Annotated in this window: 45 protein-coding genes; 20 read left to right on the top strand and 25 right to left on the bottom strand. The window is 40.7% G+C overall.

Annotated features, from left to right (window positions below; genetic code table 11):
- Positions 1 to 196 precede the first annotated feature (196 nt).
- From K1X56_08775 to K1X56_08730, 10 genes are all read right to left on the bottom strand, one after another.
- A complete protein-coding gene (locus K1X56_08775; GenBank protein MBX7094801.1) occupies positions 197 to 1,477 on the bottom strand; it encodes a hypothetical protein in 1,281 nt (426 codons plus the stop codon).
- Positions 1,478 to 1,963: an RNA polymerase sigma factor gene (locus K1X56_08770; GenBank protein ID MBX7094800.1), complete on the bottom strand. Its 486-nt coding sequence runs from the start codon at positions 1,961 to 1,963 to the stop codon at positions 1,478 to 1,480.
- An 86-nt stretch (positions 1,964 to 2,049) separates the two neighbouring features.
- On the bottom strand, positions 2,050 to 4,401 hold the full coding sequence (locus K1X56_08765) for a tetratricopeptide repeat protein (protein ID MBX7094799.1): 2,352 nt from the start codon (positions 4,399 to 4,401) through the stop codon (positions 2,050 to 2,052).
- A 5-nt stretch (positions 4,402 to 4,406) separates the two neighbouring features.
- Positions 4,407 to 5,483 carry a mechanosensitive ion channel gene (locus K1X56_08760; GenBank protein MBX7094798.1) on the bottom strand — a complete coding sequence of 359 codons (1,077 nt, stop codon included), beginning with the start codon at positions 5,481 to 5,483 and terminating at the stop codon, positions 4,407 to 4,409.
- Positions 5,483 to 7,459 (bottom strand): DNA primase, encoded by a 1,977-nt coding sequence (gene dnaG, locus K1X56_08755; GenBank protein MBX7094797.1) that lies wholly within the window; start codon positions 7,457 to 7,459, stop codon positions 5,483 to 5,485. The genes K1X56_08760 and dnaG overlap by 1 nt, the downstream gene beginning before the upstream one ends.
- A complete protein-coding gene (locus tag K1X56_08750) occupies positions 7,460 to 7,885 on the bottom strand; it encodes a hypothetical protein (protein ID MBX7094796.1) in 426 nt (141 codons plus the stop codon).
- Positions 7,878 to 8,111, bottom strand: a complete 234-nt coding sequence (locus K1X56_08745; GenBank protein MBX7094795.1) for a hypothetical protein — start codon at positions 8,109 to 8,111, stop codon at positions 7,878 to 7,880. The genes K1X56_08750 and K1X56_08745 overlap by 8 nt, the downstream gene beginning before the upstream one ends.
- 115 nt (positions 8,112 to 8,226) lie before the next feature.
- A complete protein-coding gene (hppD, locus tag K1X56_08740; GenBank protein ID MBX7094794.1) occupies positions 8,227 to 9,387 on the bottom strand; it encodes a 4-hydroxyphenylpyruvate dioxygenase in 1,161 nt (386 codons plus the stop codon).
- Positions 9,388 to 9,421: 34 nt separating this feature from the next.
- Positions 9,422 to 10,579 (bottom strand): homogentisate 1,2-dioxygenase, encoded by a 1,158-nt coding sequence (locus K1X56_08735; GenBank protein MBX7094793.1) that lies wholly within the window; start codon positions 10,577 to 10,579, stop codon positions 9,422 to 9,424.
- Positions 10,580 to 10,777: 198 nt separating this feature from the next.
- Positions 10,778 to 11,848, bottom strand: coding sequence for a rhodanese-related sulfurtransferase (locus tag K1X56_08730; GenBank protein ID MBX7094792.1), 1,071 nt, complete (start codon positions 11,846 to 11,848; stop codon positions 10,778 to 10,780).
- 140 nt (positions 11,849 to 11,988) lie between these two features.
- On the opposite strand from K1X56_08730, the gene K1X56_08725 reads away from it, so the two are divergent.
- The 3 genes from K1X56_08725 to cysS all read left to right on the top strand — a co-directional run bounded on the left by K1X56_08725 (position 11,989) and on the right by cysS (position 15,535).
- Positions 11,989 to 12,936 carry an NAD-dependent epimerase/dehydratase family protein gene (locus tag K1X56_08725; protein ID MBX7094791.1) on the top strand — a complete coding sequence of 316 codons (948 nt, stop codon included), beginning with the start codon at positions 11,989 to 11,991 and terminating at the stop codon, positions 12,934 to 12,936.
- Between the two features lie 158 nt (positions 12,937 to 13,094).
- On the top strand, positions 13,095 to 13,964 hold the full coding sequence (locus K1X56_08720; protein ID MBX7094790.1) for a hypothetical protein: 870 nt from the start codon (positions 13,095 to 13,097) through the stop codon (positions 13,962 to 13,964).
- Between the two features lie 101 nt (positions 13,965 to 14,065).
- Positions 14,066 to 15,535 carry a cysteine--tRNA ligase gene (gene cysS, locus K1X56_08715; protein MBX7094789.1) on the top strand — a complete coding sequence of 490 codons (1,470 nt, stop codon included), beginning with the start codon at positions 14,066 to 14,068 and terminating at the stop codon, positions 15,533 to 15,535.
- A gap of 1 nt (position 15,536) precedes the next feature.
- On the opposite strand, the gene K1X56_08710 is transcribed toward cysS, so the two are convergent.
- The 3 genes from K1X56_08710 to K1X56_08700 form a co-directional block, all read right to left on the bottom strand.
- The gene (locus tag K1X56_08710; GenBank protein ID MBX7094788.1) at positions 15,537 to 16,898 is read right to left on the bottom strand and encodes a hypothetical protein; all 1,362 of its coding nucleotides are present in this window, start codon (positions 16,896 to 16,898) and stop codon (positions 15,537 to 15,539) included.
- Positions 16,895 to 18,196 carry a peptidoglycan DD-metalloendopeptidase family protein gene (locus K1X56_08705; protein ID MBX7094787.1) on the bottom strand — a complete coding sequence of 434 codons (1,302 nt, stop codon included), beginning with the start codon at positions 18,194 to 18,196 and terminating at the stop codon, positions 16,895 to 16,897. The genes K1X56_08710 and K1X56_08705 overlap by 4 nt, the downstream gene beginning before the upstream one ends.
- A 144-nt stretch (positions 18,197 to 18,340) precedes the next feature.
- Positions 18,341 to 19,144, bottom strand: a complete 804-nt coding sequence (locus tag K1X56_08700; protein MBX7094786.1) for a DUF3108 domain-containing protein — start codon at positions 19,142 to 19,144, stop codon at positions 18,341 to 18,343.
- Positions 19,145 to 19,349: 205 nt separating this feature from the next.
- Between K1X56_08700 and K1X56_08695 the strand changes: the two genes are divergently transcribed.
- From K1X56_08695 to purD, 5 genes are all read left to right on the top strand, one after another.
- Positions 19,350 to 20,894 carry an acyl-CoA carboxylase subunit beta gene (locus K1X56_08695; protein ID MBX7094785.1) on the top strand — a complete coding sequence of 515 codons (1,545 nt, stop codon included), beginning with the start codon at positions 19,350 to 19,352 and terminating at the stop codon, positions 20,892 to 20,894.
- Positions 20,894 to 22,879 carry a sensor histidine kinase gene (locus K1X56_08690; GenBank protein MBX7094784.1) on the top strand — a complete coding sequence of 662 codons (1,986 nt, stop codon included), beginning with the start codon at positions 20,894 to 20,896 and terminating at the stop codon, positions 22,877 to 22,879. The genes K1X56_08695 and K1X56_08690 overlap by 1 nt, the downstream gene beginning before the upstream one ends.
- Positions 22,880 to 22,942: 63 nt before the next feature.
- Positions 22,943 to 23,596, top strand: coding sequence for a response regulator transcription factor (locus K1X56_08685; GenBank protein MBX7094783.1), 654 nt, complete (start codon positions 22,943 to 22,945; stop codon positions 23,594 to 23,596).
- Between the two features lie 147 nt (positions 23,597 to 23,743).
- Positions 23,744 to 24,676, top strand: a complete 933-nt coding sequence (locus K1X56_08680; protein ID MBX7094782.1) for a hypothetical protein — start codon at positions 23,744 to 23,746, stop codon at positions 24,674 to 24,676.
- Between the two features lie 130 nt (positions 24,677 to 24,806).
- Positions 24,807 to 26,099 (top strand): phosphoribosylamine--glycine ligase, encoded by a 1,293-nt coding sequence (purD, locus tag K1X56_08675; protein MBX7094781.1) that lies wholly within the window; start codon positions 24,807 to 24,809, stop codon positions 26,097 to 26,099.
- A gap of 33 nt (positions 26,100 to 26,132) precedes the next feature.
- Here purD and K1X56_08670 read toward each other — a convergent pair whose 3' ends face one another.
- A complete protein-coding gene (locus K1X56_08670; protein ID MBX7094780.1) occupies positions 26,133 to 26,315 on the bottom strand; it encodes a hypothetical protein in 183 nt (60 codons plus the stop codon).
- 67 nt (positions 26,316 to 26,382) lie between these two features.
- On the opposite strand from K1X56_08670, the gene K1X56_08665 reads away from it, so the two are divergent.
- The 3 genes from K1X56_08665 (at position 26,383) to K1X56_08655 (ending at position 28,766) form a co-directional block, all read left to right on the top strand.
- A complete protein-coding gene (locus K1X56_08665; GenBank protein MBX7094779.1) occupies positions 26,383 to 27,357 on the top strand; it encodes a hypothetical protein in 975 nt (324 codons plus the stop codon).
- A gap of 71 nt (positions 27,358 to 27,428) precedes the next feature.
- The gene (purQ, locus tag K1X56_08660; protein MBX7094778.1) at positions 27,429 to 28,121 is read left to right on the top strand and encodes a phosphoribosylformylglycinamidine synthase subunit PurQ; all 693 of its coding nucleotides are present in this window, start codon (positions 27,429 to 27,431) and stop codon (positions 28,119 to 28,121) included.
- Positions 28,122 to 28,133: 12 nt separating this feature from the next.
- Positions 28,134 to 28,766 (top strand): YqaE/Pmp3 family membrane protein, encoded by a 633-nt coding sequence (locus tag K1X56_08655; GenBank protein ID MBX7094777.1) that lies wholly within the window; start codon positions 28,134 to 28,136, stop codon positions 28,764 to 28,766.
- Between the two features lie 47 nt (positions 28,767 to 28,813).
- Here the strand turns inward: K1X56_08655 and K1X56_08650 are convergent, their stop codons facing one another.
- The 5 genes from K1X56_08650 to K1X56_08630 are packed head-to-tail and all read right to left on the bottom strand — an operon-like array spanning position 28,814 to position 32,132.
- Positions 28,814 to 29,422, bottom strand: a complete 609-nt coding sequence (locus K1X56_08650; GenBank protein MBX7094776.1) for a nicotinate-nucleotide adenylyltransferase — start codon at positions 29,420 to 29,422, stop codon at positions 28,814 to 28,816.
- The gene (gmk, locus tag K1X56_08645; protein ID MBX7094775.1) at positions 29,419 to 29,985 is read right to left on the bottom strand and encodes a guanylate kinase; all 567 of its coding nucleotides are present in this window, start codon (positions 29,983 to 29,985) and stop codon (positions 29,419 to 29,421) included. The genes K1X56_08650 and gmk overlap by 4 nt, the downstream gene beginning before the upstream one ends.
- A gap of 4 nt (positions 29,986 to 29,989) precedes the next feature.
- A complete protein-coding gene (locus K1X56_08640) occupies positions 29,990 to 30,850 on the bottom strand; it encodes a YicC family protein (protein MBX7094774.1) in 861 nt (286 codons plus the stop codon).
- 55 nt (positions 30,851 to 30,905) lie between these two features.
- Positions 30,906 to 31,778 (bottom strand): DMT family transporter, encoded by an 873-nt coding sequence (locus K1X56_08635; protein ID MBX7094773.1) that lies wholly within the window; start codon positions 31,776 to 31,778, stop codon positions 30,906 to 30,908.
- Positions 31,779 to 32,132 carry a hypothetical protein gene (locus K1X56_08630; GenBank protein MBX7094772.1) on the bottom strand — a complete coding sequence of 118 codons (354 nt, stop codon included), beginning with the start codon at positions 32,130 to 32,132 and terminating at the stop codon, positions 31,779 to 31,781. It lies immediately after the preceding gene.
- 41 nt (positions 32,133 to 32,173) lie between these two features.
- Here K1X56_08630 and K1X56_08625 point away from each other — a divergent pair, with 41 nt between their 5' ends.
- The 6 genes from K1X56_08625 (at position 32,174) to K1X56_08600 (ending at position 38,741) form a co-directional block, all read left to right on the top strand.
- Positions 32,174 to 33,361 (top strand): flippase-like domain-containing protein, encoded by a 1,188-nt coding sequence (locus tag K1X56_08625; GenBank protein MBX7094771.1) that lies wholly within the window; start codon positions 32,174 to 32,176, stop codon positions 33,359 to 33,361.
- A gap of 41 nt (positions 33,362 to 33,402) precedes the next feature.
- The gene (locus K1X56_08620) at positions 33,403 to 34,560 is read left to right on the top strand and encodes a cystathionine gamma-synthase (protein MBX7094770.1); all 1,158 of its coding nucleotides are present in this window, start codon (positions 33,403 to 33,405) and stop codon (positions 34,558 to 34,560) included.
- Between the two features lie 9 nt (positions 34,561 to 34,569).
- Positions 34,570 to 35,271, top strand: a complete 702-nt coding sequence (locus K1X56_08615) for a TrkA family potassium uptake protein (GenBank protein ID MBX7094769.1) — start codon at positions 34,570 to 34,572, stop codon at positions 35,269 to 35,271.
- Positions 35,271 to 35,987, top strand: a complete 717-nt coding sequence (locus K1X56_08610; GenBank protein MBX7094768.1) for an SDR family NAD(P)-dependent oxidoreductase — start codon at positions 35,271 to 35,273, stop codon at positions 35,985 to 35,987. Before K1X56_08615 ends, K1X56_08610 begins: the two co-directional genes overlap by 1 nt.
- Positions 35,988 to 35,992: 5 nt before the next feature.
- Positions 35,993 to 38,101, top strand: a complete 2,109-nt coding sequence (locus tag K1X56_08605) for a T9SS type A sorting domain-containing protein (GenBank protein ID MBX7094767.1) — start codon at positions 35,993 to 35,995, stop codon at positions 38,099 to 38,101.
- A 127-nt stretch (positions 38,102 to 38,228) separates the two neighbouring features.
- A complete protein-coding gene (locus tag K1X56_08600; GenBank protein ID MBX7094766.1) occupies positions 38,229 to 38,741 on the top strand; it encodes a hypothetical protein in 513 nt (170 codons plus the stop codon).
- A 48-nt stretch (positions 38,742 to 38,789) separates the two neighbouring features.
- Here the strand turns inward: K1X56_08600 and K1X56_08595 are convergent, their stop codons facing one another.
- The 3 genes from K1X56_08595 to polA are packed head-to-tail and all read right to left on the bottom strand — an operon-like array spanning position 38,790 to position 43,005.
- Positions 38,790 to 39,227 carry a hypothetical protein gene (locus tag K1X56_08595; GenBank protein MBX7094765.1) on the bottom strand — a complete coding sequence of 146 codons (438 nt, stop codon included), beginning with the start codon at positions 39,225 to 39,227 and terminating at the stop codon, positions 38,790 to 38,792.
- A 5-nt stretch (positions 39,228 to 39,232) separates the two neighbouring features.
- Positions 39,233 to 40,141 (bottom strand): hypothetical protein, encoded by a 909-nt coding sequence (locus K1X56_08590; GenBank protein MBX7094764.1) that lies wholly within the window; start codon positions 40,139 to 40,141, stop codon positions 39,233 to 39,235.
- 56 nt (positions 40,142 to 40,197) lie between these two features.
- Positions 40,198 to 43,005 carry a DNA polymerase I gene (polA, locus tag K1X56_08585; GenBank protein ID MBX7094763.1) on the bottom strand — a complete coding sequence of 936 codons (2,808 nt, stop codon included), beginning with the start codon at positions 43,003 to 43,005 and terminating at the stop codon, positions 40,198 to 40,200.
- Between the two features lie 93 nt (positions 43,006 to 43,098).
- Between polA and K1X56_08580 the strand changes: the two genes are divergently transcribed.
- From K1X56_08580 to K1X56_08570, 3 genes are read left to right on the top strand one after another with little or no spacing between them, the layout of a single operon-like run.
- Entirely contained in the window at positions 43,099 to 43,674 is a 576-nt protein-coding gene (locus K1X56_08580) for a hypothetical protein (protein ID MBX7094762.1), read from the top strand.
- A gap of 23 nt (positions 43,675 to 43,697) precedes the next feature.
- On the top strand, positions 43,698 to 44,183 hold the full coding sequence (locus K1X56_08575) for a GAF domain-containing protein (GenBank protein ID MBX7094761.1): 486 nt from the start codon (positions 43,698 to 43,700) through the stop codon (positions 44,181 to 44,183).
- Entirely contained in the window at positions 44,180 to 45,781 is a 1,602-nt protein-coding gene (locus tag K1X56_08570; protein MBX7094760.1) for an Ig-like domain-containing protein, read from the top strand. The genes K1X56_08575 and K1X56_08570 overlap by 4 nt, the downstream gene beginning before the upstream one ends.
- Positions 45,782 to 45,784: 3 nt before the next feature.
- Here the strand turns inward: K1X56_08570 and K1X56_08565 are convergent, their stop codons facing one another.
- From K1X56_08565 to K1X56_08555, 3 genes are all read right to left on the bottom strand, one after another.
- Positions 45,785 to 46,246 carry an SRPBCC family protein gene (locus K1X56_08565; GenBank protein MBX7094759.1) on the bottom strand — a complete coding sequence of 154 codons (462 nt, stop codon included), beginning with the start codon at positions 46,244 to 46,246 and terminating at the stop codon, positions 45,785 to 45,787.
- A gap of 31 nt (positions 46,247 to 46,277) precedes the next feature.
- The gene (gene kdsA, locus K1X56_08560; GenBank protein ID MBX7094758.1) at positions 46,278 to 47,075 is read right to left on the bottom strand and encodes a 3-deoxy-8-phosphooctulonate synthase; all 798 of its coding nucleotides are present in this window, start codon (positions 47,073 to 47,075) and stop codon (positions 46,278 to 46,280) included.
- A partial coding sequence (locus tag K1X56_08555; protein ID MBX7094757.1) for a KpsF/GutQ family sugar-phosphate isomerase occupies positions 47,068 to 47,703 on the bottom strand: 636 nt, incomplete at its 5' end. The genes kdsA and K1X56_08555, both read right to left, overlap by 8 nt.

Here is a 47,703-nt window from a genome sequence, read left to right as displayed (position 1 = left end):
GGCGGTTCGGGTGGAGTTGGTACTTCCTGTGCCATTGCCATCACACTCAGACAGCTCATAACTAAAGTGGCAAATGTGTTTTTCGTTTTCATGGTGTTCGTTTTTTAGTGACGATTTCTCGTCGTATCGTTTCAAAAGAGATTTCGTTTGTTTTAATGTAGGACGAACAAGTCCCTGAGATGTTACAGCCAAAAAATTATTTTTTTGTTTTTCGCTGAAAAGAGAATTTTCCGATCTCGAAATAGGTCTCTTTGTATTCGTCGCCCGCATTTGAAGCAAAGGCAACATTGGTTCCTGTAATTTTAGAGGCGGTATTGCTGATGCTTTGTTGAACATCGTTTTTATTCACCTCTTCTTTACCGAATAATTTTTCATTCGTTTTTTTCTTCAGGTATTCTCCAACACTCATGAACTCATCGTTTGAATTCGCATTGTTTTGGAGGGCCAGATCTTCGGTTGTTTGTTGCACGTTTACCGCAGCACTGTCTTTCGGATTATTTTGTTGGGCAACATTTTCCTGTGGTGAATGTGTAGTAATAATTGTATCCTTCAATTCTTTCCGGTCTTCGTTGGCAATTTCCTGAATCGGATTTTCATTAACGGCAACATGCTGTTGTTTATTGATCGGATTCTGTTTAGAACGAATACTATTGCTTTCGGCAAACTGATTGTTTTCGGTCGACCATTCAGTGGTATTCATTGGGAGGGAGTCTCTGTTGTCTTCCGCTGGAATGGTGTTGTTTTTCTTTTGAGCAGAAAGTTCATTTTTATATTCATCCTGCTTCGGCCACAGTGTGAAGATTAAGGTAACCACCGCAGCAGCGGCAAAAATTCTGTAAAGGGTGGACCGCTGGAATACAACAATTTTTCCTTCTTTTTTATACAGCGAATTTTTATCTGAAAAAACTACTTCTTCTTTCGATAGTTTGGTTTTGGAATAAGCACTAAGTAATGCACCGAGCTCAGTGTTTTCTTTACAGTGTTTTTCAATTTTTTTGTTTTCCGATTCTGTAAACCACCCCTCGAGAAAACCAATAATTAATAAATCGCGATTGGAAGCGGCGGATTGAAATAAGGATGTATTTTTTAAATACAATTCTTTTTCATCAAGAGAAACTGATTCAGCCTGGATTTTTGTTTTATAAAATTGAAGAAGTTCCTTTTCCAGTGCCGGCATTTCTTTGAGCATGCGGTTTAACTCATCGCTTTCTTCAGCCGAATTTATATTTTCAAGGGAGCCGATGCTTAAAGATTCAAAACGTTCCAGTGTTTTTTCATCGGTTTTTTTCAGGGTATCTTTTAATTCAAATGAAGGTTGATCATCGCTCAGTGAAATCATTTCAAAGCCTTCGAGTTCCTGTTTTAAATCCGGATTATGCTCCAGAAACAACAAAAGCATTGCTTCTCTTTCCGTAGAAAGATTTCCCTCTATATAATCGAGGAACCAAGCTTCGTAATTGTTTCTGTTGATTTCCATTTATATCACACTTTCCATGGATCCGATGTAATCCTTTAAAAATTTTCTTGCTCTGAAGATGTAAACTTTTACCTGCGATTCATTTAATCCGGTAATCTCACCAATCTCCTCATAACTGTATCCTTCATAATCGCGAAGCATAATTACCGAACGCTGAATTTCCGGTAATCGGGTTAAGGCTTCATTTAATATTTCTTTTAGATCGGAATACTGTTCATTGTGACCCATTCTCCTAACGGTGGTCTCATTGTATTCACCTTGCTTTTTTTCGCGGCGACTTAAATCCACGATCGCATGGTAACAGCTTGTGAAGAGATAGGACTTTACCTTTTCAAAAGAAACATCTTCTACTTTCGTCCACAAGCGCATAAACGTTTCCTGAACAATATCTTTCGCCTTATCATCATCTCTCAGATTCTTGAGGGCGAAGCGATAGAGATTGTCCGAAAACTGATCTACACTTTTATTGTATTCCGAAGTAGTCATTTTGCAACGTTAAAGGTAGGACGAACAAGTGAGTCACTTGTTACAGCGAAGAGCAAAATAATTTTTACATATTGAAAATCAGATGATTATATTCTCATTCCGAGTACACAAACATCATCAATTTGTTCCAGGTCACCTTTCCAGGACTTAAATTCATGCTCCAGTTTTTGGCTTTGTTCGGTGCAGGAGAGTTCTGCATTGGAAGCGAGTAACTGATAGAAATTGGAGTATTTGAACTTTTTCCCTTTTGGTCCACCAAACTGATCGGCAAATCCATCGGTAAAGAAATAAATCATGTCGCCCTTTTTCAATTCGGGTGAATGAGTGCTAAACGGATCTTCGCGTTCGCCCATTCCAACCGGCATTTTATCTGCGGCTAGTTCAATAATTTCTCCCTGTCGCACGATTATTGGATTATTGTGTGCGGCGGAATAGATCAGGTTCTTTTTATCCCAACAAAAAACAACGCCATCCATTCCATCTTTTTGTCCCTGTTGTGAAATATGTTCAATCAGATTAGCTCTTGCATGATCCAGTATTTTACCGGGATCGTGGATGTGTTTTTCATTGATGGCCTCATTGAGAAATGAGATATTAAGCAGCGACATAAAAGCTCCGGGAACGCCATGTCCGGTACTGTCGCAAACGGCCATAAAGAATTTTCCATTTTCAGTATGTGTTGCCCAGTAAAAATCACCCGATACAATGTCCTTAGGCAGAAATAAAACAAAATGTTCAGGCAAGTGCTCCTTCATCAATGCATCATGTGCTAAAAGCGTAAACTGAATTCGTTTTGCATAATTGATGGAATCGGTAATTTCTTTTTGTTTTTCTTCAATAATATCTTTTTGAAGCAGGATGTTGGTGTTTTGACGTATAATTTCTTCGTTGCGAATGGCCAGAATTTCATTCGCTCGTTTTCGCTGCCGGTTGGCGCGGATAATAATGCTGAGTAACACAACAAATAACAAAACAATGGTTAATGCACCATAAAGAAGAATGTTCTTTTTATGTTCCTCTTCATCTTTCAGTTTTATTTCTGCATCCTTAGCGAGATTTTGTTGACGCAATAATTCGTTTTTATTTTTTTCTTCTTTGGTGTTGTATTGCGCTTCCAGTTTTGCTAATGCATTTCGGTCTTCTTCACTTTCCAGTGAATCTCTAAGACTTAAATGTTTCCGGATATAACCGTAAGCATTCGCAAAATTTCCTTGTTCCTGACTCAAATCCGCCGCCCGGAGATACATTTGAGATAGTCCGCCTTTTGCTCCCGTTTTTTCCAGGTATCCTATTCCTTCCAAACAATGATACAAGGCTAAATCAAATTGTTTTTTGCGTTGGTAGGCTTCGGATAATCCATTATGTATTGCTCCCATTCCTTCGGGGTCCTGCGCCTGAATTTTATTTTTTAATGCGTCCTTAAAAAACACAATTGCTTCATCCGTTTTCCCCTGGTGCAAGAGCATAATACCCATGGAGGATAATGCCGATCCCAATCCGTTTTTATCTTCTGCTTTCCGGAAAGCTTCCTGTGCTTTCTGATAATGGAAGCTGGCACTATCGTATTGTTGTTCTTCTTCGAACGTGTTGGCAAGAATGAAATGGACATTCCCCAGATCATGGTTGTTTTCGGAGCGTTTAAAAACAGGAAGAATGACATAAAGTTCTCTTCGTGCATCTTCATACTTTTTGGAATTGAACATGATTTGTGCAATGTTCATCCTTGCTTGCGAAGCTTTATTTTCTACATGTAAGCTGTCGTAAATATCGCGAGCCTCAATAAACAGGTCGAGTGATTTATTGAATTTGTTCTGGTAAAAATAGATGTTGGCAATATTAAAAGTTGCATCTGCCATTCCTTCTTTTTTCCCGATCAACTGGTACAACTGATAGGATCGCTGAAGGTAGGTGTAGGAAGAATCGAATTGTCCAATATTGGAATAGGATAATCCAATGCTATTATAGGTGTCTGCAATGTAAACCGTATCCTTTCGGGCGATCGACATTTTTAATGATCGGTCGAAATAATAAAATGCGCTATCGTATTCTCCTATAAATTCGAAAAGACTACCCATGTTGGCATAAATCTTTTCTTCGGTTAATTTGTTTTTTGCAATGCGGGAAGTCGAAATCCCTTTTCTAAAAAGAACAAACGCAGAATCGGTATTTCCCGAATACATTTCTACTATGGCCAGGACATTTAAAAACTGACCTTCTAAATCTTTGTTTTTAATTTTTATGGCAGTCTGATAACCGGTCTCGGCCATTTTTTTTCCTTTGTCGAAATCAACCATCAGCCAGGTTTTAGAAAGCGTAACGCTGATTTCTAATTTCTCTTTTTCTGTTTTGGCCGCTTTTAATTTCTTTTCCAGCTTTTCAATTTCTCCTGTTTGTGCCAACGCAAAGAGGGAGCATAATGCTAATAGTAAAGTATTCATCCACCTCATTGCTCATCTCCTTTCTTATTCGAAGCCACCGGATGAATTCCTTCTGCGCGTAGTGATTTGTCGATTAAAAAACGAAGATCACTTTGTATGCGCTGTACTTCCCAGGCGTGAGAGGTCCAGTAACTCAATTGAAATTTAATGCTGCTATCGCCAAAATCTTCGAGAAATACCTGGATCGGTTTTTTCTTATCGATTAAATGATGTTGCAATGCACATTGGTATAATAGCGATCGGATTAGTTCCGGATCAGTTTCATTTTTTGTGGAGATTTGAATAAAGTAACGGGTGGATTTTTGGTTGTAGGACCAGTTGTTCAGGTTTTCGGAGGTTAGTTTCGAATTGGGAATTATCAGGTAATTTCCATCGCGGGTTCTTACAGTGGAAGTGCGGATGTTGATTTCAATCACTTTGGCCATCATTTTGTCAACTTCTACTACGTCACCAATTTTAATACTTCCTTCAAACAATAAAATAAAGCCGGAAATGATATCGGCGAATATTTTTTGCAGACCTAATCCCAATCCAACAAATAAAGCAGCAGACGATGCAATCAGAATGGTAATGTCGATTCCAAAACTCTGAATGGCCAGAACAATAAACAGCGTATAAATGAAATATTGCAGCAAACGAATCATCGTATGTGCTTTGTTCTGCGATTCACGTTCTTCTTTTACGCTTCGCAATACCCAAATACGAATGGTGGAGGTTAAAATTCGCGCACTAATCACAAAAATGGCTACCAATAAAATATTGTAAATCGAAATGTGGAATTTGTCAATACGAATCAAATCGAATTCCAATAACTCGGTAAAGCCGACATTTTTATTATTGACCGATAAACTTTCAATGGCTAAAACAATGGCGAGAATATTAATGAATTGTTTCACCAGCGTGATGGTGGCCAGTTCACGGTCGCCCACTTTTATTTTTTCCTTTTTAAAAAAGGGACGCACTAAATCTTTCGCATGTTTTCTTCCCAGTCGGGATAATATCCATAACAATAGAAATAAAATGACATTTAGTATAGTAATACTAAAATCAGAACTGAATGTTATGATGGGATAACTTAGCATTAGCGGATAATGACTCTTCCCAATTCCTCAGATAGTTTTTTCTTTACCTCAAATAAAGCCATCTGATCTTCGAGTAATTGATTGACTTCCTCTTCTGTAATGTCGTTTTTCAGTTTTTTCTGAATGTTCTGAATAAACTGCATTACTTTTTTTAATTTATAGGAGTACACGGCATTTTTTACCATGTAGGATAATTTTTCCTCTTCCAGCTTTGTAAAAATCATGTGCTTGTCGCGCCATTTTGCACTGAGCGAATAAGGGGTTACAACCAGATCAACTGCCGTTTTACCGATTTCTTCTGCCTGTTGTAAAAAGTGATTTTGTTTTAAAATTAATCCGCCTTCCAGCGCAAGCGCATAGTCGCCTAGTATCGCTGCAAATTCGCTTTGCTCAAATTCGAGTCCGTCGCTCAGTAATTGGTGAACAATAAATTCCGCCACCGTTGTCTGCAAAATCTCCTTATGTATTTTTTGTTTTCCGTCGGGACCAATCTCTTCTTCGGTAACGGTTATCTCATATTCCAGATCGCGTTCGCCATAATTGAGCAGGATGCGGACTAAATCTTTTTCCTGGGGCAATAATTCATTAACGCTTTCTTCCTCACGGGTGACTTCCTGTTTCTTCTCCGGTATTTCCGTATAGGGCAAATCTGCGCCGCTTTCTTTGGCAGATTTTGTGCGACGAAATTTGTTCAGCTCATTGATGAGCGTTTGTTCAGCAATTTCAAACAGCTTGCTGCATTCTTTAATGTAAACCGAACGGGTAATGGCATCGGGAACCAATGCAATACTTGCAATTAAATCGCGGATTAATGCTGCTTTTTTTACAGGATCCTGGTCGGCTTCCTGTTGTAGAATTTTTGTTTTAAAAAGGATAAAATCTTCAGAATGCTCACGGATGAATTGGTGAACTTCTTCGGTGGAGTGATTTCTGGCATATGAATCCGGATCCTCTCCATCGGGGAATAAAAGTACACGTACATTCATTCCTTCTTCCAGAATCATATCAATTCCACGGAACGATGCCTTAATACCGGCACTGTCTCCATCGTAAAGAATGGTGATGTTTTGCGTATAGCGTTTTATCAGTCGGATTTGTCCCGTGGTTAAAGATGTACCACTTGAAGCCACCACATTTTCAATCCCGGTTTGCGAAAGTGAAATCACGTCCGTATAACCTTCCACCAAAAAGCAATTATCATTCGATATGATGGCTCGCTTTGCAAAGGATATTCCATAGAGAATATTGCTCTTTACATAGATTTCAGTTTCGGGAGAATTTAAATATTTCGGTTCCTTCTTATCGCTTTTTAATGTACGGGCGCCAAATGCAATTACTTTACCGGTTACATTATGAATGGGGAAAATGACTCTTCCTCTGAAGAAATCAAATTGTTTTCCATCGTCGCGCGTTTTTATTAAACCGCATTTTTCCAATAAATCGATGCTATAACCATTTTCTTTTGCATGCACCAATAAATCTTCATACGAATCAATGGCAAATCCCAGTTGGAATTTTTCAATGGTGGGTAAGGAAAAACCTCTTTCTTTAAAATAAGATAAACCGATGGACCGACCCTCTTCGGTTTCCATCAAATTATGTGTGAAGTGTTTTTGCGCGTATTGTGAAACTACATATAAAGCTTCTTTTTCACTTTCCTGTTGTATTTCCTCTACACTTCGTTGTTCTTCCTCAATGGTGATGTTGTACTTTCTGGCTAAGTGACGCAAAGCATCCGGATAGGAAACATGTTCCTGCTCCATAATAAAGTTGACCGAATTGCCGGCTTTACCGCAACCAAAGCATTTGTAAATTCCTTTTGCAGGAGAAACAGTAAACGAAGGCGTTTTTTCATTGTGAAAGGGACAAAGCCCCATCAGGTTAGCACCTCTTTTTTTTAAGGATACATAGTCGCCAACCACTTCATCAATGCGAGCGGTTTCCGTTATTAATTCAACTGTCTCCTTTGGAATCATTTATTTAAACTCCTCTTCCTTGGTCATGGTTCCTTGTTCGTCGAAGAAGGTCCATTTTCCATTCTTTTTATCGCCACGGTAATATCCGATGTAATGCACCTGACCGTTTTTGTAGTAACTCACGGTTTTACCATCCAAGGCTCCAAGGTTGTATTCGTTTTCACTCCACTTCATTCCGTTTTCATACCAGGTGGTCCAGATACCGTGACGTTTTCCCTGCAGCACTTCCCCTTTCATTTTTAATTGTCCATTGGGATAATAAGTAATATTCATCCCCTCACTCATTCCTTTTGCGGGATTGTACTTTTCAGTATGGTTGGCAACTGTATCTTTTTTGATTTCTTCATTTTTACTTTCTCCTCCGCAGGAAATAAGTAATGCACCAAAAAAGAAATAAAATAGTCCTGAGAAAATGATTTTATTCATGATCTGTCGATTTGTTTTTTTTGTTTTCTCTAATCATAACCAATGCCCCAACCACTACTACGGCAATGGCAAAATAGAGCATTTTATGTCCCCCTCCCTCAGCCGGTGCGGGATTGGAAGCAACATCTTCGGCCTTAACAACGGTGCTGTCCGAAACACTGGTTTGTGCCAGTAATTCAAGGCTCATACAAGCGAGCATCAGTGAGGTGAGGATTCGTTTTTTCATTGCAAATACCAAATTACAATTTATCTGCCTTATTTCGGGAATAAAGCAATTACATGTTGATAAAGCCATAAAAAAAGCCCCGATGCTTCGGGGCTTTTCTTGCGGTTAAACCGAATTAGAGCGTCCCTCTAAGTGCTTGTTCGCGTTCGATACTCTCAAACAGGGCTTTAAAATTCCCTGCACCAAATCCTTTTGCACCCATGCGTTGAATGATTTCAAAAAACAGGGTTGGACGATCCTCTACCGGTTTGGTGAAGATTTGAAGGAGGTAACCTTCTTCGTCTGCATCAACCAGAATGGAGAGTTTTTGTAATTCTTTGATGTCTTCCTTCATCATATCGCGGTGAACTCCTAAACGGGCTGGAATTTCATCGTAATAGGCCTGGGGTGGAGGAGGTAAAAATTCTACGCCACGGGCTTTTAATTCGCTTACGGTTTTTATGATATCATCAGTAGCGACAGCAATGTGCTGTACGCCGGAATCTTCATAAAAATCGAGGTACTCTTCAATTTGCGATTTCTTTTTGCCTTCTGCAGGTTCGTTAATGGGGAATTTTATTCTTCCATTTCCGTTACTCATTACTTTACTCATTAAAGCAGAGTATTCAGTATGAATTTGCTTGTCGTCGAACGATAAGAAATTTACAAAACCCATTACATCTTCATACCATTTTACCCAGGTGTTCATCTGATTCCATCCTACATTACCAACCATGTGGTCGATGAATTTTAATCCTACGGGACTTGGATTGTAATCGCTTTTCCATTCCATGAATCCGGGTAAAAACAAACCTTTATAATTTTTGCGCTCAACAAAAATGTGAACGGTTTCACCATAGGTGTAAATACCACTGCGCACTACTTCACCATGGGCATCTTTTTCTACGGTTGGCTCCATAAATGATTTAGCACCACGTTTCGTAGTTTCTTCCCACGATTTGCGCGCATCCTCTACCCAAAGCGCAATTACTTTAACACCATCCCCATGTTTTTTTACATGCTCACCAATGGGTGAATTGGAATGTAATGCCGTAGTGAGCACTAAGCGGATTTTATCTTGCTTTAAAACATAAGAAACACTTTCTCTGTTTCCGGTTTCTAAGCCGGAGTAGGCGTAGGACTGAAACCCAAATGCCGTTTTATAATAATGCGCTGCCTGTTTGGCATTTCCCACATAAAATTCTACATAGTCGGTTCCTAATAAAGGAAGGAAATCCTGAGCTCCTTCAAATATTTTTTCCAAACCGTATTCTACACTTTTTACTTCTTTAGCCATTGTATTTTGTATTGTTCAGTTTAACATTAAAAAATTATTCTACCCAGCTTTTGTAATATTGACCATCATCTAAGCGCATGGCTTCTTCGGTTACCATTAGCGGACGGAAGGTGTCCACCATCACGGCAAGTTCCTGGGTTTCTTTTTGTCCGATGGAACGCTCCATCGCTCCCGGTGCAGGTCCATGCGGAATGCCCTTTGGATGCAGTGTAATATGTCCCTGCTTAATATTATTTCTGCTCATAAAATCACCATCTACATAATACAGCACTTCATCACTATCGATGTTGCTGTGGTTGTAAGGAGCAGGAATTGCTTGTGGGTGGTAATCGTAAAGTCGCGGACAAAACGAACACACTACGAAGGCATTTGTTTCAAAGGTTTGATGTACCGGTGGTGGCTGATGCACTCTTCCGGTGATGGGTTCAAAATTGTGAATGGAAAATCCCCAGGGGAAATTGTATCCATCCCAACCAATTACGTCAAAAGGATGAGTTGCATAAACAACTTCATGCATCATGCCTTCCTTTTTTATTTTAATCAGAAAATCACCCTTTTCATCGTTTGTTTCCAACTCGGTAGGAAGTTTAAAATCGCGTTCGCAGAAGGGAGAATGTTCCAATAACTGACCGTGCGAATTTTTATATCGTTTCGGTGTATAAAAAGGATGGAACGATTCTACAATAAACAAACGATTGTCTTCGGTATCAAATTCCATCTGGTAAATCATTCCCCGTGGCACAATCAGGTAGTCGCCATATTCAAATTGAATATTCCCCATCATAGTGCGCAATTTTCCACTCCCTTTGTGAATGAAAATCATTTCATCGGCATCGGCATTTTTGTAGAAATATTCACGTTGCGATTGCTTCGGAGCTGCAAGAATAATGGAACAGTCGCTATTCATTAAAACTGTTTTCCGGCTTTGCAGATAGTCGTTTTCAGGAGCAAGTTCAAATCCTTTCAGCAATAATGATTTGATGTTTTTATCGATGGCAATTTTCGGACTTACATCGTATGATTTCAGCACTTCTTTTACCTGTGTGGGACGATGCACATGGTAGAGAAGAGACGACATTCCACTGAAGCCTTCCGTTCCGAAAAGTTGTTCGTAATAATGTCGCTTGTTTTCTTGCTGGAAAACGGTATGACGTTTTTGGGGGAACTTCCCCAGTTTGTGGTATATGGGCATATTGTTCCTGTTTTTGGATGATCAAAAAATAATGAAAAAAATTGGATAAGAGCTATCCGCCTGATAATTCAGGATAGCAAAATCATTCCGGATTGCGTTTGGTAACCTGCTTTAAATCCGTAATGTTAAATCGAGAAGAGGTATATCTTCCGGTCATGGTTTTACAAAACTACGAAAAAGATGGACCTTGCGCAAGTGTCAGAGCTTCTCTCTCCAGCTGGTTTTTCCTGCTGCAAGCAAGGCTTTTAGATCGGGACGGATTCTGCTTTTATACATGCTCAGCGAATCGTGTTTCCCCATTTCCTTTCTGATCTTTTCCTGTTCTGCTTCGGGTAAATGCAATACTTCCATACAACCCGGAGTACAACATCCTTCATATTTTTCTTTGCAGGAGGGACATTGAATAAATAAAAGGTGACAAGCATCGTTGGCGCAATTGGTGTGGTCGTCGCAGGGGGCACCACATTGGTGACATTGCGCAATGATATCGGAGGTAATTCTTTCCCCCAAGCGGTTATCGAAAACGAAGTTTTTGCCAATGAATTTAGAAGGCAAATTTTCAGTTTTTATCTGCCGTACATAGTCAATAATTCCTCCGTGTAATTGGTTAACATCGTTAAAACCGTGGTGCTTTAAAAACGCACTGGCTTTTTCGCAGCGAACGCCACCGGTGCAATAGAGCAGTACTTTTTTGTTTTCCTGTCCTTTTAATTGCTCCAATACCATGGGGAGCTCTTCTTTAAACGTATCTGCATCAGGGGTTATTGCTCCTACAAATTTTCCAACTTCACTTTCATATTGATTCCGCATATCTACCACAATGGTATCGGGGAGTTCCAGTGCTTCATTGAATTCTTTTGCACTGAGGTGTTTTCCTACATTGGTAACATCGAAACTGTTATCGTCTAATCCGTCGGCCACAATTTTGTTTCTTACTTTAATAGTAAGCTTCAAAAAACCTTCTCCGTCGCCATCCACCGCATGCTTAAAGGGAATGTTTTCAAATCCTTTTCGGGCATATAATTTTTCGGTGAATTGTTCCATGTTCGGATAGGGAACACTCATTTGGGCATTAATTCCTTCTTTGGCCACATATATTCTTCCTAATACGCCCAGTTTGCTCCATTCCGCATAGAGCTCATCGCGCAGCAGATGGGGGTCGCTAATAATCACATACCGGTAAAACGAAATGGTATGGCGATGAAAAGGCTCAGCCTCAAGGCGTTTTTTCAGGGTCGCCTTGTCATATTTATTGTGCAGTAATGCCATATTTTGCATGAATATGGTGAAGTGCAAAATTAAGGAATTCATCACAGGGTGCAAAACCTGCTTTTAATCTTTAGGGCATTTCATTTTTCCTGTTTTCCCATATCGAAATAATCCTATTTTTACCGCTCAATGCACTAGCAATGAAAAAGGAAAAAATTTTGGTTATCGGTTCTCGTGGACAAATCGGAACCGAATTGGTGGAGGAGTTGAGAAGAATTTATGGTCAGGATCAGGTGATTTCTTCTGATCTGAAAGAGGACGATAAAAGCGATTCTCCCTATGAACAGCTTGATGTTTTGAATAAGGATCGCCTGCTCGAAATCGTGAAAAAGCACCAGGTTACCCAGGTCTATCTTTTAGCTGCTCTACTTTCGGCCACCGCCGAAAAAAATCCTGCTTTTGCCTGGAAACTCAATATGGAAAGTCTGTTTTCGGTGTTGGAAATGGCGAAGGAAGGCTTGATTCAAAAAATTTACTGGCCGAGTTCTATCGCCGTTTTTGGTCCCACCACCCCTCGGGTGATGACTCCTCAGTACACCGTAATGGAACCCTCTACGGTATACGGAATCAGTAAGCAAGCCGGTGAACGCTGGTGCGAATACTATCACAATAAGTTTGGTGTAGATGTGCGTGGCATTCGTTACCCCGGTTTAATTGGCTATAAAGCACTTCCTGGCGGTGGAACAACCGATTACGCGGTAGATATTTTTCATCAGGCCTTAAAATCGGGTTCTTATGAATGCTTTTTGGGCCCCGAAACGGCGTTGCCGATGATGTACATGGAAGATGCCATCCGGGCCACCATTGAATTAATGCAGGCTCCGACGGAGAAATTGACAGTTTGGTCGAGTTATAATTTGGGGGGAATCAGCTTTACACCGGAAGATATTTCAGCCGCTATTCGTCAGCATATCCCTTCTTTTTCAATCTCTTACAAACCAGATTTTCGTCAGGCCATTGCCGATTCCTGGCCGAAAAGTATTAATGATGAGGTGGCGCAAAAGGATTGGGGCTGGAAAGCGGCATATGATTTGAATAGAATGGTTGAAACGATGTTAACAAACATCCCGAAACTTTGGAAACTTTGAAAATGTTAAATTCGTAACTATCTTTAAACAACCGAAACCAAATGATAACGTCTTATTGAAGCCAGCGTTGGTCGACAATTCATCTCCGATGGGCGAAAATCAGGTCGACGAGGCATTAAAAGATGTAAATTGAAGCGAGGATAAAAATGGGATTTGATATGAGGAAACTTATACTACCTTTTTTGGGTATGCTGTTTTTACTGGTAAGCACGGTAAATGTACAAGCTGCCGGTCAAGGACAAATAAACCAAACCGATGCCAATGGCTGGCGTCAGGGTCACTGGGTGATTACTGCATCCATGAAAGCTACTCCGGGGTTCAAACCTGAACAACCTGTTGAGGAAGGTGACTACAAAGACAACAAGAAAGTTGGAATGTGGAAAACCTATTACTCCAATGGAAACACCAAAAGTGAAGTGGAGTACAAAAACAATCGTCCAAACGGAAAATACGTTACCTATTACGATAACGGAAAAGTTGAAGAAGAAGGAAATTGGAAAAACAATGCCAATACCGGGGGCTTTAAACGTTATTATCCCAATGGACAAGTAGCTCAGGAAAAAACCTTTAATGAAGCTGGAAAAACTGCAGGTAAAGTTGTTTACTACTATTCCAACGGAAAAAAAGAATTAGAGTTTACTTCTAATAATGGAGTTGAAGAAGGAGAAATGACACGCTACTATCCCAATGGTGATGTAAAAGAAAAGAAAACATTTGCCGGCGGAAAAGTAAATGCAGGAACTGAAAAAGAATTTAAAATGGTAAATCCTCCGGTAACACTGGATGATGGAATACCTGATAAAGTTGCTTCAACAGATCCAAATCTGAAAGCCAATGAAGCAGATGTGAAAGTGAAGGATGGTTATAACAAACTTTACGACGACCAGAAGCGCTTGGTGCAGGACGGAGAATTTAAAGGCGGTAAATTGTACAATGGTAAATGGTACAAATACGACAAAAATGGTCTCCTTCTTAAAATCGAGATGTACAAAAACGGAAAATATGTTGGTGACGGTCAGATTGACTAATCCTTCTAAAAAAATAGAAAGCCCCGAGACTTCGGGGCTTTTTTTTTGCTTAACAGATCATTCTTTCGCAGAGCGGAAAATTTTTGAATTAACTTTACATCATGGAACATCCGCTATTTGTATACAATAACCTTACCCGCAAAAAGGAACAATTTGTTCCGATTAAAAGTCCATTTGTAGGCATGTACGTCTGCGGTCCCACCGTTTACAATTACATGCATCTTGGTAATCTCAGAACCTTTATCACCTTCGATATGGTGTTTCGTTATTTGCATCACCTGGGGTATAAAGTCCGTTATGTACGCAACATCACGGATGTGGGACATATCACTACCGAGTTTGATGAAGGGGTAGATCGTATAGGAACGCAAGCGAAATTGGAGCAGTTAGAACCAATGGAAATCGTGCAGAAATACACAAATAATTTTCATGATGTATTGCTACAATTTAACTGTCTGCCACCAAGCATAGAGCCTACCGCTACCGGGCATATCATTGAGCAAATAGAAATGGTAAAACAAATTCTTGATAATGGTTTTGCCTATGAAGTGGATGGTTCGGTTTATTTTGATGTGCGTGCTTATATGCAAAAACATAAGTATGGTGAATTGAGTGGCCGAAATGTAGAGGAGCTTTTTGAAAATACGCGGGATTTGGATGGTCAGGACGAAAAACGCTTTTTTGCAGATTTTGCATTATGGAAAAAAGCATCACCAGAACATATTATGCGCTGGCCTTCACCCTGGGGTGATGGTTTTCCGGGATGGCATTTAGAATGTTCTGCCATGAGCACTAAATACCTGGGCGAAGAATTCGATATTCACGGTGGTGGAATGGATTTAAAGTTTCCGCATCACGAATCGGAAATTGCGCAGAATACCGCATGCGTGGGACATGGTCCTGTTCGCTATTGGCTGCATGGAAATATGCTTACTGTTAACGGAGAAAAAATGAGTAAGTCGAAAGGCAATTCGTTTTTACCGCATGAATTGATTCATGGAACACATCCCGTTCTTGAACAAGGATATTCGGAAATGACCGTTCGCTTTTTTATGATGCAATCGCATTATGCTTCTACGCTCGATTTTTCGAATGAAGCATTAAAGGCTGCAGAAAAAGGGTTTAAGCGCTTTATGATTGCCGTGGATGCATTGCAAAAAATAAATCCTGCTACATCTTCTACATTCAGTGTTGCCGATTTTAAGAAAGAATGTTATGCGGCAATGAACGACGATTTTAATACGCCGATTTTAATTGCGATTTTATTTGAAGGAGTGAAACAAATTAACCTCATGCTCGAAAATAAAGCGGGATTAACAGCGAAGGATCTTGAAGAATTCATCGCATTTTTCAAATCGATGGTAACGGATATTTTAGGATTTCGTTCTGAGGTAAAATCTGGCGGAAATAACGCTGCTTTAGATGCCGTTATGCAAATGATTATTGAAATGCGGAAAAAAGCACGTGAAAATAAAGATTGGGCAGCAAGTGATGCTATTCGCGATAAACTGAAAGAAGCAGGAATTGTAATTAAAGACACCAAAGAGGGTGTGGAATGGATGCTTGAATAATTCAGGGATTATTTTTTACACGCTCTAGTCGTCCCCCGTTTTGTAATTTGACTTCTCCCTTTGTCTTTTTGGGAGGAGTCATTTTTGTTTTGTCTCCGGTATACTTCGAGCAAAATAAAATTCCATCCCAGGTGGATCCGCAATTATTGGTAATTACATTTCCATTTACAATCAGCTGCGATCCTTCTTCCAGAATAATGTTTGCGCCATCCGGTAAGGAAACCATGCAATTTACGGTTAAGGTTTTTCCTTTGCGGATGATTAAATCTCCACCAATCACCATAGCCCGGTTCCATGTGGTGTTTTTACGGATTTCAAAATTGTATTGCGGATCATAATCACAATACACGGTTGTACGGATACGGTATGGTTTAAGCGAATATTCCTGATGGATAAATGCAATTTGTTTGGGCGATAAATATCTCCTGCATTTATTATATCCCATAATGTTGTTGGATACTTCAACACTATCACAATCGATAAAGCCGAATTTATCTTTTTTAGGAAGATCATCGAATTGCGGTCGATCGGTATGGGATAATCCCAGGCAATGTCCCAATTCATGCGCCGATAATTGCGCATTGGCCCAGTCGCCACCTTTCAGGTAGTTGGATACATTCAGATAAAAAGGGGAGGGACCACAACCGAATGCCGACTCTTTCATGCTGGATCCGGTGTAAAAAATATGGAGACATGAGCTATCGCTATGGGTTAACTGCTTAAATAAATCATCGCTGCAATTGCGATTGTTTTCAGCGAAATAGGTTAGCTCTGCCGGTTGAAAATCCGCTGCGCAGGAGCTCACTGTTTTAATCACTGTTTTTTTTACGCTTTTATCGAAATAGGCGGTGTCGATTTTAGACTGAAAACTTTTTTTGTTCGCATCAATGAGTAAAACATCCGTGTTTCTTCTAAAGCGAAATCCGTGTTGACCTTTAATGTAAAATGTGTTTTTAGTGTTGAGTTGAGAATCGATCGCAATTGGAAATTGTTTATTGTACAATGGTTCATAAGCTATGCGGTCCCACAAATCGGGATTAACATGGAATTTAAAACCAATAATTTTAAAACGAATGTGTGCATTTCTTAGGTGATCTACTTCAGCGGGTGGTAAAAGTGTTGGAGCATCGAGTGCAGTGTAAAATGAATTAATCAGATTTATCTGTTCCCGCAATAAGGAAGTGTCTTTGATGGTATAGTTGCGCGGATCATTTTCTGCGTATTGAACGATGTGAAGTTTTACTTTGATAATTACTTCCGGTTCATCTCCGGTTGGAATGTAGTTTTCAAGCACAGAACAGGGACTTTGCGCCGAGGCAATTGTACTCCATAAGAGAAACAGATATGGAATTAGTTTTCTCATTGCAGACTATCGTTTTCAGGTTCGGGAGCAACTTCTTTTGCCGGAGTAATTTTAATGGAATCTAATTTTTGCAATAAAGGATTAATGTGTTCTTTGAAAGCAGCAAGTTCGGTTTCTTTAATCGGTTCTGTTGCCTGAAATTTTTCAGCACGCGGATCAACTTGTTGTCCGTTTTTCCAAAAGCGGTAACATACATGCGGACCCGTTGCTAATCCGGTGGATCCTACATAACCGATTATTTGTCCTTGTTTCACTTTTATTCCTTTGTGCATTCCACCTTCAATTTTACTCATATGCAGGTAGGCGGTCTGGTATGTTTTGTTGTGGTATAACTTCACAAAATTTCCATTCCCTGATGTATATCCTGCCGATTCCACTGTTCCGTCGGCCGTTGCCATAATGGGTGTTCCAGTAGGTGCTGCATAATCCGTACCAAGATGTGCTTTGTATATTTTCTGCACCGGGTGAAAACGACGCATGGTATATCCGGATGTCATTCTTGAAAATTTAAGCGGCGCTTTTAGGAAAGGGCGTTTCATCCCTTTTCCGTTTTGATCCCAATATCCGACTTCGCCATTTTGCGTATAACGGAAGGCGTAATATTCGGCAGAGATGTTAAAGAAATACACGGCTTTTATTTCTTCAATGCCATAGGGTTCTCCTTCCACTTGTTTTTCCTCATAAATTACTTTGAATTTATCTCCGGGATAAAGTTTAAAGAAGTCGATGGTCCATGCAAAAATCTGTGCAATACTTTCTGCAAGTTCCCCCGCAACGGCATCATCGCCTAATTGATCTTTTATAGTAAAAACCAGGTTCGAGTTTTTGGCAATTTCTCCTCCGATTTCTTTTTGTGTAATGGTAACAGGACGTTTTACCAATGTAACATTCACCGAATCGCGGAAGTCGAAAATGATATATTCTACCCGGTTTTTTTCATAAATGCAATAATAGGTTTTCGAAGAATCTTTTTTATTTCGCAATACAGTGTATTTATTTCCTTCGGTGATAAATTTCAAGCCTGCGCTGTCTCTTCCTAATTGATCGGCAACATTAATTTTTTGCTGAGAGATTCCATAGGGACTAAACAAATGCGAAAGGGTCATTCCGCTTTTAATTTTATCCTGCACCACATTAAAGGTATCTAAAAGGAATCCGTATTCGATGCGGGGTTCGTATTTTGGAAGGGTATCTTTTTCGGGAATGCTTTCTTGCTGATTTTCGGAACACGAGGTGTGGAAGATGCTCGTTAAAACAATAAAAGTTACAATTGATGCTATTCCTGATTTTATACCCATAATTTCCAAATGATCTTGCTTACGAAAATAGAAAAATCGAAGGCTTGAATTGGTTTGAATTATCAAGAGCGGGTTGTGGACAATTATTTGCGAATAAAAAAAGCGAAACCGTATTGATTTCGCTTTCAGTTGATGGAGAGAAAATTATTTTGTCACTTTAGAAATAGGCGATGCCAGATTTTTGTATTCCACCACTTCCATTTTAATGGATCCCACAAGGATTTTCGCTTTTGCTAATAGTGGAATTTTATTGTTATCGTCGGTCACCCAAACCGCCAAATCTTCTTCCGATTTAAATACGCGTCCTTTTTCCACCACGGGAGCAAATTTCAGACATCTGAATTTTCCCATTCGTACATTGATGGTTTCTCTGCCCACGAATTTAATTTTTAAAGGGAAGTTGGTATTGTCGTAAAACATGGGAATGGTAAATTCATCACCCTTTTTTGCATTCTGAAAATCGAGTGTTCGGGCGTAATAAAAAGCGGAGATCATATCCTGAACCATTTCCGGTGTTTCAAAGGTTTTTCCTTCGCCGTTATCCACTTTTTTCTTGTGTTGTAAAAAGGTATAATCCTGATTAATGACATATCCGCCTTCATTTACACGGCGTATGAACAACCAGGGGAACACACCTTCTGCATCGATGTACGACTCATAGCGGTCGCGCACTTTAAAGAACCAGTCGAATGCAGAAATGGTGTTACCCACTCCCTCAACGTGAAGCATTTTTCTTCCGTTCATTTTGCGGTCGCAATCCTTCACCTTTAAGGTGGCTTCTCCTGCATCTACAAATCCGTAGTGCATACGGTAACGTAATTCTTCGCCTGGTTTAAAGGAGACGTTATTTATTTTTCTAAAACTACCCTCGTTGTTTTGATCCTGCGTATTAGCTCCTGCAGCATAAGCAGTAAAAGCAAAGGCGAGTAAAAGGACTGAGCGTTTCATAATCGTGTGTTTTTCTGAGAATGAAAACGCAAAAAGCGTTCCAAATGTTATGCACGGGCTAAATAATTCAAGCGTATTGGCATTTAAATTATTGAATAATAGTGCTTTATATGTATTTCCGATTTTGCTCTTTTTCGGTCTTTTTTTGCTTTTTTCGCTTTGTAAGTGCTAAATCCTCGCTATTTTTAAAGCCTAATTTTACATCATGCAAGAGAAGATCGATTTGTTAAACGCTAAGTTAGCCGAAGCTCAATTGGGGGGTGGACAAGCGCGTATTGATGCACAGCATAAAAAAGGAAAATTAACCGCCCGCGAGCGCATTCATTTTTTGCTCGATGAGGGTTCTTTCGAAGAAATCGGCGCATTGGTTTCGCACCGTGCAGTTGATTTTGGATTGGATAAAGAAAAATATTTAGGTGATGGTGTGGTAACGGGATATGGAACAGTGGATGGCAGACAGGTGTATGTGTTTGCACAGGATTTTACTGTTTTCGGTGGTTCACTTTCTGAAACCCATGCTGAGAAAATTTGTAAGATCATGGATCTTGCCATGCAGAATGGTTGTCCGGTTATTGGTCTTAACGATTCAGGTGGTGCGCGCATCCAGGAAGGTGTAGTTTCATTGGCAGGATATGCCGATATTTTTTACAGAAATACCTTAGCCTCGGGAGTTATTCCGCAGCTTTCTGCTATTATGGGTCCCTGTGCCGGTGGTGCGGTTTATTCGCCTGCATTAACGGATTTTATTTTGATGGTAGAACAGCAGAGTTACATGTTTGTTACCGGTCCGAATGTGGTGAAAACGGTAACGCATGAAGAAGTGACCAGTGAAGAATTAGGTGGTGCCATGACGCATGCAAGTAAGTCGGGCGTTACACATTTTACCGCAGCCAATGAAATGGAATGTATTCAGCAAATCAAATCGATTTTGTCGTACGTTCCACTCAATTGCGAAGAGCAACCTCCATTCGTTCCTTACACTTCCGATGGAAATGAATTACGTCCCGCGTTGAATAAAATCATTCCTGAAAATCCGAATCAGCCTTACGACATCCGTGAAGTGATTTCGAATGTGGTGGATGGGGATTCATTTTTTGAAGTGCATAAAGACTTTGCAGAAAATATTGTAGTTGGATTTGCACGCATCGGTGGCAGAAGTATCGGTGTTGTTGCTAATCAGCCCGCTTATTTAGCAGGAGTTTTAGATATTAAGAGTTCAACCAAAGGAGCGCGTTTTGTGCGTTTCTGCGATTGCTTTAATATTCCATTGCTCGTGTTTGAAGATGTCCCCGGATTTTTACCCGGAACGGATCAGGAATGGCATGGGATTATCACCAATGGTGCAAAATTGTTGTATGCCTTTTCTGAAGCAACAGTTCCCCGTATTACGGTGATTACCCGCAAAACTTACGGTGGTGCCTATGATGTAATGAATTCGAAACACATTGGAGCGGATATGAATTATGCATGGCCATCGGCAGAAATTGCAGTGATGGGTGCTAAAGGTGCTGCTGAAATTATTTTCAGAAAAGAAATCAGTGAAGCGAAAGATCAGGCTGCAAAACTAAAGGAGAAAGAAGATGAGTACAATCGTCTTTTTGCAAATCCGTATAAAGCTGCAGAACGCGGATTTATCGATGAAGTTATACGTCCTGAACAAACCCGCGAAAAATTAATACGTGCCTTTAAAATGCTCGAGAATAAAGTGGTGAATCTTCCTCGTAAAAAACACGGAAACATTCCACTTTAATGAAATCCTGCTTGCAACTTTTTTTTCGTTGTGTTTTGTTGCTGGGATTATCCCTCGCAAAGAGTTTTTGCATTGACGTTAGAGCTGGTCAACTCGATAGCCTTGTAACCGTTGCGCGGCAAATGCCCGAGGACTCCAACAAGGTGAAATTGTTGTCGGATTTATGTTTTTATCACCGTTCAGTGCATTCGGATACAGCTTTAAATTTCGGAAAACAAGCCTTGTTACTTGCCCAAAAATTAAATTGGGAAAAAGGAATTGCACAAGCATACAACGATATCGCCATTGTTTACATTGACAAAAATGAATACGATGAAGCTATAACCCTGTTGCATCTTTCACTTGAAATTCGCAAACGCTTAAACGATGAATTGGGTGAAGCAGCGGTATATAATAAATTGGGAATTATTTACCAGGAACGTTTTCAGTTGAAAGAAGCTCTAGAGTATAATTACAAAGCGCTGGCGATCTATGAAAAATTACAGCAAAAATTTTACCTCACCTATGTGTTAAATAACCTGGGCGTGCTTCATTTCAATTTGCGGGAATACAAGAAAGCACTCGAAATGCATCAGCGCGCGCTCAAGCTTCGCATCGAAATTGGTGATCAATACGGCATGGCTGCTTCACATGGAAACCTGGCCAATGTGTATTATGAATCGGGCGACAGCACACAGGCGATTGAAAACTGGAAACTGGCCATTTCGGAATTTCGTTTAATGGATAAACCCGAAGAACTGGCCGTGCAATTAAATAATCTGGGCGGTTTATACGTTACACGCCGGCAGTACCGCTTATCTCTTCCCATACTTCAGGAAGCCTTTGAAATCAGGAGTCGGTTAAACGATAAAAAAGCCATTTCATCTGTATTAATTTCACTCGGTGAAGCGCAAATGGGATTAAAGGATTTTAAAAATGCCTCTTCTTCTTTGCATGCAGCCTTGTCCATTTCTAAAGAGATAAGAACGAAGCATGAAATCCTTTTTGCCTATATGAAACTGGCGAAATTAAAAACGATGATTGCTCAGCCGGATAGTGCTTATTTCTACATGGAGCAATACAGTTTATTGAAGGATTCCATTTTTGATGATGATTTAAAAAATCAGGTGGCAGAAATGAGAACCCGTTTTGAAACTGAAAAAAAGGAAAAGGAATTACTCGAAGCGAAGGCGGTAAATGCCGATTTGGAATTGAAGAAAAAAGATGCTGATCTGAAGGCATCGAATCGTACCAAATGGATCTGGGGAATTGGATTTGCTTCCGTTGCGGTTTTGTTCATGGTTTTATTCTTCGAACAAAAGCGACGCCGTGCCATACAAGCACAAAAGGATGCTGAGATTATCGCTGAGCGTGAAAAAGGAATTGAAGCAGTTATTCTGGCTACGGAAGAAGAACGCAAACGAATTGCACGTGAATTGCACGACGGGATTGGTCAGCAATTAGGTGGACTAAAACTGGCTATACAAAAATTACATCAGCGAATTAGTACGGATCTGCCCGGGGAAGAAAAAACCATTGCTGATCTCACTAAAATTATCGATGATTCTGCCACTGAAGTTCGCTCTATATCGCACCAAATGATGCCAAAAGTTCTGCAGGAAATCGGCTTGGTTCCTGCATTGGAAGATATGCTGGCAAAATCGTTGGGACATTCCTCCATTCGTTACGAATTTGAAGTGTTCGGAATTGAAGGACGCTTTTCGGAGAAGGTGGAGGTTAGTTTATACCGGATTTGTCAGGAACTCATCAATAACATCGTTAAGCATTCAGGCGCCGATCAGGTGGTGGTGCAATTGTTCCGGAACAAGGGATTTTTAATCATGATGGTGGAGGATAACGGAAAAGGATTTGATGCAGGCGCAAAACGGGAGGGCATCGGCATGATGAATATTGCAACACGGATCAATACCATCAACGGGGATGTCAATTTCGAAGCCGGACCGGGAAGTGGAACCGTAGCAACGGTAAGAGTTCCGATTTCGTGATTTTAATCAATTTTTATTTCCTTCTTTTTCCTAATTTTATTTTTGGAACCTTAAGAATAATGCATGGCACGGATCATCCTGGTTGACGACCATCAACTGATATTGGATGGATTAAAATCCATTATAGAAAATGAATCAGATTTAACCATTGTGGCAGAAGCCAACGATGGCGCAAAGGCATTGCAGTATTGCAGTACTTTAAAACCCGATTTGTTATTGATGGATATTGATATGCCTGTAATGAACGGACTGGAAGCTTCGCAGCAAATCAAAAAACAAAGTCCCGATTGTAAAATCATCATTCTGACCATGCACGATGAAGCCGCTTTAATTAAGCGCATCATGGATATTGGAGCCAACGGGTATTTATTGAAAAATTCCGATCAGGGAGAATTGATCGATGCTATTCGTCAGGTTTTATCCGGTAAAAATTATTTTTCTGAAAAAGTATTGAAGCAACTTTCATCACCCGGCGTGCCGGATAGTTTTCAGCTTCGTCCCACCGATGCCGTTTTGCTGGCGCAGTTAACCGACCGGGAAGTGGAAGTGTTAAAATTCATTGCCGATGGAATGTCGAACAAAGAAATCGGCGATAAAATTTTTATTTCTCACCGCACGGTGGACACCCACCGTACCAATCTGATGAAAAAACTCGATGTACACAACATTGCGGGACTCATCCGTTTTGCTATTCGCAATGGCTTAATCAATAGTTAGTTTTACGGTATTTACCGTATTTACCACGTTTTTCTTTTTTATCAATTTCGTTTTATTATTAAAACAATTCCGGGTATCGTCTATACGACATTTTAAGGTTCCAAAACAAAAGGTCGAAAGGGGATATCCGGAATAATACTTGCACCTATGAAATCTATATTAAGTGTATTCTTTCTTCTTTATTCTCTGGTAGGATTTTCCCAAATCGATGCCAATGATTTTAGTGTTATTTCCATTACGGGAGGAATAAAATCTACAAGTCACTACGGCTATTATGTTAAATCATCCATCACTCCAACATCAGCGGGTAATCCTTTTGCCAATTACAATGATTATACTTTGGTAAAAGAAAAAGGTAATGTATTTACACCGGAATTTCGCCTGATGGGCTCTTCTGATAATGGTTTAATGAGTATAAATCTTGATGGAGTAATTTATCTCGTGGGAATTATTGCTGAAGGGAAAAACAGCAATTACCCGGATCGGTTTAAGCCAGGTAAATTCGATGTTTTGTTCTCTACCCCTTCGCCGCAAATTCAAAGTGTACATGCAGCTAGCGATATATCGCGCGACAAACGGTTTTGGTGTTTTAATTTTGTGGATGTAAATGCAACCTTTGGTGACAAAGCCGTTACCTGGGGTTTCGATTTGGGATGGAAGGCAATTGGATTTACCTACCCCGGCACTTCATTTAACGACACCTCTAACACGTATTCCTATCACGATTCCGGCCCGGGAGGCGATCGCGGTTTTAGGTTTTATATTGGGCCATCTATGGGAATTCGAAAGAATATTTCTGAGAAAATTTGTTTTACATCCTTTTTGGGTGTGAATTATCTCCCCAATATTTTTGCCGATGAAAAATTCAAGCGTCAGATGGTGAATCCTTATATTAACCTGAATTTATTTTTAGGAGCGGATAAAGGAGTTACACTTCAGTTCGCGTATCATTTTTTGAAAGGGAAAACAGAATTTACGGCGCTCGATTATTCGGGTCCTTCTTCAGTTTCACACCCTGTTACCAGCGATTTAATCGTTAATCAACTGGAAATAAAGGCCGGTTTTTACTTATCGAAATAATTAGCCTAGTTTACTGGCGGATTTTTATTGCTGAACAAAGTCAAACGACAGGGGTTTTTCACCGTCTGTTGATAAGATAATTTTATTGGGACTGTCATTCTTTTTTTCTTTGTTTTTCTAAATAGACAAAATGAATGTTCTGATTCTTGGTTCCGGTGGTCGCGAACATGCGCTGGCATGGAAAATTTCGCAAAGTTCTCAATTGGATAAACTTTTTGTTGCACCCGGTAATGCAGGCACCTCTTCTGTTGCCACGAACGTGAATATTTCTCCGGTCGACTTTAAAGCCATCAAGAAATTTGTACTGGAGAATGATATTCGTCTGGTGGTGGTTGGTCCGGAAGATCCTTTGGTAAAAGGAATTCATGATTTCTTTTTGGAGCAGGAGGAATTAAAACATATTCCCGTGATTGGTCCGCAGCAACAAGCCGCCCAATTGGAAGGCAGTAAAGATTTTGCAAAGGCTTTCATGCAGCGACATGCCATTCCTACGGCCAAATACCAAAGTTTCACCAAGGATACACTCAAAGAAGGAGAAAAATTTCTGGAGTCGCTCAATCCGCCTTATGTGTTAAAAGCAGACGGATTAGCAGCAGGGAAAGGCGTTTTGATTTTAAATGATTTAAAAGAAGCGAAAAAGGAATTAAAAGCCATGTTGGCGGATGCGAAATTCGGAGAAGCATCCAGCAAGGTGGTTATTGAAGAATTTCTGAAAGGTGTGGAATTATCGGTATTTGTTTTGACCGATGGAAAATCGTACAAAATTCTTCCAGAAGCAAAAGATTACAAACGCATCGGCGAAGGTGATAAAGGATTAAATACCGGTGGAATGGGTGCAGTATCACCCGTGCCATTTGCCAACACCGATTTTATGGAGAAGGTGGAAAACAGAGTGATTATTCCAACCGTTAAAGGATTGCAACAAGAAAATATTCCTTACAAAGGATTTATCTTTTTCGGATTAATCAACGTGAAGAATGAGCCTTATGTAATTGAGTACAATTGCAGAATGGGAGATCCGGAAACAGAAGTGGTCATTCCCCGTGTTAAGAGTGATTTACTCGATTTATTCGAAGGTGTTGCAACAGGAACTTTATCCGAACGCGATGTTCAGTTCGATGAGAAAACAGCCGTTACCGTTATGATGGTGTCCGGCGGATATCCGGAAGATTATGAAAAAGGCAAAGTAATTACCGGACATGAAAACATCAGTGATAGTCTGGTTTTCCACGCTGGTACCATTGAGAAAGGCGGTAAAGTGGTAAGTAACGGGGGACGTGTAATTGCGGTTACTTCCTATGGAAAGGATATTGAATCTGCAGCAGAACGCTCAATGATGAATGCAGGATTGATTCGATTTGAAAAGGCCTATTACCGGAAAGATATTGGCCAGGACCTAATGAAAATGCCCCAGCAGGCTTAACTGTGGGGCATTCGAAAAATATGCAGATTTAAATCACTTTAATTGATTAGGATTTGCAGCGGCTTCTTTGTTAAACTTGCCTTGTAACCAAAGCCAGTAAAAAAGTCCGGCAAAGCCAACGAGAATGAAAATGTTGTTAGGAAGATTATCGGCCCATTCTAAAATTCCGAATGTCCAAACGAAAAGATCTCCAAGTGGGTATACCAGCCAATCCATAGTTTTGAATTTGTTAACGGCTCAAATGTAATAGTTTCGCGGAAAAAAGAAAAATAAATTTAAAGGGGTGATTATCAGATTATATAGAACCAACCAGTCCATCATTCAATTAGGATTGCCCCTGATTGCGGTTGTGTTTTGGTCGCTTCACTTCTTTTTCCCCATCGCTCCGGCGCCTTCCGCCATTCCTCAATGGTTCACCTTTCAGCCCGAATGGCCGATGTGGGTGTGGCAGGTTTTACAAATGGCATTGGTCCTTCTCGAAGCCATAGTTTTTAACCGGATTATTAATGATCTCGAATTATTCGATCGCATTAGTTATGTGCCTTCGCTGATTTATGTTTTAGTTGCCTTTATGCTCATTCCGAATGGACTTTTCCAATGGTCATCCCTGAGCAATTATTTTATCCTCCAAACGATCCATACTTTATTGCAGGTTTACCGGCAGAATTCGGCCAAAGAAGAAGCATTTATCAGCGGATTTTTACTGGGGATTGCATTTTTATTTTCATGGTATGTTGTTCCGCTGGTCGCATGGGCTTTGCTGGCCATGAACACCCTTAAAACGTTTTACTGGCGCGAGTGGCTCTTGTTTATCATTGCGTTTTTATTTCCGTGGTGGACCTTCGAGGCGATTTATTTTGCCGTGTACGGACAATGGTCAATTGTAGTGCCGCAATTTGAAATGGAGCATTGGACCACCAATCCACTGGGCGCGGATCGCAGTACGATGATGTTTTCCATTTTTCTGCTGGTAATGGTGGTGTTGGGACTATTTTCCCTATTGGGAAGATTTAGCGGAAGCATCATCCGGGTGCGCAGGCAGCGACAGGTGTTGCTTTATTTTTTCATTATCATGATTCTGATTTCCATTACGGTGAACGCCATGTATGTTGGTAATGGGATGCAATTATTGGTGATACCCTTTGCCCTTTCCATCTCCTTTTTGCTGGTGCATTCTGCCTTTCAGTGGCTTACAGATTTACTCTTTTATGCGGCCATTGGATTATTTCTATTGTCGCGAATTGCACCCCTCGGGTGATTTTTTTTCACAGTCGGATTTTCGTCTGGCTATTCTCTCTTAAATCCTTAGTTTTGTAAAAAATTATCTCCATGAAATTTGGTGTTGTTGTTTTCCCGGGATCCAATTGTGATGAGGACATGGTTTATGTTCTTTCTACCATTATGGGACAAAAAGTTGAACGCTTATGGCATAAAGACCGCGATTTGAAAGGTTGTGATTTCATCGTATTGCCAGGCGGATTCTCTTATGGAGATTATCTCCGCTCCGGTGCTATCGCCCGCTTTTCTCCCATTATGGATAAGGTGATTGATCACGCAGAAAAAGGAGGTTATCTGATGGGGGTATGTAACGGATTTCAGATTTTAACCGAGGCCCATCTGGTGCCAGGAGCTTTGTTGCACAATACCGATCGCCGCTTTATCTCTAAGAATATTTATATGCGTCCCCAAACCACCGATTCACTGGTGACTTCTGCGCTGGACCTTAAGAAAGCCTATAAAATTCCGATTGCACACGGTGAAGGAAATTATTTCTGCGATGCCGATACACTTGCATCCATGAAAAAAAACGATCAGATTTTATTTCGCTATTGCGATGCTGAAGGAAACATTACTGAAGCAGCTAATCCGAATGGTTCGTTGGAAAACATTGCCGGCGTATGCAATGCGAAAAAGAATGTGTTTGGCATGATGCCGCATCCTGAACGCGCTTCCGATCCTGAGTTAAAAAATACCGATGGAAGAGGAATTTTCGAATCCATCGTTTCTATGGTTTTAAAATAAAAACAACACACTATGACTAAATTGATTTCTAAAATTTCTGCATTGGTTTTGCTGTCGGCAATTCTCGTGTCATGCGGTTCTTCGCGTTTTACTCATTCGCGTTACGGTAACAGAAGCTGGGTGAAAGTTGGATCAGTACAAGCTGAACAAGAAGTTCCTTATGAAAAATCGAAAGAAGATAAAGTTGTGTTTTCGCAATCTGCCAATGAAGAAGTGGTGAAAGCTTCTATTGCAGAAGAAAAAAAGGCAGCAGTAATTACCGAATCGGTGATCGTGAACAAAGAAGGAAATTCAGAAGTGGAAATCAATACTACTTCAAACGAAGTGGTAACTACCGATGCGGTGGTGAATGAAACTTCCAACCAGGAATCTAATCCTGCTGCTGTTGAATCGGTAAAAGAAAGTACTTCAAGAGATGTAACTGCAGATGCAGATGCAATGTTTGTATTGATGATTATTCTTGCTTTTTTAATTCCACCATTAGCCGTTTATCTGAAAGATGGTTCGGTTACCGGATTATTTTGGTTAACCTTAATTCTTTGCATTTTAGGTGGAGGATTGTTTTTTGGATATGCCGGTTACTATGGCGGATTATGGTTAATCGCTGTGGTATTGGCATTGCTTCGCGTGCTGGATATGATTTAATAATTAATTGAATTAATCAAAAAAGTCCTGTCAAACGACGGGACTTTTTATTTTTCGTAAAAATGCATTTCCTTAATGTAGCGATGAACAGGATCGGTTAAGAGATATCGTACATCTTTTTTATCGCGGATGGCTTTTCGGATGAAACTGGAAGATACTTTCATCACCGGGGCATCACACATAATTACATTGGGGTGATTTAAGAATGGACTGTCGATATGAAATTCCTTGAGTTCATCGATTTCCGATTCGGTTAAAACCCGTGGATAAACGTAGAGTTTATGTCTGGAAATAATGTGTTCATGATTTTTCCATTTATGGAAGGTTCTCAGATTATCTTCTCCCATAATCAATGAAAACTCATGTTGCGGAAATTTTTCTTCGAGGTAGGCAAGTGTCGCAACTGTATAGGACGGCTTGGGTAATTCAAATTCAATGTCGCTCGCTAATAGATTGGGATTATCTTCAATTGCTGTTTTTACCAAAGCCAGCCGATGATAATCGGGCAACATCGAATTTTTTTCTTTCAGCGGGTTTTGCGGTGAAACCACCAGCCATACTTTATCCAGTTCCGTGTAATCGGCCATGTGGTTGGCGATGATTAAATGGCCAACGTGAATGGGATTGAAGGTTCCGAAATAAAGTCCGATGTTCATCCTTGTAAGAAATTTCGAACAACCTGTTCTGCTTCCGCAAAGGCGCGTTCCAGGTTATCATTTAATAAAACGTGATCGAATTTTTCGGAATAGGCCATTTCTTTTTCTGCTTTTCCCATTCGGCGCGCAATACTTTCCGGTGTTTCGGTGGATCTGGATTTTAATCGTTCTTCCAAATGTGCCAGACTGGGTGCCTTTACAAAGATCGATAAGGCGCGGTGACCAAATGCTTTTTTCAGATTGAGTCCACCGACTACATCTACATCGAAAATCACATGTTTACCGTGCGACCAAATGCGTTCAATTTCCGATTTCAGTGTGCCATAGAAATTATCGGTATACACTTCTTCCCATTCGATAAAGGCGTTTTGGGAAATTTTAGATTTAAATTCTTCAACGGATAAAAAGTAATAGTCCACCCCGTTTTTTTCATTGTGCCGCATTGCTCTGCTACACGCTGAAACGCTAAATTCCAATCCGAGATCAAGACTAAGCAAATGATGCACAATCGTAGTTTTGCCTGCGCCGGAAGGGGCTGAAAATATGATGCACTTTCCTTCCATTTTTTTACAACACGTTTAACACCTGTTCTTTTATTTTCTCTAATTCATCTTTCATCAACACCACAATTTTTTGCATGCCGGCATGATTACTTTTGGATCCGAGGGTATTTATCTCTCTTCCCATTTCCTGCGAAATGAATCCCAGTTTTCTTCCTTGATGATGTTCTTTTTCCATTGTCTCTACGAAATAACCACAATGCGAACGAAGTCTCACTTTTTCTTCCGACACATCCAATCGCTCCATGTAATAAATCAACTCCTGCTCAAAACGGTTTTTATCGATGTTCTCCGAACCGAGGTATTCCTGAAGTGACCGATCCAAACGACTGCGTACACCTTCCATTCGTTCTTTGTCGAACGGCTCCGTATCAATCAGTAATTTTTCAATTAAAGCTACACGACCCCGTAAATCCTCAAATAATTTTTCTCCTTCCGATTTGCGGAATGATTTAAAATTTTCGATGGCGTTTTGGCATAATTCTGCAATGACCGACCATTCCTTTTCATCAAATTCTTTGCGCTCAGAAGAAACGACTTCCGGTAGGCGCATCAGGGTCGACAAGATTTCTCCTTCTTTCAGCTGAAGTTTGTCGCAGAGTCCGCGTAAATCGTTGTAATAACTTTCTGCCAGTGCTGTATTGATGCTGTAGTTTTTTTCTTCTCCGAAGTTTTCGTAGTAAATGGATACATCCACTTTTCCGCGCTCAACTTCTGTTGCAATTTTCGATTTCAACTCCATTTCCTTCTCTTTAAACATCGACGGGAGACGTAAATTCAAATCAAGTTGCTTGCTGTTGAGTGATCGTACTTCAACACTGATTTTACGGTTACCATAAGCACCCGTTGCTTTTCCGAATCCGGTCATCGATTGGATCATAAGAGAGAATTTTTACGAAAATAAGCAATTCCCTTTACCAATTTTATTTTCTGTTAATGAGGTACACACCGGCAAAAATAAAGAGTGTGGAAATAATCTTGATCGCATCCAACTGGTCCTTACCCGCCATTACCGCAATCATTGCTGCTAATGCAGGTTGCAGGTAAATATAAGCACTGACTACCGAGGGACTTAAATTGACCAATCCATAGGTGTTTAACAAATATGCAAGAAAGGTGGTCCCCACTACTACAAAAAGGACCGACCAGATGATGTGAGCCGGGAAGGAGTGCCACTCAATTGCCATAAATTCCTGAAAACCGAAAGGAATTACCGGTATAAGTCCGAATAAAAACACCCATTTCATCACGGTAATCGGGTGATATTTTTTCATCAAAGGTTTTACGATGACCAGGTAAATGGCATAAAAACATGCATTGAGGAAGGTCACAAAATCGCCAAATAAATTACCGCTGCCACCGGAGGATGGTCGAAGCAACAACAATACCACTGCGCCACCCAATCCGAGAAACAGACCGGTAATTTTTAAACCGTGAAAACGTTCCTTTAAAAGAATGGAAGCCATCACCATTACCAGAAGTGGTGTGGTAACCATGATGATGGAAGAATTAATGGGCGAGGTGAGGGATAGTCCCCAGAAAAAAAGCATTTGATTGATTCCTACGCCTGATAAACCGCAGAGAAAAAGTAATTTGAAATCGGAGGAGGCTACTTTTTCATTTTTGAAGAGAAGAGCAGTAGTCCAAATCAACAAAATGGTACCCGAAACCCGAAGTAGAATAAACCCGAAAGGATCGATGTAATGTCCCATGACTTCCTTTGCTACGGTATAATTTATTCCGTAGATCAGGTTCGCTAAAAAAATGGCGAGGTGTGCAAGGAGGGATTTCGACATTTACCCGCGAAGATATGTTTTTGCTTCCTCGATAGCTTTTTTAGAATTACCAATGACTATTTTTTTCCCAATAATCATCACCGGTCTTTTCAGAAAGGTGTACTCTTCCAGAATCCATTTTCGGTAGTCATCTTCCCGGAGTTCTTTTTTGTCTAAACCCAGTGCCCGGTATTTTAGTGCTGTTTTAGAAAACAAGGACTGATAATTTCCTGCCAGCTCAGCCATTTGATCCAACTGTTCCGGAGTAATTTTTTCCGTTTTAATATCCTGGAAAATAAAATCCGAAGGAAGATTTAATTCCTTAATGATTCGTTTGCAGGTAGAGCAGCTTGATAAGTGATATATTTTTTTCATCTTTCGGACAATGTTCACTAATTGATACCTCACGCTTAAGCATGACAACTGCAAATAACGGAAGATTATCGATACGCTCGGGATGGAAAATCTGGATTCCTGTCCTGATTGGAATAGCTGTTGCGGTGTACATGATCATGTCGGCTATCCGGGAAGAAAAATTTATTGCAGACCCGAATGGAAATTATGAATGGGTGGATAATAATCAGAATGGACTTGTCGATTTTTCGGATCCTTCCGAATTTAAACTCTCCACCTGCTGCGGAAGTTATTCCCGGCAACGTTTTACGGATGCCATTGGAAAATTAGATTGGGGATGGATGAGTGTGCTGGGAATTTTTATGGCTTTCGTGATGATGATGGTTCGCGATTTGGCTTATATGTGGCGGATTCGGTTACTCACCGAAAAGCGATTGACCTGGAGGCAGTCTTTTAGGGTGATAATGATATGGGAATTTGCCTCTGCCGTTACTCCGGGTGTAGTAGGTGGTGCAGCAGTAGCCATGTTCATTCTGAATAAAGAAAAAATAGAAATGGGAAGAGCCACCGCCTTGGTGATGATTACCGCATTGCTCGATGAATTGTTCTATATTTTGGTGGTCCCTATATTATTACTCATAGCTGGAACGGCAGCGCTTTTTCCGATTGACTTAACCAAATCGATTTTCGGACTGGATCTGCATGTGGTCGGATTGTTTTGGATTGCATTTTCATTTATTGCCTTAATTACTTTCCTGTTGTTTTTTGCTGTATTTGTGAGTCCTTCTTCTTTCGGATCGTTTCTGATTTTTATTTGCCGTTTGCCTTTTTTAAATCGCTTTTCTCACCGTGCCGAACGATTAAAACAGGATATCATTGTTACCTCCGCTGAACTTAAAAACAAAGCTTTTTCATTTTGGGTAAAGGCGTTTATGGCGACGGCAATTTCATGGACGGCCCGTTTTCTGGTGATTAATTTTCTGTTGTTTTCCATTGTTCCTTTTACCGATCACCTGGTGATATTTGCCCGGCAGCTTTCCATGTGGGTGATTTTGCTGGTTAGTCCAACCCCCGGCGGGAGCGGAATTGCAGAGTTTGTTTTTTCCGGATTCCTGAGTGATTTTGTGCCTTTCGGTCTGGCCGGATTGTTTGCGGTGCTTTGGCGTTTGATCTCCTATTATCCTTATTTGCTGATTGGAGCAATTGTCCTCCCTCGCTGGTTAGGGGGCGATGATGAAAATCGGGAATAATTTAGCCCACATGCTTTCCTTTTATGTAATTTAGTCGCGTTATGAAAGACACTTCTAAACTGGGCTTTGGTACCAGAGCCATTCATGCAGGCATGGAGCCTGATCCTTCCACCGGAGCAATTATGACTCCGATTTTCCAGACCTCAACATTTGTGCAGGAGTCGCCCGGTAAACACAAGGGTTATGCTTATGCGCGCGGTAAAAATCCGACGAGGGCTGCTTTGGAAAAAAACATTGCTGCATTGGAAAAAGCGAAACATGGTTTATGCTTTTCATCCGGAATGGGAGCTATGGATGCAGTGATAAAATTATTGCAACCCGGCGATGAAGTGATTACCGGCGATGATTTATATGGCGGATCTTACCGCATGTTCACGAAAGTGTTTGAACCATTTGGAATCCGATTTCATTTTGTGGATATGACCAATGCGGAAAACATCCGGAATTTTATCAATGAAAAAACAAAACTGATCTGGGTGGAAACACCAACCAATCCCACCATGCAGATCATCGATATTGAAGCTTGCGCAAAAATTGCGAAAGAGAAAAATATTTTGCTTGCCGTAGATAATACTTTTGCATCACCCTATTTGCAAAATCCGCTGGATCTCGGTGCGGATATTGTTATGCATTCGGTAACCAAATACCTGGGCGGACACAGCGATGTTGTAATGGGTGCTTTGGTGTTGAACGATGATAAATTGTTTGAACGTTTAGCTTTTATTCATAACTCATGCGGTGCAACGCCGGGTCCGCAAGACGCTTTCCTGGTGATTCGCGGAATTAAAACCTTGCATCTCCGAATGGAGCGTCACTGTGAAAACGGTGAGAAAATTGCACATTTCCTGCGTAAGCATCCGAAAGTGGAAAAAGTATACTGGCCCGGTTTCGAAGATCATCCGAATCATGCCATTGCGAAAAAGCAAATGCGTGGATTTGGCGGAATGATTTCGTTTGTGTACAAAGGAAATGTAGAAGAAACATTTAAACTGGCTTCTTCATTTCAGGTGTTTTCATTGGCAGAATCGCTGGGTGGAGTGGAATCGCTCATCAATCATCCGGCAACCATGACGCATGCATCCATTCCGAAAGCAGAACGAGAAAAAGCAGGGGTGGTTGATTCGTTATTGCGTTTAAGTGTAGGCGTTGAAGACATCAATGATTTATTTGCCGATTTAGAACAAGCATTAGGAAAATAAAAAAAGATTATGCCATTACAGGGAAATAAGTTTGCAGTAATTGGAGTTGGACGCTACGGATCCAATATTGCTCGTCGCCTTGCCCAAAAAGGTGCAGAGGTGTTTTGTTACGATATGGATGAAGAAAAAATCGATAACGTAAAAGATGAAGTCGCCTATGCCGCAACCTTGGATTCGACCGACGACAAAGCCTTGATTTCGCAAAACATTACGGATTTGGATGGTGTAGTAGTTGCCATTGGAGAAAATTTTGAAGCGACCATTCTTACCTGTGCCCACTTAATTGATTTGGGAGTTAAACGTGTTATTGCACGGGCACATGGATTGCAACAGAAAATGATTCTTGAAAAAATTGGTGTTAAAGAAATATTATTACCAGAAGAAGAAGTTGCGTTTGTTGTTGCCGAGCGATTACTTAATCCAAGTATTGTTTCGTTTTTACAACTGCCCGACGATTATGAAATTGCCGAAGTAAAAGCGCCACGAAATGTTGTAAACCGCTCCTTGCAGGATATCGGATTGCGCGATAAATATCATCTTACGTTAATTACCATCAAACGATTGTTCGACGAGAAAGAAGGAAAAGAATTGGTTAAGGAAAATCACTTACTTGGTGTTCCAAGTTCAGAAACGGTCGTTTATCACACCGACACCTTAATTATTTTCGGAACATCACGCGACGTAGCCCGCTTTATTGAGATCAATCAATAATGAAACATTATTTTATTACCGGTACCGGAAGTGGTTTAGGAAAAGCACTGGCAGAAATGTTATTGTCCGAACACAAAGTGACCGGTATTTCGAGAAGCAATTCCATTTCACATCCGAACTTTACATTTATACAGGCAGATTTATCGCAACCGGGAAGTGTAGAAAAGATTGCGTTGGAATTTCCTGCCTCGTCGGATGAAGTTGTTCTCATCAACAATGCGGGAATGATTGGTGAAATTGATCGGGTTGGATCGCTGACGAATTCGCATTATGAGCAACTTTTTCATTTAAATGTTATTGCGCTCACCCAATTATGCGACCGTTTCCTAAGTCGCGCAAAAAATAAAAATTATCCTTGTTTAATCATTAACATCAGTTCCGGAGCAGCGAAAAGTGCTATTCCTTCCTGGGCTGCCTATTGTGCATCAAAAGCGGCAGTAGATGCATTCACGGAAGTGTTAGCTGTTGAATTAAAGGAAGTTGGGGCAGATCATATTCGCGCGTTTTCATTTTATCCCGGAATCATCGATACACCGATGCAAGCGCATATTCGCACGGCAAATGCATCCGGGTTTTCTTCATTAATCAGATTTCAGGAATACAAAAACAAAGGAGAACTCCACACACCTGCTTTTGTTGCCGAAAAATTATTGGGTATATTTCGGAAACCTGAAACCATCACCACCACTGTGGTGAACCTCAGAGAATATTGCTAAAAACCATGAAAAGAATTTTTACCCTTGCGCTGTCAGTTTTAACAGCATCATTATCCTTTGCACAGATAAAGGACGATCACGATCACATTAAGTATTGCGGACAACCTGCTTTTGAGCAGCGCGTAAAAAAATCCGTTGGCTATGGTCCGGTTCATCAGGCCATGGATGATGCTTATGAAAATGAAATTCAACAAATCATCGCCTCACAAGCAGGAGAACAACGCGGATCGCAAACCATTTATGTTATTCCCATTGTTTTTCACATTGTGCACGAAGGCGGACCTGAAAATATTTCGGACGAACAAGTGTATGATGCAGTACGCATTTTAAACCGCGATTACAATAAACTGAATTCCGATACCAGTATGGTGGTTTCTGCATTTGCAAATAATATTGCTGATGTTGGAATTGAATTTCGTTTAGCACAATACGATGAACTCGGAAACTGTGTGAGCGGAATTACCCGTACTTTTTCTACCCGTACCAATGATGGTGATAATGCCATGGTGGATGATGTAAATAAACATCTCAATAATAGCCTTACCAATTCCAACAATGTAAAATATCCGCGTAATCACTACCTCAATATCTGGGTATGTAAAAACGCAAGCGGTGCAGCAGGATATACCATGAATCCGAATAACTGGAACCAGGCGAAATACGATGGTATCTGGATCAATCATGATTACATTGGTGAAATCGGTACATCATCCGTTGTAAAAAGTCGCGCACTTACGCATGAAGTTGGACATTGGCTGAATCTATCGCATGTATGGGGAAGTACCAACAATCCGGGAGTTTCCTGCGGTGATGATAATGTAACGGATACACCACAAACCGAAGGTTGGGATAACTGTAATATCAATGGCGCTACTTGCGGAAATACAATTGATAATGTTCAGAACTACATGGAGTATTCTTATTGCTCAAGAATGTTTACCAACGGACAAAAAAGCAGAATGCGTGCAGCGTTAATTAGTACTGTTGGACAAAGAAATCAATTATGGACCAGCACGAATCTTGCTAACACAGGAACAGATGGTCCTGATAATTTATGTGCCGCAGCTTTCGGTTCTAACCGCTACATTATTTGCGCCGGAGAAACGATTAATTTCGACGATCAATCGTATCATGGTCCTACACAATGGAGCTGGACATTCAATGGCGCATCTCCATCTTCGAGCACCGATGAAAATCCTTCGGGAATTACGTATCCGAATGTTGGACAATATACCGTTTCACTTACTTCGGGTAATGGAGCGCAATCGGTAACATCTACAGTAAACAACTACATTACCGTAATTCCAAATGTGGGAATTCCCGGTCCTATCGTTGAAGGATTTGAAACCGTAACCGCAGTTCCAAACAATGAGTGGTTTGTTTACAATGCAGATGATGGTCAAACCTGGTCGGTAGTAAGCGGTGTTGCTGCTACCGGAAGCAAATCCATTAAAATGAACAATTACGCTGGTGGAACAGGAACGATTGATGAAATTATTTCTACCACCTACGACCTTTCTTCTTTCAGTTCGGTTACACTTTCATTTAAATATGCATTTGCGTATAAAACGAATTCCAATACCGATAAATTAAAAGTAATGGTGTCTAACGATTGTGGTGCAAGCTGGTCGGTGAGAAAAACATTATCCGGAACGAATTTCAATACAGCTCCGAATACAACTGGTGCATTTACACCGAATTCAGGTCAATGGGTAAATGTTGACGTTACCAATATTCTTCCTTCTTACCTCGTGCAGAATTTTATGTTTAAGATTTCGTTCGAAAATGGAGGAGGAAATAATATTTACATCGACGATATTAATATTTCCGGTGCAGTTGGCATTGATGAGCTCAGCGACCCATTCCATGTAAGTGTTTATCCGAATCCATCACGCGATTTTTCTACCGTTGCATTTTATACTTACGGAAATGATCAGGTAGAAATTGAATTGGCGGATATGTTGGGTCAGGTTGTTGCTAGTCATCAACTCGGAAATATGTCCAACGGCGATCACCAGTTTAACATTCAACGTGGCGATTTACCTGCAGGTGTTTATTTTGTTCGTCTTTTAGTTGGCGACCGCACCGTGGTGAAGAAACTGATTTTTGAATAAAGATTTCCTTTAACAGAAAGCCCCTTTTCATGGAGAAGGGGCTTTTTTTATATCTGATAGCGGATAATTGCGACCAAGCTGTTAGGCTTTTGGTAAAATTTTATGAAATTGCTTAAAATTTAAAACGATGAATGAGGCACATTTTCACCTTTTGGTGAACCATCTTCCCATCATGGGGAGTTTATTTGGATTAATTGTACTTGCACTAGGTTTTGCGCTTCGCAGCTCGGTAGTACGCAGAGTGGGATTATTCTTATTAATTCTTGGAGGATTAACGGCGATGCCTGCTAACTTCAGTGGTGAAGGAGCAGAAGAAGTGGTAGAATCATTACCGGGAGCAGATCATAAATTAATTCACGAGCATGAAGAAAGTGCCGAAGTTGCGCTGATTGTTTCCGTAATTGTGGCTTTGATTTCGATGGTAGGCTTGTTTGCTGAATGGAAAGGGAAGAAGTGGGCGATATATGTTTCCACCACTGTTTTGCTTCTTTCTGCCGGTAATTTTTATCTCCTTCGAAAAGTAGGAACCACCGGTGGTGAAATCAGACATAGCGAAATCCGAAAAGATTTTGTTGCTTCTCCGGAACATGAACATGAAGAAGAGCATGAACATGAAGATGGTGAACACGATGATGATTAAATAATAAAAGGCCGGTTATCCGGCCTTTTCTTTTTATCGGGAGTACTATTATTTTTTGAATCCGATCATAACAGTTACACAGCCTTCCGGCACAATGTCGTTCGTTGCTTTTGCTTCGGGGACATTAATCTCTACAATTAATTGTTGGGTAGAGGCCACTTTAAAATCGAAATAATTTTTATCAGGCGTTTTTTCTGAACTGAAAATCTGATTTCTGTCGGAATCAAGAACTCGGAAAGTGACTTTTCCTAATACCGGCATTGCGCAAATCATTAAACGATATTCTTGTCCGGAGAAAAAGGTCAGCAACAATTCCGCTTTATCGCCGGGAACTAGCACAGCATTGTTTAATTGTCCGTTGTGCAGAAATGGAGCAAGAGCCGGTTTACATTGGCGTTTTGCATAACTTTTACATTGCGCACTGGCTTCGGTTCCAAAGCCAATTAACATCAATGTTGCGAAGGTTAAACTATATATAAATTTCATGACGATCAGATTTTAACGTAAGATTCGCGGATTTCTTTAACCACTTTTTTCAGGTTTTTAAATTGATCCAGCGTGATGCTAATATTCGTTTTACCACCGATTACAGTTGTTCCGTTATTGTCGGTACTTACCTCCGTGCTTTGTTTTTCTACAGTAATATCTGCAAATGCAGCTTCGATTCGGAGTAAGTCTTCGTGCAATCCTTTTACATCTTCGTTTTCCTTATACTGCTCCACGAATTTTACGAGGTTAGATAATGAAAACTTTTGCTCTGCAATGCGGTTGAGAATATCCTGATTCGGTTTTTTCTCATTAACCGTCATACATGCCAGGTACAAACCTTCAATCCATCCGCCTCCGATAACCAATGCAGAAATATCGTCTTTATCGTTTTCTGCGAGGTATTCTTCTAATTCATAAAACATATCGCTGATGATGTTCAACATGGAATCGCGATTGTCGATGTTCTCTTCGGCACGGGTGATGGTTTCGTCTTTAATGGCGTTTTCAATTCCCAAACGCTCGGCCAGTGAACGTGTACATTCCATGTAGAACATGGTTTCGTTGGTGCGTTCGAAAATGGAACAATAGTTGAGATCTGCCCCGTAAATTCCGATGTTGAGTGCCTGCTTTCTGGAAGTGGTATAGCGATCAACCAGGTTGATGTCGTTTAACAACTTCATGTCGTAATTAGCACCTGCATCGCTGAGGAGTTCGGCCATTTCTGAAGTGGATGGAATACTGTAATACACCTTTTTCGCTTCTTCAATTTTCGATTTGGTATCGTCAATGGTGTCGTTCGCAATTTTTGCGCTGTCAACATTGCTCAACGCAGAATCGCCTTCTCCACCACCGCAGGCTGACCAGGTTAAAGCCACAGCAGCTAAACTCAAAAATACTATTCGATTTTTCATCAGTTCGGGGTTTGATTACTCAAATATATGGGAATTCGCAGATATTCAAAATGGATTTAGTGGGCTTCGAGCCAGTTTTTCCCTTTGTCGATCTCTACCAGCAAGGGCACACTCAAATCTACGGCATGTTCCATCTTGTCCTTGATCAGCGGAAGCAGTTCGTCCAGTTCCGACTGATGCGCATCAAATACCAATTCATCGTGGACCTGCAGCACCATTTTCGATTTCAGCTTGCGCTTTTTAATCTCTTCGTGAATGTTAATCATGGCTATTTTAATAATATCTGCCGCCGATCCCTGTAATGGGGCATTAATTGCATTTCGCTCGGCAAATCCTCTCACCGTGGCATTGCCGGAATCGATATCGGGTAAATACCTTCTTCTGCCCATGATGGTTTCTACATAACCCAGCTCATGTCCTTTTCGGATGCTTTCTTCCATATATTTTTTTACGGAAGGATATTGCTGAAAATAATTATCAATGATCTCTTTGGCTTCTTTTTGCGGAATACCGAGGTTTTGGGATAAACCATAGGCGGTTTGACCATAAATGATTCCAAAATTGACCGCCTTCGCGCGACTTCTCATGTCCTTGATCACATCTACTTCGGCAACGCCAAATACTTTCGCAGCAGTGGCAGTGTGAATGTCGATGTTGTTGCTGAAGGCGCGGACCATGTTTTCATCCTGACTCAATGCTGCCATTATCCGCAATTCAACCTGGGAATAGTCGGCCGACACTAAAACAAATTCTTCGTTTCTGGGGATAAATGCTTTCCGGATTTTTTTTCCGCGTTCAGTTCGAATAGGAATATTCTGCAGATTCGGATTGTTGGAAGACAAACGTCCGGTTGCCGCAACCGCTTGCATAAACGTGGTGTGTACGCGACCCGTTTTCGGATGCACCATTTCCGGCAGGGAATCCACATACGTACTTTTTAATTTTCCGATTTCACGGTAATCGAGAATTTTTTCGATGATCGGATGTTTGTCCATCAACTTCACGAGGATGTCTTCACTGGTGGCGTATTGACCCGTTTTCGTTTTTTTCGCTTTCTCGTCGATTTTTAAAACCTCGAAGAGAATTTGTCCAAGTTGTTTCGGCGAATTAATGTTGAAGGGCGTCCCTGCCAGTTGATTAATTTCTTTTTCGATGCCGGTAATTTCTATTTCCAGTTCAGCACTGTATTCGCGCAGAAAATCGATATCCAGATGCACGCCTTCCATTTCCATGTGAGCGAGAACGGGAACGAGCGGACATTCCACCGATTGAAACAATGCTTCGGCAGCGCGCGATTTTAATTCGGGTTCAAAACGAAGTTTTAGCTGATAGGTAATATCGGCATCTTCTCCTGCATATTCTGCAATTTGCGATAATTCAACATCGCGCATACTGCCTTGCGATTTTCCTTTTTTACCAATGAGTTCCTCAATGGAAACTGGTTGATAGTTCAGAAAATTTTCGGCCAGCTCATCCATTCCGTGACGTTGATCAGGTTCAATGAGATAATGAGCAAGCATGGTGTCGAACAATTCACCTTTTATTTCAATTCCATATTGCGCAAGCACCATGAAATCGTATTTAATATTTTGTCCGATTTTCCGTATTTCAGTTTGTTCAAATACGGGTTTAAATTTTTGCAGTATCGCTTTTGCTTCTTCCTGATTTTCCGGAAAGGGAACGTACCAGGCTTCGTGGCGGTGCCAGGAAAAGGACATCCCCACTAATTCCGCATCGAGCACCTCGAGTGATGTGGTTTCCGTATCGAAACAAAATTCACGCAATGTGCTAAGTGTTTGCACCAGGTGATTGATTTCCTCATCGGATGATGCAATTTTGTATTCGTGTTTTACGGTAGTAATGTTATCCAGCGAACGAATTTCTCCTTCGTGTTCTTCATTGTTTTCTTCTGCGTTGGCATCACCTGTGCTGAACAAATCAAACTGATCGCCTTTTTGAACAGCCGGTTTCAGTTCTTGTCCCAATACCCGCTTGGCAAGTGTTTTAAATTCGAGTTCGGTAAAGAGTTCAAGAATTTTTTCTTTGTCGGGTTCTTCAAGAATTAAATCCTGCTCATCAAATTCAACCGGCGAATCGGTAATGATGGTGGCCAGTCGTTTCGAAAGCAATGCCTGGTCTTTGTGTTGTTCGACTTTCTCCTTGAGTTTTCCTTTTAATTTATCGGCATTGGCAATTACATTTTCTACGCTGCCATATTCCTTCACCAACTGTGATGCTGTTTTTGGTCCGATTCCCGGAACACCCGGAATATTGTCAACCGCATCTCCCATGAGACCGAGGATATCGATGACCTGTTCGGGACGATCCACGCCGAATTTTTCGCAGACTTCCGCTACACCTAATACTTCTGCTTCATTACCGAAACGACCCGGACGATAAATGAGAATATTTTCATCAACGAGTTGACCAAAATCTTTGTCGGGGGTCATCATGTACGTAACATATCCCTGCTTTTCCGCTTTTTTTGCCAACGTTCCAATCACATCATCCGCTTCATAGCCATCCGTTTCAATTACCGGAATACGGAATGCCTTGATGATTTCTTTGATATAGGGAACACCAACGATAATGGCTTCGGGAGTTTCATCGCGATTGGCTTTATACTCGGAAAATTCTTCGTGGCGCACAGTTGGAGCGGCCGTATCGAAAACTACGGCAATATGAGTGGGTTTTTGCTTATTGAGCAGTTCTACCAGTGTATTGGTAAATCCCAAAACAGCAGAGGTATCGACCCCCTTAGAGTTAACGGGATTAAATTTGGCATTGGAGGCAAGCGCAAAATATCCTCTGAAAATAAGCGCAAAGGCATCCAATAAAAATAATTTTTTTTCGTTTTCTGGCATGGTGTAAAAATCTCCCCACAAGATAAGCAGAATGCCTTTCTGTTTTTTCGTATTTTGGCCTTGTTGAAAAAATGCCTTCTCATATTCCTGTTCATGCTGGGTTCATTTCATGCCTCCAGAGCGCAATATTTTGGCTGTGCCGATTTAATGCTGCGTATGATATTCAGCTGGGAGGAAGGTGGCTATGAATTAAAGTACACGTATTTTAACGATGAACCTGCTTATTTGCATGGCATTCGGGGCGGATGGTACATGGATGGTGAAGAAAAATGGGTGTTGGGATTTTCTTCTTATTTCGCCAGCACGGTAATCAATGAAAGTTTCAGTTTGCTCAATCGCCAGCAACTCGTTACCATGTACAGCACCGTTTATGTGGATTATACTTTTTTTCAGGATAAACCGGTCCAGTTAAATCCGCTTTTGCATCTGGGTTATGGCTTTGCCGAATTAACGGATTTAGGATTCGGAAGTACAGGTTCCGAATACAGCGGTTATTATCTGGTAGAACCGAATATCAATGCCACCATAAAGGTTTTTCGGTATATGAAATTCGGACTCGGACTCGGTTACCGTGCCGTGGGCGGTGTGCGCATGCAGGGCGCGGATAGTTATTCGCTGAGTGGATTAAGCATGAATGCCTTTATAAAATTTGGAGATTTCGGAGATTGAATATTTGCATATTTGCATTACGAATGGCAGAAGAATTACACATAGAAGTCAGTGCGAGTCGGAAAGAAAAATACGAATCGCTATTGCCCCAGCTGAAGGGATTAACGGAAGGCGAACCCGATTTAATTGCCAATATTTCGAATATCGTTGCCGCTTTAAAATCGACTTTTCAGTTTTTTTGGGTAGGTGTTTATTTCGTAAAAGAAAATGAACTGGTTCTGGGTCCCTTTCAAGGAACCATTGCCTGTACACGGATTGCTTATGGAAAAGGTGTTTGCGGTGCCTGTTTTAAAGAGAAAAAAACCATTATTGTTCCGGATGTAGATGCATTTCCCGGACATATCGCATGTAGTTCCGATTCCCGTTCCGAGATTGTAGTTCCGGTTTTGGACGCCAAAGGAAATGTGTTGCTGGTGCTGGATGTGGATAGTGATCAGCTGAATGATTTTTCGGAAGTGGATCAGTGGGGATTGGAAAATGTGGCCGGATTAATTCAATCGCTCCATTGAAAAAGTTTCTCCTTTTATACCTCATTGTATTTGCAGCATCCTGCGCGCAAATGGCGGTTCCTACCGGTGGGGATAAAGATGTAGTCCCTCCTCAATTGGTCAACGATCATTGTTACCCGAAAAACGGTTCCGTAAATGTTAATACCAAAGAAATCCGACTGGAGTTTGATGAGTATGTAAAATTAAACGATCCGCGTTCCAAAATCTTTTTTTCTCCCGCTTTGAGCACGAGTCCTGATTATATTTTGCGTGGTAAAACATTGTTTATTCATTTCAACGGCGATTTACAAGCCAATACCACGTACACCATGCACATGGGTTCGGCAGTGGTAGATATTACCGAAGGAAATCCGGCAGCGGGATTGAATTATGTTTTTTCAACGGGACCCGTTCTCGATTCGCTTCAGGTGAATGGGAAAGTGATCAACGCATTAAACCGAAATCCCGAAAAGGGAGTCATGCTTGCTTTGTATGAATTGAATCAGGATAGTGCTTTTTTTAAAGGACTCCCTTCCTATTTAAGCTTCAGCGATGCGCAGGGAAATTTTTCGATCAGTCATGTGAAAAGCGGAGATTATTTACTTTATGCACTCAAAGAAAGTAATGGCAATTATCGTTATGACGCCAGTGGTGAAGAGGCCGGATTTTTTGCCGACACCATTCATTTAAATGGGGGATTGTCGTTAGGAAACATTGAAATTTCCCTGATCAAAGAGCGGCGCGAAAAATTGTTTGTGCAGAAGCGCGAGTTTTTCGAACCCGGAATTCTGAATCTAATTTTTTCGCGTCCCTATAACGGTGTCCCCGAATTGTTTTCGATGAACGCGGACCGGCAACCGACGGCGGTAAGAAATTTTATTAAGCACGACGACAGTCTACAAATTTCCTTTTCCGATCCATTGGTTCAATCGCTGATTGTTCGGATTGAGGAAGATTCTGCGCATGTTTTTACGGATACCATTATGTTGTTGCGCGATGAAAAAAAGCGTGAAAAATCGCTGCAGCAACCCTTGATTTACCGGAATAACTTTACACCTTATCTCGATATTAAGCAGGATCTTCAATTGAAGTTTGATGTCCCCTGCGATATCATCGGAAACGATTTTCAATTATTGATCGACAGCGTTCGTGTTCAGGCAGAAATTGAAAAGGTGGATGAGAAAACCATCCTCATTCATCCCGTTCAACGTTTGGCTCCCGGAAGCCGCGGAATTTTACTAGTGGGGACTAATTTGGTGAAGGATGTATTCGGAAGAAGTATTTCGGCCGATACGCTTCGTTTTAAAGTAAGAAATGAAGATTATTACGGTGCTCTGTATCTCGATTTTAAACTGGAGAATCATCCGAACGGAATTTTGCAGTTGATAAATGATAAAGGACAAATCCGAACGCAGTGGAATAATCCTCCTTCTACCATACTTGAATTTCCATTGCTGGCACCGGGCAATTATAAATTGCGGTACATTATAGATACCGACGGAAACGGGGAATGGTCGCCGGGTTCTGTTACGGACAGAATATTACCGGAGCAGGTCATTTTATTTAATCAGGAAATTTCTATCCGCTCTAATTGGGATCTTGAGCTGGAGTGGAAATAAGATTTAATATTTTATTTCTCCGAATAGCTCAATGAGTTTCTTGCGGCGGTATTCGAAAATTGCATTTATTTTTTTTCGGATAAAAAGCCGGTTCATGAATTTTCCGATGATTCCCATAGGAATTTTATAATCGACAATGTCGGTCATCTCTATTCCGCCATCAATCACTTTAAAAAAATGCTGATGATGCCATACGGTATAAGGACCTTCTATTTGTTCATCGACAAAATACAGTGGTTCTTCAACGTGTTTTATTTCCGTTACCCAGGTGGTGGGGATGTTCATTAGCGGACGAACCTTATACTGAATAAATAATCCGGAATACATTTTTTCAGGAACCTCCGATTGGATTTCAAATCGCATTTCGGGTGGCGTAATAAGGGATAAATTTTTCGGTGACGAAAAAAAGTCCCAGGCCTGTTCTAAGCTGATCGGAATTTTTTGTGTGGCGGAGTAGGTATGCATACATACATAACAACGCCGGAGAGAAATAGTTTTATTTTTTCAAATGCGGCAGCACGTGATGTTGAAGTAAGGCTTCAAATTCGGAAAGTGGAATCATGTTCGGACCATCCGATAATGCTTCATCGGGATTGCGGTGCACTTCAAAGAAAAATCCGTCGGCACCCGCTGCTGCTGCTGCTGCTGCCAATAGGGGTGCGTATTCGCGGTTACCACCACTTTTACCTCCTGCACCTCCGGGTTTTTGTGTGGAGTGGGTCACGTCCATGCATACGGGATAACCAAAACTTTTCATGTCCACAATATTCCTGAAATCCACCACCAGGTTGTTATATCCAAACATGGTTCCCCGCTCGGTGAGCATAATTTTTTCGTTGCCGGTGCTTTTTACTTTATCCACCGGAAATTTCATTTCTGCACCCGATAAAAACTGCGCTTTTTTGATGTTTACGATCCTGCCTGTATTTCCTGCTGCTACGAGTAAATCGGTTTGTCGGCATAAAAAAGCAGGTATTTGCAAAACATCAATCACTTCTCCAGCAATGGCAGCTTGGTCGCTTTCGTGAATATCGGTAGTTACCGGTAATCCGAATTCCGTTTTTACTTTTTGTAAAATGCGTAATCCTTCTTCCATTCCATTGCCGCGAAACGAACTTACGCTGGTGCGATTCGCTTTATCGAAAGATGCTTTAAAAATATAGGTGAATCCGGTTTTTTCTGCAATTGTTTTTAATTGTTCGGCCAGATCCAACACCATTTTTTCATTCTCAATAATGCAGGGACCGGCAATCAGAAATTTTCCGGATTTAATTTTTTGATATAATTCAGTCATTGGTAATACTGTATAATTGAACAATTCCAACCAGTTGTTTTTTGTCTTCAACCAGTAAGGATGTAATTTTTAGTTTACTCATTAATTCTTCCGCTTCCACTAATTTCATTTCGCGAGAAATGCGCTTTGGATTTTTCGTCATGATTTCTCCCGCACTCACTTCGAATAAGTCCGCTTTGTATTTATCCATAGCTCTTCTTAAATCACCATCGGTGATGATGCCCTGGATAGATTTATTGTTTACCACTACAGCTAAACCCAAACGACCTTTCGTCATTACATCAATGATTTTACTGAACGGATCACCTTGTTTTAATAAGGGCAATTTTTCTTTGAACATCACCTGATCAACGGTGGTCAGTAATTTTCTTCCCAAACTTCCGCCGGGATGAAATTGAGCAAAATCTTCGCTTTTGAATTTTCGCGCTTTCATCAAGGCCACAGCAATAGCATCACCCATGGCCAGTGTAGCAGTGGTGGAAGAGGTGGGGGCTAATTCGAGTGGACAAGCCTCTTTATGCACTTTTACATTTAGATGAAAGTCGGAATGATTGGCCAATGTACTTTTCGGATTACCGCTGATGCCGATGAGTTTTATTTTTTGTTTTTTAATAAAGGGAATGAGCTT

The organism is Flavobacteriales bacterium (assembly GCA_019694795.1).
GTDB lineage: Bacteria > Bacteroidota > Bacteroidia > Flavobacteriales_D > UBA2798 > UBA2798.
This window is presented reverse-complemented; position numbering and strand designations above follow the sequence as displayed.

What these genes read in the sequence shown, in the direction of transcription:
- K1X56_08640 (MBX7094774.1), bottom strand. Translation starts at nt 30,850, where the DNA reads ATGACCGGATTCGGAAAAGCAACGGGTGCTTATGGTAACCGTAAAATC.
- K1X56_08735 (MBX7094793.1), bottom strand. Translation starts at nt 10,579, where the DNA reads ATGCCCATATACCACAAACTGGGGAAGTTCCCCCAAAAACGTCATACC.
- polA (MBX7094763.1), bottom strand. Translation starts at nt 43,005, where the DNA reads ATGCCAGAAAACGAAAAAAAATTATTTTTATTGGATGCCTTTGCGCTT.
- K1X56_08725 (MBX7094791.1), top strand. Translation starts at nt 11,989, where the DNA reads ATGAAAAAGGAAAAAATTTTGGTTATCGGTTCTCGTGGACAAATCGGA.
- K1X56_08620 (MBX7094770.1), top strand. Translation starts at nt 33,403, where the DNA reads ATGAAAGACACTTCTAAACTGGGCTTTGGTACCAGAGCCATTCATGCA.
- kdsA (MBX7094758.1), bottom strand. Translation starts at nt 47,075, where the DNA reads ATGACTGAATTATATCAAAAAATTAAATCCGGAAAATTTCTGATTGCC.
- purD (MBX7094781.1), top strand. Translation starts at nt 24,807, where the DNA reads ATGAATGTTCTGATTCTTGGTTCCGGTGGTCGCGAACATGCGCTGGCA.
- K1X56_08750 (MBX7094796.1), bottom strand. Translation starts at nt 7,885, where the DNA reads ATGAATAAAATCATTTTCTCAGGACTATTTTATTTCTTTTTTGGTGCA.
- K1X56_08770 (MBX7094800.1), bottom strand. Translation starts at nt 1,963, where the DNA reads ATGACTACTTCGGAATACAATAAAAGTGTAGATCAGTTTTCGGACAAT.
- K1X56_08680 (MBX7094782.1), top strand. Translation starts at nt 23,744, where the DNA reads ATGAAATCTATATTAAGTGTATTCTTTCTTCTTTATTCTCTGGTAGGA.
- K1X56_08605 (MBX7094767.1), top strand. Translation starts at nt 35,993, where the DNA reads ATGAAAAGAATTTTTACCCTTGCGCTGTCAGTTTTAACAGCATCATTA.
- K1X56_08600 (MBX7094766.1), top strand. Translation starts at nt 38,229, where the DNA reads ATGAATGAGGCACATTTTCACCTTTTGGTGAACCATCTTCCCATCATG.
- K1X56_08655 (MBX7094777.1), top strand. Translation starts at nt 28,134, where the DNA reads ATGACTAAATTGATTTCTAAAATTTCTGCATTGGTTTTGCTGTCGGCA.
- gmk (MBX7094775.1), bottom strand. Translation starts at nt 29,985, where the DNA reads ATGGAAGGAAAGTGCATCATATTTTCAGCCCCTTCCGGCGCAGGCAAA.
- K1X56_08650 (MBX7094776.1), bottom strand. Translation starts at nt 29,422, where the DNA reads ATGAACATCGGACTTTATTTCGGAACCTTCAATCCCATTCACGTTGGC.
- K1X56_08685 (MBX7094783.1), top strand. Translation starts at nt 22,943, where the DNA reads ATGGCACGGATCATCCTGGTTGACGACCATCAACTGATATTGGATGGA.
- hppD (MBX7094794.1), bottom strand. Translation starts at nt 9,387, where the DNA reads ATGGCTAAAGAAGTAAAAAGTGTAGAATACGGTTTGGAAAAAATATTT.
- K1X56_08615 (MBX7094769.1), top strand. Translation starts at nt 34,570, where the DNA reads ATGCCATTACAGGGAAATAAGTTTGCAGTAATTGGAGTTGGACGCTAC.
- K1X56_08700 (MBX7094786.1), bottom strand. Translation starts at nt 19,144, where the DNA reads ATGAAACGCTCAGTCCTTTTACTCGCCTTTGCTTTTACTGCTTATGCT.
- dnaG (MBX7094797.1), bottom strand. Translation starts at nt 7,459, where the DNA reads ATGATTCCAAAGGAGACAGTTGAATTAATAACGGAAACCGCTCGCATT.
- K1X56_08745 (MBX7094795.1), bottom strand. Translation starts at nt 8,111, where the DNA reads ATGAAAAAACGAATCCTCACCTCACTGATGCTCGCTTGTATGAGCCTT.
- K1X56_08580 (MBX7094762.1), top strand. Translation starts at nt 43,099, where the DNA reads ATGCTGGGTTCATTTCATGCCTCCAGAGCGCAATATTTTGGCTGTGCC.
- K1X56_08625 (MBX7094771.1), top strand. Translation starts at nt 32,174, where the DNA reads ATGACAACTGCAAATAACGGAAGATTATCGATACGCTCGGGATGGAAA.
- K1X56_08575 (MBX7094761.1), top strand. Translation starts at nt 43,698, where the DNA reads ATGGCAGAAGAATTACACATAGAAGTCAGTGCGAGTCGGAAAGAAAAA.
- K1X56_08565 (MBX7094759.1), bottom strand. Translation starts at nt 46,246, where the DNA reads ATGCATACCTACTCCGCCACACAAAAAATTCCGATCAGCTTAGAACAG.
- purQ (MBX7094778.1), top strand. Translation starts at nt 27,429, where the DNA reads ATGAAATTTGGTGTTGTTGTTTTCCCGGGATCCAATTGTGATGAGGAC.
- K1X56_08720 (MBX7094790.1), top strand. Translation starts at nt 13,095, where the DNA reads ATGAGGAAACTTATACTACCTTTTTTGGGTATGCTGTTTTTACTGGTA.
- K1X56_08595 (MBX7094765.1), bottom strand. Translation starts at nt 39,227, where the DNA reads ATGAAATTTATATATAGTTTAACCTTCGCAACATTGATGTTAATTGGC.
- K1X56_08630 (MBX7094772.1), bottom strand. Translation starts at nt 32,132, where the DNA reads ATGAAAAAAATATATCACTTATCAAGCTGCTCTACCTGCAAACGAATC.
- K1X56_08635 (MBX7094773.1), bottom strand. Translation starts at nt 31,778, where the DNA reads ATGTCGAAATCCCTCCTTGCACACCTCGCCATTTTTTTAGCGAACCTG.
- cysS (MBX7094789.1), top strand. Translation starts at nt 14,066, where the DNA reads ATGGAACATCCGCTATTTGTATACAATAACCTTACCCGCAAAAAGGAA.
- K1X56_08690 (MBX7094784.1), top strand. Translation starts at nt 20,894, where the DNA reads ATGAAATCCTGCTTGCAACTTTTTTTTCGTTGTGTTTTGTTGCTGGGA.
- K1X56_08775 (MBX7094801.1), bottom strand. Translation starts at nt 1,477, where the DNA reads ATGGAAATCAACAGAAACAATTACGAAGCTTGGTTCCTCGATTATATA.
- K1X56_08695 (MBX7094785.1), top strand. Translation starts at nt 19,350, where the DNA reads ATGCAAGAGAAGATCGATTTGTTAAACGCTAAGTTAGCCGAAGCTCAA.
- K1X56_08610 (MBX7094768.1), top strand. Translation starts at nt 35,271, where the DNA reads ATGAAACATTATTTTATTACCGGTACCGGAAGTGGTTTAGGAAAAGCA.
- K1X56_08760 (MBX7094798.1), bottom strand. Translation starts at nt 5,483, where the DNA reads ATGCTAAGTTATCCCATCATAACATTCAGTTCTGATTTTAGTATTACT.
- K1X56_08730 (MBX7094792.1), bottom strand. Translation starts at nt 11,848, where the DNA reads ATGGCATTACTGCACAATAAATATGACAAGGCGACCCTGAAAAAACGC.
- K1X56_08590 (MBX7094764.1), bottom strand. Translation starts at nt 40,141, where the DNA reads ATGAAAAATCGAATAGTATTTTTGAGTTTAGCTGCTGTGGCTTTAACC.
- K1X56_08705 (MBX7094787.1), bottom strand. Translation starts at nt 18,196, where the DNA reads ATGGGTATAAAATCAGGAATAGCATCAATTGTAACTTTTATTGTTTTA.
- K1X56_08710 (MBX7094788.1), bottom strand. Translation starts at nt 16,898, where the DNA reads ATGAGAAAACTAATTCCATATCTGTTTCTCTTATGGAGTACAATTGCC.
- K1X56_08670 (MBX7094780.1), bottom strand. Translation starts at nt 26,315, where the DNA reads ATGGATTGGCTGGTATACCCACTTGGAGATCTTTTCGTTTGGACATTC.
- K1X56_08765 (MBX7094799.1), bottom strand. Translation starts at nt 4,401, where the DNA reads ATGAATACTTTACTATTAGCATTATGCTCCCTCTTTGCGTTGGCACAA.